The sequence below is a fragment of the Bacillus cereus group sp. BfR-BA-01523 genome, from assembly GCF_022662615.1.
Taxonomy (GTDB): domain Bacteria; phylum Bacillota; class Bacilli; order Bacillales; family Bacillaceae_G; genus Bacillus_A; species Bacillus_A mycoides.
Map to the genome: position 1 here is coordinate 57,672 of NZ_JAKUDX010000006.1, position 57,671 is coordinate 115,342.

Below are 57,671 nucleotides of genomic sequence, written 5' to 3' on the forward strand. Positions count from 1 at the left end.
TAATTTATTAAAGTTATTATAATATTCGTTCTACAGTTAGTAAAGTAACAATCTTTTAATCTCTCACATTATTTTTCAAAATATGAATTCAACTATTCCACAAGTACCCCATATAGTTTAAAATTCACATCGGATTCAAAATTGTTTACAATTTATCTATAAAAGCATAACGGAGGGATTTCTATGACCGACTTTCAAAAACAATTTTTTGCAAGATTAAATATAGAAGAAAAACACAAAGTTTCATTTGAAGATTTACCTAACATTATGTACGCAATGGCACAAACTGTCCCTTTTGAAAACTTAAATATTCTCGAAAACAACTTTAAAGAAATATCAAAAAAAAATCTAAAAGAAAAAATTTTAATAAACAACCGTGGCGGCCTTTGTTATGAATTGAATCCGGCTATGTATTACTTCCTTAAAGACTCTAAATTCGATGTCCATCTCGTTTCAGGAACAGTTTATAACGCTGCAAATTCTATATGGGCTGTAGATTCAGGGCATATCGCAACTGTTTTACAACATCATAATGAACTTTACTTAATTGAAGTAGGTTTCGGATCATATTTACCCCTTTCCCCTGTTCCTTTCTCAGGTGAGATCGTTTATTCTGTAACAGGCGACTATCGTATTCGTAAAGAAACGACTGAAAAAGGTAATTATATTTTAAAAATGCGTAAAAGCAATGAGTTTCTAGATCAATCTTCTACTGATGATTGGACAGTAGGTTATGCATTTTACTTGGAAGAAGTGGATGAAACGAAAGCAAATGCAGCACAAAAAATTATTGTTGAACATGAAGGTTCACCATTTAACAAAGTACCTCTTGTTGTAAAACTTACTCATGACGGGCACGCATCATTAACAAAAGATAGCCTTACAGTAACGAAAAATAGAAATAAAACAAAAGAAACAATTACAAAAGAGCAATATACAAACCTCCTTCATTCAACGTTCGGCATTACATTATAACTTTTAAAGCCTCGCCATTCTCGGCAAGGCTTTTCATTTTCCAGCAGGGATTTTTTGCAATTTGTTGTATTTCATAGTTATATAGGAATATAACTACATATTTAGAAAGGAAATGATTATGACTGAACTTAAAGATCGACTACAAGTAGCTGATAAAGAAAAATGGGATTTAACGGATATTTACCATACAATTGAAGATTGGGAAAGCGATTTTCATAAAATTGAAGTATTAACGAATGAATTACACAAGTTTAATGGAAATATTCACGATGGCAATAGTTTATTAGCTTATTTAACAAAGAGTGAAGAAATATCTAGTATAATATCTTTAATGTTCGCTTATGCACGATTACAATCTGATCTTGATACACGCGATACTGACGCTCAATCCCTTGTCGATAAAGTATCACAATTACACGTGAAAGTAAGTGCGGCTAAATCTTTCTTTTCCCCATTCTTACTTAGTGTAGATGAAAACACATTACATTCTTACATAGAAGAAACAGAAGGCTTACACTATTATAAAGAAGACTTATTTGAGCTATACCGTTATAAAAAACATGTTTTGAATAAAGACCAAGAAGAGATTTTATCACAAATGGGTGAAGCACTCTCCTCCCCGCAGCATACATTTGGCATGTTAAATAATGCAGATATAATTTTTGGTGAAGTGACTACTGATGATGGGGAAAAAGTAAACTTAACACGTGGAATGTATTCAAAGCTAATAGAAGATGAGAATCGTGAGAAACGTGAAGAAGCCTATAAAGCTTATTACAAACCATACGTTCAATTAAAGAATTCTATCGCTTCTACTTTGTCCGCAGCTATTAAAAACAATGTTACTGTCTCAAAGCTACGAAAATATCCATCAGCTTTAGAAAAATCATTATTTGGCGACATGGTTCCGAAAGAAGTATATGAAAATTTAATTGAGACAACGAAAAAAAACATTCAATCATTACATACGTATAATGAACTTAGAAAAGAAAAATTAAATGTAGATGAACTACGACAATACGACTTGAGTGTTGATTTAGTAAAAGGTGTAAAACAAGACACTCCATACGACGAAGCGTTTGAAATAATGATCGCGTCACTAGCTCCTTTAGGTAAAGAATATATCGAAACATTAAAAAACTTTAAAGATAAACGCTATATAGACGTGAGAGAAACACCAGGAAAACGTTCTGGCGCTTATAACTTTGGTGTATACGGTGTTCATCCTTTCATTCTTTTAAATCATCATGATGATTTAAATAGCCTTTTCACTCTTACTCATGAATGTGGACACGGCATGCATACACATTACTCACACGGATACCAACCAAGAATTTCTGCACACTATTCCATTTTTGTTGCAGAAGTCGCTTCTACAGTAAATGAAGTGTTATTAATTCATTATTTATTAAAAGAAGCAAAAGAAACGAACGTACGTAATCATTTAATTAACTACTTTATCGATAGCTTTAAAGGTACTTTCTTTACACAAATCATGTTTGCAGAATTTGAAAAAATCACACATGAAATGGCCGAACAAGGTAAACCATTAAATGCCAAAGTCTTTAGTGAAATTTACGAAAACTTATTTAGAGAATATAATGGCGACTCCCTCGTATTTGACGAAGAAGTAAAATATGGCTGGTCTAGAATCCCTCATTTCTACCGTCCATTTTACGTATACAAATACGCAACTGGATTCGCTTCTGCCATTCAAATCGCCGATAAATTATTAAGCGGTGATCCAAATGCTCAGAAAAACTATATTGAATTCCTTAAAGGCGGAAGTTCTGACTATCCATTAAACCTACTGAAAAAAGCTGGCGTTGATTTAACTACACCAGAACCGATTGAAAGTGCACTAAATCGTTTTAGCTCACTTGTTGAAGAGTTTTCAGCATTATAAAAAGCATGCAGAGTATATACTCTGCATGCTTTTTTCATTTCGGTTACTTTATGCTAAATGTTGCTGTGTCACACAGTGAATCATACCACCATACGCAAACAGTTCATTTACATAAACACCGACAATTCTTCTTCCTGGAAACTGCCCTTCAATGATTTGAAGTCCTAACTTATCATGTTCATCACCATATATAGGAACTAATACAACTTCATTTCCAATATAAAAGTTCAAATACGAGCCCTTACAGTCTGCTTCTTTTACCACTTTTCTTGTCACCGGTACTGGGATGAGCTGAAATGGATTTCCATCTATATTTCTCGCTTGTCTCAATTCTTGATAATGCTTTTCGTACGCCTCCAAAAGGTAGGATTCACTCTCCCGAAAAGGATCATATTCATAAAGAATTGTATTTTCATTTACAAAACGCGCTGCCCCATCAATATGGTAATCTGTATCTTCATCATAATTATCCTCTCCGCGAATACCAGTTATCCATATAAAATTCGTTACTCCCAAATACTTCGTTAACTCTATTTCAATCTCTTCCTGATTTAGTGTAGGATTTCGATTTTCATTTATAATAGAAGTTTTTGCCGCCATTAAGGTGCCATTTCCATTTATCTCTATTCCTCCACCTTCTATACAGACACTAGATTTAACTTTTGGAATGCTATACATTCCACTTATTTTTTCCGGAATAACAGCATCATTTTCATACGGATATTTATCCCCCCAACCATTAAATACCCAGTGTGTTAAACAGAGATTGCCTTCCTTATCTTTTACAAAGATCGGTCCATTATCTCTTATCCAAACATCATCCGTTTCTTCAATTAAAAAATCAATTTTATCCATATCTACATTCGCTTCAGTTAACTTCGATTGTACATGTACTTTTTCTTCCTCATCAAATACAACAATATGCACATTCTCTCCGTAATGAAGCTCCTTTGACATCGTTACCCAAATATCATCTAGCTTAGATCTGTAACCTTCGCCTCTATGAGCCTTATCATGAGGCCATTGGAGCCATGTCCCCTCATGATTTTCCCACTCAGCAGGCATATAAAACAAACTATTTTCTATATTTCTCATACGTGTTCACCCCTTCTTCGAATGTAAGTTCAGTCTAAACTTTGACATCGTGTTAAGGTCAACAGGAATATCTTCATTTACTTGTAACTATTTCATACGCGGATTCTTTATTTTCCCTTGTGATACACTACTTCTCCTTGTAAAACCGTCACTAAAACTTTCGCATTCGGAATCTTATCGACACTCATTTTAGTAATATCTTCATTTAGCAATACCATATCGGCTGATTTACCTACTTCAATTGAACCAGTAATATTATCAAGACCTAATGCTTTGGCGGGCTTAATTGTATATGCATCAATAGCTGCGTATACATCAGACAAGCCCTTTTCATCAATACTTAGTGCATTCGAAATCGTCACAAGTGGATTTAGTTCATTTACATCCCAATCACTACTAAGTGATACGTTTGCTCCTGTTTTCCAAATGCGTCCTAACGGCATAATTCGTTTCATCTGTTGATCTGTAAAATACGTACTTGCCCAGCTTTGTTTAGGATCTTCCGCAAAATCATGGCCTACTTGAAAATCAGCGCTAATACCTAACTTAGCAAAACGATTTATATCACTATCTTCTACCATCTCAACATGTGTGAGCGTATAAGGCTGATTTGCACCTTCTTTTTTCGCTGCTTCAATTGCATTTAAACTCTCTCTTACCCCGCCATCCCCAATCGTATGAATGAGTGCACCGTAACCAAGTTTATTAAGTTCCGTTAACCACCATTTCATTTTTTCTTCTGGAATATAGTTCAAGCCATACGGTGTTCCCTTAAACCACTCAAATTTATATTTTTCTAGTATTTTCGCTGTGCTATTAATGCTAATTCCATCACTATACATTTTCACTTGATTAATAAGCATTCGAGATGATACATCATCACGCTTAATTTTTTTGAAATACTCCATTTGCTCTGCTTCATTTAAGTTCGGATATACCCACGGACGAAGTACTACTCGCGACGTTAACTTCTTCTCATCATTAACTTTATTCCAAACATCTAACCAGCCTCGTTTCCAATAAAGACGTCCATCGCCGACTGTAGTAATACCATTCTTCGCAACCTCATCTAAACCGTCTAACAAACCTTCATAGTTTTTTTCAAAGAGATTGGGCTGAGAATTCCATGCTTTTTCCATCACGATATCCCCAGCTGTATCATACAGAAGCCCGAAAGGTTCTCCTGTCTCTGGATCCCGGATGATTCTTCCGCCTTGCGGATCTTTCGTCTCTTTATTTATTCCCGCTACTTCCAATGCTTTTGAGTTAACCCATACAGAATGAGAAGTTCTTTCCATAATTAATACAGGGTTATTAGGAAATAACTCATCAAGAACTTGTAATGGGGTTTGATGTTCTGATTTTTCATCCATATCTTTTAACAGCTCTTCCAAACTGAACCCTGTTCCACTTATCCATTCCCCTGTCTTTATATCTTTTTTACAAGCTTTTAAATACGAGCGTTGTTCTTGCAGCGCAGCATCTGGCGAGACACTACAATTCCCTGCTGCTGGTGATTTCGCCTCAAATATATGATTGTGATTGTCCACAAAACCAGGAAGAATAAAACGTCCTTGTAAATCCACCACTTTCGTATCTTCATTTATAAATCCTTCTACATCTTTGTTTGAACCAACAAATGTAATTTTCCCTTCTTTAACGGCTACAGCCCCTACAATGTCTTGCTTGTCATTTGAAGTATAGATTGTACCATTTTTAAACACTACATTTTTTGGCAACTGATTTGGTAGAACGAAGCTACCATTCTCACCTTCTCCTACTCCAGGAGTACACGCTGAAACCCATGTCATACTTAGAATCAGACAAATAATCATGATTGTTCTTTTCATATTCTTTCTCCTTTTTATTATGATGAATTACTTACATAAATAGAATAAGGATTGACATAATGTTAATGTCAATCCTTATTCTCAGTCTATTTTCATAACTAAAAAACAAATTTGTGTCACATACTCCTCTACTAAACAATCACATTCAGGTCCCTTTATGTAGACCTCATACGGTGAACCATCTATTACATAACCATTTCTTTCAATCCATTTTTCTAACGCAATATAAGCGTAGCCTATATAGTCATAACTTCCATAATGCATAGTAGTAACGATTTGATGTGGATTTAATTTTTTTATTTCATATTCTTGTACTACATCTTTATTGTTCCCATGCATGACCGGAATCCTTAATTCAACATCACTTTCATTTGGAATATACTCTTCATCATAAAAGACCGTAGAGGGCGAACCGACCATTTGTAAGTTATGCTTTTGTACTTTTTCATATAAGTCATAAAAATAATCATCCATATCATCTATATTTATTTGCAGTCTTTGAGCAATTACTGTTATTTCATTTCTCATTCCAATAAATATATCGTAATTTCTATGACAAGCAGTATTTAAAGCATGATTCATATTTACCATTTCATTCATTTCTGAAATAACCTGTAAATTTTGTTTTACCTCATGAGATAACTCTATAATTTGTGCTTGCATATGTTTAATAAATGAATCTTGATCTGATGATTGAAGAATTATTTTAATTTTCGGTAAAGGGAACTTGTACTCCCTTAGCTTTTTAATTTTCAACGCTATTTCAAGCTGCCCTTGCTCATAATATCTATATCCATTTACCGGATTCACATATGCTGGTTTCAATATTTCCTCTTTATCATAATGCCTTAACATTCGTGTACTCATTTTACAAATCCGTGAAAATTCAGTAATTGTATACATATAAATACCCCTTGAATACATTTTCTTATATATAAGCTTATTTATTAAAACCAATCAAATATTTTTCTGATTGAAGAACCTTCATTCTGATCGTTCAGCCTTTTCATTTTTGAAGGTAACAAATGACTAGGACAATACCACGTTAAACAATTCATCGCCCCTCCCATTGTCGATATTTCTCCTACATGACTTTGAATAACTTGTTTCTCAGTATGCTGTTGAATATATCGTAAAACTTCCTCATCTTTAGCTAATCCAAACTTAGGAACGTAAAGCGTATCACATGTTTCTAACATATTTATATATAAACCTTTTGCTGACGCTATCTCTTCATCGTATTGACCCTTCTCTGTATATGACGAAGGAACAACTATAAATTCAGCCTCTGGCATTTGCTCTTGAATAATCTCTTGAACCTTATATCTAAATTCATGATCCCCTAAAAAATCACTAATAAACATTGTATGTTCATCAATAAATTTAACCATCCCGTCTGCGTGTGCAAGTACATCTCCCTCTTCAGCAGGAATAATAATAACCCGACTCACATCTAAATCCCATTCCAGTTGCTCTATAATTTCTTCTTCCGTCCAATCATAATTATCATCAAATATGCGTTCCGTTAATATAACGGTATCTTTTTTATTCCAAATAAGATTTCCACCGTCTAATATCAATGGAGATGTCACATATTCAAAGTCGTTCTTTTTCAACCATTTATTAAATTGTTGATCTAAATATCGTCCTTGATCTTTCGGTAAATAATTCGGTTGATATTTGAATTTAACTAGATGATTTGTTACAACTGGTGCAACATCTCTTAGCCAAATATCATCATACTCAAAAAAGTTTGTATGAAAGTCTTGCTCTTCAACAGATAAAGATATAAGTTGATCGGTAAATGCTTTATTTTCATTTAAGTATTCATTAAAATAAATAATATCTTCATAAAATGGTCGATAATATTCATTCGATTCATCTGGTATTGCAGTAAAAATAATGCCACTATGTTTTTGTTCCATATTACTTACCTCGCTTTTTAATAATGATTGAATAACTGTTTTCAATAAGCCAACTATTCCCCAATTCATTTCTCTTTTCATTACAATTTTTGAAACGTGCACATTTCATGAATGGATTATAGCACGGAGAAATATTATATATTTATATAAAAAATATAAAGCCGTCGTTAAGCCATAAACTGACTCTTGACAAGATTTTTAAATTTTAATCGCCGTACACAATGACGGATTAGATGATTTTTTTATCAAGATTCAAATCCATTACTTCTAACAGGGCGTTTTGATTATATAAATTCACTAAATGTGTTTCTACCCCTATGCAAATCCCTTCTAGCGGAAGATCGTTTGGATCTTGACCAAATGGATCCTCAATTTCAACCCCTATTGCTTCAATCCCTATAAATGCAAAACTTATGAACGTAGTTGCAAGTACTGTAAACCATCCAAGACTATCAACAAGACCAATCGATAAAGTCCCGCAAAATATGAGCAGTAAAATTTTAATATGAGCAAAATATGCAAAAGGAATAGGCGTTGTTTTGATCCGATCACATCCACCCACAGCCGTAAGCAGAGTATTCAAATCAGCTTCCATATTAATTATTGCATTTGGGTGAATTTGACCCGTTTTCAAACCTTTTGATAGTATAGTTTTTAACATAAAAACTATACTAATCGGTAAATGAATAGACTCAGCCAACATTTCTTTTTCCTTCTCAGAACAAATATCAAACAATGCTTTTATTTCTGATAAATCTTTTTCGTCTCTCAAATGTCCTTTCGCTATCTTTGGAAAAGCAATTAACAAATGTAAAAATTTTAATTTTTCCTGATCCGTCTTTTTCCCTTCAGACTCCCAATAACATAAAAAACTAACTGCCAAATTTCTAGTACAAGCACCAACCGTGCCAAATAACTTTCTACCTTCCCAATACCTATCATAGGCAGTGTTAGTACGAAAAACTAACAGTAGACCTAAAGCTCCTCCAACAATTACCCAAGGAGTTTGATTAATTTTTATTTCTACATAATAATAATTAATCACAGTTACTATCGTTGAAATACATATATATAATAAAATTTGCGGGAAAATATCTCTTACCACTGTTCCCTTTAATGTAAATATTTGATGTAAACTATTTTGATTATTGTAATGAACCATATTTACAAAAACCTCTTTCCTTATTAACCTTTTATTCTTTTAAATTATGAAAGTATACAATTAAATAGTAGAATCATAAACCCTATTATTATAAAACTGGTTAAGATTATTTCTTTCAATACTGTTACTCCTTTTTACCAAAAGATAAAACATCTTTTTTGATTTAAACAACAAACGTTCACTCTTCTAAATCACGACGCATTATTTTAGAATTTGCAATGAATAAAGCACTAATTAATACAAGAATCGCGCAAGCATATATCAATGAATCCATTGGACTATCATGGTCTATAATAATTAGACGAACGATAGCCGTAATACCTATATATATAAAATAACGTAATGGAAAATGAAAGTTCATTTGAAAATACTTTATAATCATTACGATGAATTCAAAATACAAAAAAAATACGACAATGCTATCAATTAAATGATAACTAGATTCCTCACTATTTAATTTAAGTTCTTGTATAAATTGAATGACTTCTTTCATAAGAAACACACTTAAAACAATTCCCAAACAGATCAAAGCTACATTTATAATGTACTGTAGAACGATAGGGAAAAACGAAAATACTCTTTTTAAATTCTTTAACACAAACATTTTTCTCCTTTTCCATATAAAACAATAATGACAACATACTTTTATTTAATTATTGTTACATTAAAATTATACATTCCGTTCTTGTTACAGATGTTAAAACAAGACAAAATAAGTAAAGATAGCTTTTCACCTATTTTGTCTATAAAGCAACATAACGAAACTATAATCGATTACTTCAATTGAATCGGTTGTTGCTGTGTCACACAATGGATCATTCCGCCATTTTTATAAAGCTCTCTCACATCAATTCCCACTACTTTACGATCCGGGTATAATTTCTGAATCGTATCGTTTGCGATTTTGTCATTTGGATCATTATAGTTAGGCACCAATATAACTGTATTCCCAACATAATAATTGATATACGACCCCTTATAATCTAGAGTTTTTCCACCTTCTAAAGTAACTTTATCTTTACTAAGCGGTAAGTATTCGTACTTATATTTCTGTCCTGAAGCATTTTTTGCATCTAACAATTTATCCATATCTTTGTTTGACAAGCCCCATTCAGCCAAGTCATCTTCTGCCATCGTTACGATTGTAGATTTATCATGGAATTTAGCAAATCCATCAATATGAAAATCAGTAATATCTAAATTAGGCACTCCATCTAACCAAATAAAGTTTGTCACCCCAAGGTCACTTATATATTTTTCAATTTCCGCTTCTGATAAATCAGGATTTCTATTTTTATTCGTTACTGCGCTTCGAGTTAATAAAGCAGTCCCATTGCTGTCTAATTCAATTGCGCCACCTTCAAGGACAAATTTCCCCCAATCAATTCTTTCAATCCCTAATTGTTTACTAACATTCTCACGTATACGGGCATCATTTTTATATGGAGTTTTCTTTCCCCAACCATTAAATGCTGGATCTAATATTTTCAGATTTTTATTATTGTCATAAACAAAAATCGGTCCACTATCTCTTGCCCACACATCATCAGTAGGAGCGATAAAGAAATCAACTTTATCCATATTCAGCCCTTTATCTATTAAAAGCTTATTGATTCGCTCTTTCTCTTCCTCATCATATGCAACAATGTGGACTTTTTCACCCTCAGTTAAAGCACTTGCCATCTTAATCCAAATAGGTTCGACTTCTTGTTTATACTCTTGACCATATGTGTATTCATGAGGCCATTGTAGCCATGTACCTTCATGTTTATCTTTTTCATCCGGCATCGTATATTTTCCAGCATTTTTCTGTACCTCTACTTTTTTATCCTCTTTCTCTTTCCCTTTGGCATTTTCATTATTCCCTTCAAAAGAACATCCACTAATAATCGTTGTAGATAATGTAGCTATTAAACAAAACTCTACTATTTTTTTCATTTTTCAACCTCCTGTTCATGTCTACAATACTGTAAGGCTTAACATAGTGTGAAGCTCAAGCTTTTTCATCAATGTAAAAATTACCAATTATTCTTCCGCATGATAATCACATAATTTCAATGCAAATAGATGACATTCACAAAATACACTTCCTATATTTAACATCCATATCATTTAACTTCCTTCATAAATTTATTCTAATACTAATCCCCTCTCATACATGCTTGTTCACTAAATAAAAAAATCGGTATTGATAATTTTATATCAATACCGATTTTCAAATAATTATTTTCCTTCTATTAAATCATTCGCTAATTTCCTAAACTCTTGATTAAATGTATCATTCATACCATTTTGTACGTTAGAGAATAATATTACAAACGTTCTTTTATCCCAGTTAAAATTATTAAAAGTGTTCCAGCCAGCTAATACACCGTGGTTATGATAATAATCTGGGTAAATATAGAAGCTAAATCCATATTTTCTCGCAGGTGATACTGTAAACATATCTGATAAGCTTTGTTTAGAAATCAGCTTTCCATCCATAATAGCCTCATCTAATCTTTTCATATCTTCAACGGTCGTATACATTTCACCACAACCATACAGCCAGTTCATTTTTAAGCGGGGTGTAGCTATTAACTCATTATCTTTTTTCGTGTAACCTTCTGCTAAGAAAATATCTTCAGGGAGAGTTGTACCCATACCAGATTCATTCATTTCAACAGGAGTAAAAATGTTTTCTTTCACATATTCAGCAAGCGGTTTATTCGATATCTTTTCTACAATATACGCAAGTACCATATAATTATAATCTGTATATTTCCATCCTGTCCCTGCAGGAAATTGCAACTTTTGCGCTCCAATCCACGTTACTAACTTTAAACGTGATGCCGCATCAACACTACCTTGTCCCTGATCTGGTAACCCGGACGTATGTGTTAACAAATTTCGTAACGTAATGTTTTTATCTGCTGGAAACGATGGAATATACTTATTTACATTGTCTTCAATATTCAATTTCCCTTTTTCTCTTAGCTGTAATATAGATATTGCAACTACTGTTTTCGTTATGGAACCGATGCGATATTTTGTTCTTGGCGTTGTTAAAACTTTATCTTTTATATTCGCATACCCGTAGCCTTTTCGTAAAACCACATTATTTTTATCCGTTACGAGAACCGTTCCGTTAAATCCTTTATCTTTTAAATATTGATCGAGTTTCGTTGCTGCAATATCATAACGTTTTTGCTGATTCGCATCAACTTTCGGTTGAACATTTCCAACTTTATCCTCAAAATTCGAAAATGCCTTCAAACTGTATTTCTTTTCTTTATTTGCATGTATGAGTGCAGCGACACTCCCACAAAAAATAGCAAAAACAAAGAAAGCGATTAACCATTTCTTAAACATATGGGAACCCTCTTTTATCTAGTTTCACTTTATACTTTTCCATTCTATTCTATATCTTTTAGTTTTTAAATATCTTATAATCTATCTACTCTATTATTCCTCATAGTAAACTAGATTCCTTTTTCTAACGTTCAAATTTTAACTACTCTCTATTGTAGTTCTTTTTTACAAAATTTCCACCTTACAATCGGATACATCTAACTTTAATTTTAATTTTTTATGTAACATTCGTTACACATTAACAAGAATGGAGGCGTTAATTTGAAAAAGACCGATAAGCGCAATCGTTTAGATGATATGATGTTTCATTATCGAGTAACAAAAAACAATATAGTTTCAATTGAATATTACGGAAAACAGATTATAATTTTAAAAGGAAATGATGCTGAAAAATTTTTAAACAAAATAAATCGGGCAAGTAACGAAAAAGAAAAACAGCTTATTATGGCTAAAATTACAGGTAATTTCAAAAGAGGAAATGAGCGTTAATGAAAACGAATCTCATTTATAACTTGATTATACAACATATTAAAAAAGAAATGTCACTCCCACGACATTTCTTTAGATTTTCTTCATAAAAGATTTACATTTTTAATATTCGTTTACTTTTACATAAACTCACTGCTGAAACGCTTAGTAATGCAGCTATCCCCATCCATGCATATGTGTAGCCTTTTCCATCTACTATATAACCAAACAAAGCAGGTGCAAAGATAATAGCAATTTGATTAAGTGTAAGCGCAAAACTCACTGTTAGACCTACCAATTCCTCACTTGCAGACTCAGCAACTTCAACCATAAAAAGACTAAACCAACCGATCGCAAAGAACCCTAGCAGTCCGCTCATCACAAACAATGCCTCAAGTGTCATTGTGTTTATACTCATTACAACAACTAAAATTAAGCAAAAAGATATACATACAGTTATTAATAAAGGTGTACGACGATCACCTTTGTAATATGTATCACTTATTGTAGCTAATATAATTCGGCCTATCATTCCTGCAACTAGCATAACTGAAAATACTTTCCCTGCTACAATAGGTGTTATCGATTTTTCAATGACTAAAAATTTTATAAAATGTCCGACTAATATCATTTGTAAAGAAATCATGCAAATACCTGTAATAAAAATTGGATACAGCTCTTTTTTACATATTACCTTTTTTAACTGCATCCAAAAAGAAATACTTACATTTTCTTGGCTCGTGTGTTCTCGTACGTACGATTCCTTATGAAATATGAAAAACAATAACCCGCCTATTATACATATAGTTGCAATTACATTTATCGTATAAGCTAAACTAAATTTAATTGTAAGCAAAGGGATTATTACTCCTGCTAACGCCCCACCAATAGGTATACCAGCTTGCCGTATTCCCATAGCTAATCCGCGAATCTCTTTCGGAAACCATTTCAAGATTACTTTACTTCCCCCTGGGTGGGATACACTATAAAAGGTCCCTATTAAAAGAAGAACAAATAATAACCCAATAAATCCCCTTGCCATATGAGCAAGTAAAAGCGCCCCGCCAAGTAATACAGTGCTCGCTCCAATTAATATTCTTTCATTATATCGATCAAGTAACCTTCCGGCAAAAAGCATACAAAACAGCGGACCAATATTTACCGAACTTATTAACAACCCAACCTGCATATTCGAAAGTACATATTTCTGTTTCCAAAATAAAGCGAGTACCCCTACTCCATATGTTATAAGTGTTGCACTTGCCTGTGCTACCGTTGCCAAAGTTAACATGATCCATTTATTAGAACTACTGTACTTTTCAATTTTTTCTTCACTTATCAACGTTATCTCCCCCATATCCCTTTCATTGTATGAAGGTTCTGATATCATGTAAAATAAGTGTTAATAATAGAATCCATCAAAAAAATTGATACCTTTTTCGGGGTGATAATAAATGGACATAAAAGATTTAACGGTTTTTTACGAAGTTGCGACAGTAGGAAATATATCTCATGCTGCTAAAAACTTAAACTATGTACAATCAGGTGTAACGATGCGTATAAAACAACTAGAAATTGAGTTAAGTATGCCTTTATTTTATCGAAATGGAAAAGGCGTTACTTTAACTTCTAACGGAGAAATTTTATTAACATATGCAAAACAAATCATCCATCTAATCGATCAATCCATTCAAGCTGTCCAAAGTAACGGAACTGAGCCAAAAGGCACGTTAAAAATCGGGTGTACAGAATCGACAACAGCCGTTCGTCTCCCGCCTATATTAACGACCTATTATGAAAAGTATCCAGAAGTTGAATTGATTCTAGAAACAAATACGACAGACCAATTAACTCAGCTCGTTTTAGAGCGAAAACTAGACGGGGCTCTTATCGCTGGAAATATTCAGCATACTGAACTTCATACACTTTCATTTCGAGAAGAAGAACTCGTTCTCATTAGCAAGACTCCTCTATCTTCCTTTAAAACAATAGAAGAACTGAATTTACTCGCTTTTAGTCAAGGTTGTTATTACAGAAAACTATTAGAAAACTGGCTTCAAGAAGAAGGGATTTCACCTAAAAGAATACTAGAGTTCGGAACAATTGAAGCAATACTTGCATGTGTAAAATCAGGTATGGGTACGGCTATTATGCTGAAATCTATTATTCCAGATTACGAACATGGTTTATCTTTAAATACATTACCAAATCACTTTAGAAAGGTTCCTACTACTTTTATTATTCGAAAAGATATTTTCCACTCAGCTGCCTTGCAAAAATTTATGGAGATGATCAACAATGCGTGAAAAAAAAATACGCGGAATGAAACGAAAAACAAAAACTCTTATAAAAAGAATTGAAGACTCTACTAAAGTATTTCCGTCTACTTTCTATAACGATGAATACTGGCATATGCCTTTACCAGGCTCTCAAGCTTTTATCGATTCTAGTACAACACCTAGGAAAGTAAAGCGATTGTGCATTCAAACCCTGTTAAATCAAGCAAATCAATTAATGACAATGAAACCGAACGATACAAATACATATCGAGTCGTTGTTATGATCAAAATATCAAGCTTATGGAACTCACAAATCATCATATTTAAAAACGATGACTACTTTCAAAATTTTTTCAATAGAGATAACGAATTTCAAAAATGGATTCCCCTCTCCAATGCTTCCGACTTCGGGCATGAATGGAAAATATCAATTTCTAACAGTGTCCAAACATTGCATTTCCAAGAGATAATCAAGGATGAAGATAAATTTTATGATGAAGGAGAACTTTTGTTTATAGGAGAGTTATCATAAAAGGGGAACTGTCAAATGAAAAACTTCCCTTTTTCCACTAAACAACATCGCTATATAATGAATTTAACATTTCACTATATAGGAGGTTTTCATATGGTAATCCCTAAATATCCTGAAGTCCCACATCTTACGAAAAAACAAATTGAAGAAATAACCGAAATCGCTTTCCTAAAAGAATCAACACCACAACAGTGTGATGCAATTTTCGTTTTCGGTGGTTCCCATCCTGGTAATTGGCAAACTCCTTTACATGCTTATCAACAAGGTTTAGGTGCACAAATTATCGTCACAGGTGGTACTAGTTTACATGGAATGAAACATCCAAACTGGAATTAAGGAATAATGTAAAAAAAACTGCTTATTTAAACAGTTTTTTTTACATTATTCCTTATTATATTTTAGACAATACATTTTCTTGGAAAGTACGTTCTTCTTGATCTTCATATCCTGTTGAAACAACTTCTTGAATATCATCATGGTTAAATAAATATGTGAAATCTGGATTCATATAGCCTTCTGGATAAGGACACCCCATATAATCGAACTTCCTTACCTCATCCGTTTCTACTTGTTGTTTCCTCCCAAAAATCATGAGTTTCTTTGTACCTTCTTTTAAAATTACAATAGAACCTATAGGAAAAAGTTGCGAATTCATTGTCTTTTCTCCTTTCTTGTAAGTTTAGGTTTCTTTTGAGAATAGGGTATATTTACATGTCCCGAAGCAGCCGTGGATTGTCTCCTTTCCTTCCTTGACAATCTAGGCTTCTTTTGAGAATGTAATTTTTTTAAATGTCCTGAAGCAATACATTGTTTTTTGAAATCAAAGTAAAAATACAAATGTGTACTTAGCGCTAGGAAAACAACTGAAATAAATGAAAAAATAACGATTAGCACAATCGCCATAGCTTTTTGGCTCAAAATCCCAATAATAACTTGACCAATCATATAACCTAAACCCGAAAAATATACAATTTTAGGAATTTTCATATCTTGATCAGTTGTCCCCCTTAAGCGGGCTGTAAAATATTTAATCCAGAATAATTCAGATTTATAAACAATTAAACTATATGCAATAAGCGATAGAGTAAAAAATAAAGGTGACTCTATTTCTACGAATTCGTAAGCTAACTTTTGCACAGCTATGAAGCTACAAAATGAAATACTTAAAGCAACAAATCCAGAATATAGTAAATGTTGCAATTGAGGCTGCCGAGGCTTATGAATAGAAACCCAAATTCCCCATAGATTACATATCACATAAAATGGAAAAGCTGCGTAAGAGTATATATTGTACGGCGGAAATATGAATAGAATGATAAGTAGCATAAAATTCATAAATAACCATACAAAGCCTACAATATTCCTTATATTAAATGGTATTAATATTCGTATACAATCCTCTATGTTGTTGCCATTATATTTGTCCATTACGCACCTCATCAAAAATTAAAAGATTTTATCTAATACAGTTCCGATTCCAGATTTAACTCTATCTTTTACCGAATCCTGTTTGCCATCATGATTCCAATCACCTTTGTTAAATTTGATTCCATCTGTTAACACACTCATCCCTATAGAAATACCAAAGCCAATTCCGGCCCCAACTACAGTTCCAATTGGTCCCCCAATTACTGTACCTATTGCAGCACCAGCCCATGCACTAGTAGCAGTAGAGCCAATCCCGATTGCTGCATCACCAATAATATCACCAGCTATCTTAGTTTTTGACGCTTTATTTTCAATATTTTCCTTTGTATCATTAATTACATCCCATCCTACAGCTGCATAGCCTAAAACATTTGTTTTTAATTTCAATGAATCTTTAAGAATTTCTTTTGGTGATAAAACATGTCTTTTTACATCGTCTATTTGCTTTACTTCGGCTAAAGGTAATTTTGTACGTCTTATCACATTAAGTCCATTTTTATCCTTTAGTACGTTGCGATTTTGAAACCTTACCATTTCTTTTCCTTTTTTATTTGTGTAGGGTGCTACACGCAAACCTTTATTATGTAAAGCTGCCAACTTGTAGGCAGCTGCACCTTCAGTTACAGTACCAAGTAAAGTAAATAATGATCCCGTAGGGTTATCTTTCCAATCACCAATATCGCCACCCAACGGTGCAAACCAATTAACATCAATTGCTTCTTCTCCAAATGAAACTTCTTGTTGATCAGCCTTCTCAAAACGATCAGCAGCTTTTCTTAATGCATCACTATGTTCTTTTAAAACTGTCGTTATAGTAGCTAACACTGAGCCTGCGTATTGGGATTGATTTAACACAGCATCTCTTCCAGATACTTGGAAAGGAATATCAAATAACTGCTGATTGATACGTTGATGTGTTTCAGATAGCTCATGAGCTGTTTGTTCTATATTAGAAGCCAGTTTCCTTAAATGATCAGGAGTAACCTTAATTTCACCGCTCACCTTGTTTTACCGCCTAATGATTTAAGATAAAGTACCATTTTCTTTATCTCTTCAGTAATTGTAAAGGTATCAAGGCAAATAAAATTCGTTTGTGTTTGCTTATTATCTAAAACTTTTTGGATTAGCCAATATTGGTTTTGACTATATAAAAACTGAATACAGTCTGTAGACCATGAGTCTTTTATATAATAATGAACTTGAACAGTATTTAATTCTTCACGATTATGTATAATGTTTGCTAACTCTAAGGAAGCTTGATCATCTAAGTAAAGTTTCAAGTAATCTACTAATTGCTTGTTTGATTGATTTAAAATAGTTTCCTTATATGCAGAAGAAGGGATTTTAAATGTATAATTTGGACGAGAGAAAGTATTTTTAGGCTGTAATGCTTGATATATAAATTGCCAAGCTACCTCTGGTGTCCCGCATTCTTTAAATGTACATTGTTTTTCACCGTTATCATCTGTTATTACATTTTGTATAACCTTTTTCTCACTAAAATAGAAAATGTTTTTTTCTAAAGCGCTGTTTTTACTTATCTGTACTTCAATAACAAATCCTGTAGTTAAACAAATACGAAAATATTCTAAAAGTTGTTTGTCACATAATGTTTCATCTTCTTTTATTATGAGTAGCTCTTCGTTTGTCCAATTCTCGTACATTACATCTAATTCTTTGTCTATTTCCTCATCTGACCAATTTTCAAAGGGGTTCTCAATTCCAATCATCGTTTCATGGTCAAATATACCAGTTAATACATATACTTCTTTATTTGATAAAATAAGAGGTTCAATAGTCAAATAGTCCCACTCCCTAGCTTAATATATAATCTCTAGGAAATATAATACAATAAAAAAATGATTCAATCTAGTAATTGCCAACACTTATAACTAAAAACTAAAAAAATTCTAACAATAACAAAAAGAAAGGGAATTAATTTACATATATTTTTATAATAATAATGGCTCTTCACTAAACAATTTTATTTTGTAAGCTAAAAAAATAGAAGTATCGTCCTATATAAGACAATACTTCCTTAGTTACTTAAAAATCACATAATAAATTACCCATTACTTCTTCAAGCACTACATCTGGATTTACTACCTCTTTTTCCAAACGCCATCCTATAAAGCCATCTGGTCTAATCAATGCAGCACCTCCATGCCCTATCCCATATAGTTCACTCAAAACATCTTTTTGAGCAACAAAGTCTCCACTTAAACCAACACGATACACTTTTATATTTACTCCTAATTTAGATGAAACGTCACGTGCAGCTTCAGTCCAAGTACTAGGCTCTGCTCCAGTAAGTAACACAAAGTTGCTACCAAATAGATCAAGTATAGAAACTTCTTTTCCTTCATAAGTTCCCCAAAAATGTGGCGCACGCGTTCCAGGGCGTCCGTTCAAATAAACTATATCCATTCTATGCGGTGTGTTACATTCGTCTATAATTGCTTCTGAGCAATACTGATAACCAGCAGTGACAGCTAAACTATCCATATTACTCAAATTACCTTCCTCTCTATTCGCAGCACGAAATAATATACTACTCGCATGGTCCGTCGTTAATTTTGCAACAGGATATCTCTCGTCATGATACGTTTCTAACAATTTTGGATTTGCTTTCCCTTTTATAACAGCCGCTAATTTCCAAGCTAAATTATGTGCATCTTGTATTCCTGTATTTGAACCGAATCCTCCTGTTGGCGGCATAATATGCGCCGAGTCACCAACTAAAAAGATGCGATTGCCCTGAAATTTTACCGCTGTACTTTCACTCGCTTCCCACGGCAAAACACTTACTATTTCTGGCTTAATATCCGTACTTCCAATTGCAGTTTGAATAATTTGTTTACAGCGTTCTATAGAGAAATCCTCTGGTCGCTCCCCTTTTACTGGATCATAAGCTACATGATAAATCCATTTACTTTCGTTATCGACTGGAATAAGCGCACCAATTACTTCTGGATGAAGTATCATAGTAAAACCGAATGCGTCTCCTTTAATACATTCACTCAAATCCGCTTCAAAATATATGTTCATATAATAACCACCGATTGTACCACGGCCCTCGGTTAAAATACCTAACTGTTCACGTATTTTACTTTTCGCTCCATCTGCTGCAATTACATAATCACAATGAATCATGCTCTCTTCTTTCGTTTTACGATTTCGAATCGTTGCTATTACTCCGTTTCCATTTTGCTCATAAGAAACTAGTTCATGATAAAAAGATAGCTTCCCGCCTAATCTCTGTGCTTCTTGTAACATCATCTCCTCTAAAGTAATTTGATAACAAGCAGTTTGTTTTGATGGGCTAATCTCTTCCACTTTACGAAATAAATTTTCGCTATTTTCATACTGCGCCGCCCTTATTTGTTCCAACTCTTCATGCTTTACCTCAGCTATTGTTTGAACTGCAATTCTCCCGTGACAATTCTCTAATGCTTTACCAGCTAATCTAATTCCTTTTTCTAGACCCAGTTCTCGGAATAATTCCATTGTGCGAAATGTAATTCCACCCGCTTTCGGATGAATCGCAGTAGACGGATGCCTTTCAATAAGTACATAATCAATGTTATGTTTCGCAAGAAATAATGCAGACGATAATCCTGATAATCCCCCTCCAACAATTAAAACTGGTACATGTTTCGATTCCATACATTTTCCCTCCACATATATTCTTCTGAGCTCAGTGACATAAATATAATCAAAAAACCAACAAAAATATAGACTTATATTTCATTTTGAATTATTATATAGATAGATTACGCCCCAAATTACTTTTATCCTTTCATACATCTACAAGTCACTTAATTTGTGTGTGTATGAAAGGATAAAAAAGAAGGCTTTACTTTGAACTATTCTCTGATATAGACATCAAAAATAATAAAAACATTATAAGCGGTCGTAACCTTGTAAATTATACAAGGTTACGACCGCTTATTTTATTGTTAAATGGCTACCCTTTATCCTCGGCAGACATCGTATTGTTAAATCATTTTCTACCTTTCAACTCCATTATTTTCTATTCCCTATAATAACTACTCCATTATTTTCAATACGTAAAAATGGATTCGTCTCGATTTTCTTTCTCAATATTGCAGCTCATACAACATTCATGTAGCATTACCGTATCGATGTAATGGTTCATCATCTTAAACCTTTCGACTAATTATTGGAGGTATAGTGATTGAAATGAATAAACAAGAACAATTAAATGTTATTAAAGAAGATTTTATTAATTGTCAAAAAGTATTAGTGGCAATTGGTGACGAAACACGTCAAGCTATTTTGTTAGTTCTAATGAAAACAGAATGTCAAACTGGATTACGTATTGGCGAAATCACTAAACAAACACACCTTTCTCGACCAGCAGTATCACATCACCTTAAGATTTTACGAGAAGCTGGTATTATTTTAATGCGTAAAGAAGGTACAAAGAACTTTTATTATATTGACATACGTACAAAATTAGGATTATTAAAAAACCTTGTATTAGATATTGAGAAGCTACTGCAAAACTTTTATTGAACTTTGGAGGTATAAGAAATGAGAGCAATGGTGATTGATAAGTACGGGAAAATTCCAATGCGTATGACTGAGATGCCCACCCCTGAAATAAATGAGTATGAGGTGCTCGCAGAAATTCATGCAGCTAGCATTAACCCAATTGATTTTAAAATACGCGATGGAAAGGTGAAGTTGTTACTTAAATATAAAATGCCCCTTATTCTTGGTAATGACTTTTCTGGTGTCATTGTAAAAGTCGGAACAAAGGTGACTCAATTTAAAGTTGGTGATGAAATATATGCACGTCCAAGAAAAGATAAGATCGGTACTTTTGCGGAATATATAGCCATTCATGAAGATGATATAGCCTTAAAACCGAAAAATTTAACTTTTGAGGAAGCGGCGTCGATTCCTCTCGTTGGCTTAACATCATATCAAGCATTACATGACATCATGCAATTACAAAAAGGACAAAAGATTTTGATTCACGCTGGATCCGGCGGTGTTGGTACTTTCGCAATTCAGTTAGCAAAAATAATGGGTGCCACTGTTGCAACAACTGCTAGTGAAGCTGGTGAAAATTTAGTAAAGTCTCTTGGCGCAGATGAAATTATTAATTACAAAAAAGAAAAGTTTGAAGATATACTGAAAAATTATGATGCGGTATTTGATACACTTGGCGGTACAACACTTGAAAAATCATTCGATATTATAAAAAGCGAAGGGAACATTGTTTCCATTTCAGGAATGCCGAATGCTCGCTTCGGTAAAGAATTTGGTTCAGGATTTTTCAAAACACTCTTATTTTCATTAGCAAGCAAAAAACTTACTGCACTTGAAAAAAAGCATAATGCTCAATATTCGTTTTTGTTTATGAAACCAAGCGGAGATCAATTACGTCTAATTGCAAAGTATATTGAATCTGGACAAATCAAACCTATAATCGATTGCATTTTCCCTTTTGAAGATACTCAAAAAGCAATGGAATATTCAGAGTCTGGAAGAGCAAAAGGAAAGATAATTGTAAAAATCAAATAATAAAACTCCATTTTTCAAAAATGGAGTTTTATTATTTGCTGTTAAATAGACATAGTGCAATGAAGTCCTTACAATAGATTTCAAGGAGAAATATCATATTATACTTTTAGCTAATTTTACAAAGAATACATACGTACAAATACATAATAAAAAAATAAACAAGGAGGAGATAAAATGACTAAAAATAATGAAGCAGGTTGGAATTTAGATAATAGTTATACGACTTTACCACAATCATTTTATACAGAAATCCCCCCAACTCCTGTACACTCACCGGAGTTAATTAAACTAAATAATTCTTTAGCAATATCTCTTGGCTTTAATCCTGAGGAACTAAAAAAGGACGCTGAAATCGCCATTTTAGCTGGTAATACTATTCCAGAAGGAGCTCATCCACTAGCTCAAGCGTATGCTGGGCACCAATTTGGTCATTTCAACATGTTAGGAGATGGTCGTGCCCTTTTAATTGGAGAACAAATTACTCCTTCAGGCGAACGGTTTGATATTCAATTGAAAGGTTCCGGTCCAACTCCATATTCACGCCGCGGTGATGGTCGTGCGGCGCTCGGTCCAATGCTACGTGAGTATATTATTAGTGAAGCGATGTACGCGCTTGATATTCCAACTACTCGCAGTTTAGCAGTAGTCTCCACTGGCGAACCAATCTATCGCGAAACGAAGTTACCTGGAGCTATTTTAACTAGAGTTGCAAGCAGTCATATACGCGTTGGAACATTCCAATACGCCGCAGCTCGAGGCTCAATCGAAGATCTCAAAGCTTTAGCTGATTATACGATAAAAAGACATTATCCAGAGGTTGAATCTACTGAAAATCCATATGTCGCACTACTACAAGAAGTCATTAAGAGACAAGCAAGCCTTATCGCAAAATGGCAACTCGTTGGCTTCATTCACGGCGTAATGAACACTGACAATATAACGATTAGCGGTGAAACGATTGATTACGGTCCATGTGCCTTTATGGATAGTTATAATCAAGGAACAGTATTTAGCTCTATTGACACACAAGGCCGTTATGCATACGGAAATCAACCATATATGGCTGCATGGGATCTCGCACGTTTAGCTGAATCTTTAATACCGATACTACATGAAGATGAAGAAGAAGCACTAAAAATTGCACAAGATGAAATTTCAAAGTTTAGCGTGCAGTACGAAAACAATTGGTTCCTCGGAATAAAGAAGAAATTAGGACTATTTAGCAATGAAGAGCAAGATCAATCCCTTATTGAGAAACTTTTAAAAGCAATGGAAAAATATAAAGCAGATTATACAAATACATTCCGTGCATTAACTGACAATATATTAGAAAATGCACCTTTATTTGAAAGTCCTGAATTTAAAGAATGGTACGAGCTATGGCAATCTCGGTTAGAAAGACAAAAAGAATCGAAAGATGATGCATACAAATTAATGAAAAATAACAACCCAGTAATCATCCCTCGCAACCACAGAGTAGAAGAAGCACTAGAAGCAGCTGTTAAAGATGGAGACTATAGCGTAATGGAGAAACTTCTTCAAGCTTTAGCAAATCCTTATGAATATTCTCAAGAACAAGCGGATTACTGCATGCCTCCAGCGCCGTCGAATCGCCCTTATAGGACTTTTTGCGGGACGTGATTTAGAGCACTAAGACTGTTTTTCTGCTCCTAATTGTATTATTTATTAGTGTAATTCCCACTAAATTCAAGTACACGATTCGTTATTTTCCATAAAGGAACATTATAAGTAGAAAAGGTGTTTTCGTATAAAAACACCTTTTCTACTTTTTTCTCCATCTTGTGAAAAAAAAACGTAATTTAATACTCTAGTTTGCGTTTCTTTTATGTATTACATATCGTTAGCATATTCTATTTGATTACAGTTGTATATTATCACCTCTATCAATTTCCTCCCATGCGAAAAAGATACATACACCAAACAAGCTGTCACGAACAAAGGAGAGCTCCTTACTTCCTACCTATTTCTTTCCTAATGCGTTAACTTGGTAACTGTTCTATTAAAATTCTTCTATTCAATCTTCATTTTTTCTTATTATATTCAGGTACATCGATAAGGAACAACTATTCTCGAATATAAAAATCCAGCTATTGTACAAATGTTGATAAAAAATAAAGGAGAAGAGAATGAATCCATTTTAATATAACTAATGAGAATTTGTATGTTCCAATATCTTCACTATATTCCTCAACAATCTTTTATTAAAATTCATTACAATAGTTTAAAATTATGACGGATTACTTTCAACATAATGTGAAGGTGAAGGTAGCTCTAACAACAAAAAACTGGCTTGTAAACCTTTAATGTTTACAAGCCAGTAAATAATATCAACTAAATCTAGCACTCTTAAAATAATACTTTAGAGTTGTCTTCCCTCTAAGTATACTAACTCAGGTCTCGTTGGAGACCACCCTTCTCCGTGAGTCGATTGTAACTTATTGACGACAGTATTTGCGGTTGCTGTTTGTTGAATCTTTGGAGTAGTATTTATCGTAAAAACTGTAATACCTGTAACAGCTAAACTCATTACCATTAAACTCAGTTTCTTCATTATTTTAACGCCCCTTTAGCTACATTTGTTTTTCTTGCTTCAAGACTTAAACAAAAATATTCACTAGACGTTTTATAATCACATACCTCATATAACCTAGCTGCCATCACCTCAGCATATTCTTCTACATAATAAGAAAGATTCTCTTCTTTGAAATAAGAAATCCCTGTAACAATTACCCTTTTTAATTCCTCGATAGTCACATTATTATTTAATGCTTTTAAAATATTGAAATGATGTGTATATTCTTCATTCTCTACTTCTAAACAAAGTTCCAATCCTTTTTCAATAAGGTTAGAAGATACATTTGTTTCACCTAACTTAGAATATTCCCTAGCTTGTAAAAAAACAGCTTTGAAATGATTAGGTATTTTCTCTGTTACTTCTGATAAGTGACGGATAGCTAATTCAGAAAGGTTTTGATTTGCATATAGCCACCCTAAGTTGTGCCGCACGAATGAAATTAATCTTTCTTCATTATTTTTTTGTAATAAATTTAATGCAGAATTTAAATGTTCCTCGGCCTGTTCAAACTGTTTTAGAGATACACAACTCATTCCAATAGTATTTTCGCAAGAAGCAGTATTACTTTCATAACCTTGGTGTTTAGAGAAGATATCTTTTGAAATAGTTGCATAGTGAACAGCTAAAAGTGGTTCATTATTATTATGATAGAATAAGGCTAACTTAGATTGAAATTCAGCTTGTTCAATTTCTTCTGGAACGTCTTTCAAAAGAAACTCTGCTTTTTCATAATATTTTTTCGCTTCTTTATAATCTTTAATTATAGTAGCATATACCGCTTTACAAAAATTGTAATAATAAGATAAGAAACCATCCGTCGGAATTTTAAAAGAATCTATTTCGTCAAAGCTTCTCTTTGTGATACTAAATCTATCAACAAGCGTTTTATAACGAAAATCTAGTAAGAAATAATATAATAAATTTTGTTCTTGCAACATTTTATTTGATTCTTGTTTCAAAACATCAATATTTTTATCAATTTCTTGTTTTAAATTAGTTGCTTTTGACAATTGTTGTTGTAACATTGCTTGATACCATTCATTAAGTTGCTTTGTAACCTGTTCGCTTCCCTTCACTGGAATGTTCATAAGATCCCCCTTTTTTGAATATTCTCATATAAATAATAACAAATAGATATTAAGATATAAATATCTCATTAATATTTCTCAACATTTATTTAACATTAAATCCATTAAATTAATCACATGCTGTAAATTTTTTAAAACACTAAAGAAAATTGCCCCCATAAATACAGCGTCTAAATCACTATAAAAATCTATAAATACAATATATTAACACTTTATAAATGTGTATTCACACTCCACCATTATTTTAAACACCCTTCTTCATCAACCCTGCAATCCCCCTGCTCCCTTCACTCCCAACTTTCTCAAGTTCTTCTATAACTAATTCTCTTCTCTCCACAGAATGATTTTGACTTAACTTCGCTTTCCCTTCTATTTTATTTATCTTTATTCTGAACCCAACTATTCCCCTCCTTAATCCTTCCATATAATTCGGATCTACATTATTCAGTGAGTACGTGCTCTTTGGATTTTCATATTTATGTACTAAATCTTGAAGAGAATCTATTAATTCCTGTTCATCTTCAACAATTTCTAACTCCCCATATACATGCACCGCAACATAGTTCCATGTTGGTACTGCTTTATTTGTTTCATACCATGACGGAGAGATGTAACTATGTGGCCCTTGAAAAATAGCTAACACTTGTTGATTTCCACTATCTTTCCACTGCTCATTTGGACGTGCAAAATGCCCAGATAAAGTAAGTGTTTCCCTATTTAACAATAACGGTAAATGCGTTGCGTACGGTGCTCCGTTATGTTGAGAAAATAAAATTGCAAAGCTATTTTGTTCAATCATTTCGTACTTCGTCTCTTCATCTTGTATAGTGAAATGTTTTGGTATGTACATAAGCTCCCTCTTTTCTTATCTTCTTATTTCCCATTATATTTACGAGATTTATTATTGGGCAGGGACAGATGATAATTCTTTTATAAGGTCAGTGCATATAGTAAAACCTTTGTTTCAAAAATAATAGGTGGCATTATATGATTTCTGCCACCTTAGTCAATTTTTTTATTTATACAAACTCCCTTATTCAACGATCCTTCATAGCTTTTTCTAATACATATTCAATAAATTCCGTTTTACCTAAGCTATAATTTAAGCGATTTTCCGCCGTTTCTGCTAATTCTTTCTTTAGCTTTCCATATTCAATAACAACGTTTGGATTTCCACGAAGATACTCACGAAACGCTACATGTCTTCTTAACTCTTCACTATTCTTATCGCATACATATAAATGATGTTCCATCCAAATTGTATTCTTCCCGTCCCTCGGAACATATTGACCCTTTCTCCCAAAAGCCTCTCTCCCCTTAAAACTCCACTCTTCTTGATGAAAATAACCTACCTGTTCAAGTCTCTTTATTACTTTTGGAAAAACATCATAATCTTCTATTACAACATCGACATCTAATATCGGTTTAGAAGCAAGGCCTTTAACAGATGTACTCCCAACGTGCTCTATAGAAAAAATGAGTTCTCCCATTACGTTATTAATCAACGTCTGTAATTTACAAAATTCACATTCCCATTGTGTATTATATTTCTCAACAGTAATATATTGTTTCAATTGACCACCCTTCTCAAATCACTTTTATAACCTCTGAATATGCGTATCCTTAAAATCAGTTTCATACTTCAATCCATACCCAAGCATTCGATCCATTCCAATATGTGCTGTCCATATTAAACCAATCATTAAAATCGTATCCATCTTTAAATAGACCCCTATTAAAACAAGTAATATTGATATGATATATGTGTGAAATAGATTATAAATTTGTGCACCAACACGTTTGTTAATAGCGTACGCCACCATTGCTAAATCAGGTGCAAAAAGTAATACGATAAATAATAACCAACTAAACCCACATAATGCATATATATAAATCGCAGCTAATAAGACGACCAATCCTTCAAAGTGTATAATTCGTTTCTCCAAAATTCATCATTCCTTATCTGTTAGCTTGAAAATTTTATTCGGATTTAAAATATTTTGCGGATCAAGAGCTTTCTTTATTTTCTCCATTACCAATAATGCCGCCCCATGTTCTTCTTCTTGATACTTCTGCTTTCCTATTCCAACGCCATGCTCTCCTGTACAAGTTCCGCTACGCTTAAGAGCATACAGTACAATACTTTCATTTATTTCGTCCGCTTTTTTCACTTCATCTTTATCATTTGGATCAATCATTAAGAGCACGTGAAAATTCCCGTCTCCTACATGGCCAAGAATACCACCAACAAGACCAACTTTATCTAATGTCTCTTTCGCATGTTGTATTGCGCCAGCTAATTCTGAAATTGGTACACAAACATCCGTACTCATCAGCTTTTTACCAGGGTAACTATGAACGTAAGAGTATGCTAAGTTATGTCTTGCATCCCATAATTTATTTCTCGCCGCAGTTTCAGTTTCAAAAGCAACTTCTTTACATTTATGATCAAAAACAATTTCCTTCGTAAACTCGATATCTTGCGTTAGCCCTGCTTCATTTCCGTGAAACTCTAAAAACAGTGTTGGTTCTTCTCTGTAATTTGTTTCATTGTAATGATTTACTTGTTTCATAGATAATTCATCAACAAGTTCTATTCTCGCAATTGGAATGCCAGCTTGCAGTATATTAATAACAGCCTCTACTGCATCATTTATAGTTGGAAACGATGCTCTCGCAGCCATAACATGTTCTGGTATGCCGTATACTTTTAATGTTAGCTCTGTAAAGCATCCAAGCGTACCTTCTGATCCTACGAAAATACCATTTAAATGATAACCTGATGATGACTTCGCCGCTAAATTGCCAGTATGTATCACTTGCCCATCAGCAAGCACCACTTCTAAATCACGAACTTGATCACGCATTACGCCATACTTAACCGCTGTCGTTCCGCTCGCATTCGTAGCAGCCATGCCCCCTAACGTTGCATCTGCACCTGGATCTACACTAAAAAACAAACCGTACTTTTTCAATTCTTTATTGAGCTGAGAACGAGTCACTCCTGGTTGTACTTTTACAAGAAAATCTTTCTCTCTTATTTCAAGTATTTTGTTCATTAATGAAAAATCAACTGTAATCCCCTTTTCATAAGGAATTATATGACCTTCTAAACTAGAACCTACTCCAAATGGAATGACAGGTTTTTTATGCTCACTCGCTACTTTCATTATTGCTCTAACCTCTTCCATCGTTTTTGGAAAAACAACTACATCAGGTAAACTACTATTATGGTAAGATTCATCTTTACTATGTAACTCTCTTACTGTCTTATTAACCACTACTTGCTCTTCAGGAAGTACATCCTTTAATTCATTTACTAAACGTTCAATTGTTATTTCCATTACGTACTCTCCTTTTATATTATTTACGCCACATTAATTATACCATTTTTATACAAAATAATCAGAATAGTAAGATTCCTATAATTTTATATATAAAAAAGAACTTGCAGTATTCCCTACAAGTTCTTTTTTATAAAACTATATTTTAGACGATTTCTTCAACAGAATCATAAACCAAACTAAAGTAAATGCCATCATAGAATGAGAGAACCCTACAATATAAGTTAACCCTTTAAAGTCCGCTCCATTTAGTTGAAGAAATCCTCTCGCTGCTAGCGAACCTAACATTAAAGTTAATGCGATATTATGTAAAATAAACCAGTTATTAAATCCTTTCACTTCATGAAACGCGAATACTTTCGCTAATCCTAAAGCAATTAAAAAGAAGAAACAGCCAAGTACTAACGTATGCGTATGCAAAAGATTTAATAAAGTAGATCCTAAAATCCCTTTATATTTTCCATACTCCCTAGCAAATATTCCTGACAATAAACCGATAATCAAATAAGTAAACGATGCATTATATAATTTCTTCATTATGTACCTCCTTAAGTAGAATGTGTAGTGCGTCATATTTAGTAATAATGATAGTTATATAGTAAAAACTCCTAGTTACCTAGGAGTCATTGTATAAGTATCTCACTCTTTACAATCAATTCTAATTATAAAATATCCTTTTATACAAAACAAACGAACTTTATGTGAACAAGCAGGGCTCTATTAAAATATGTTGCACTTTTGTATTTCGCAATCCATACTAATTGTTATAACTATTAAAGGTGGTGCAATAGATTGATAGTTCTTGAAACTGAAAGACTCACTCTTCGCTGGCTCGATGTAAAAGATGCTCCGTTTATTCTTGAATTAGTAAATGATCCTGCATGGATTCAATTTATTGGTGATAAAGGTATTAAAAACTTAGAAGATGCAAAAAAATACATCTTAAATGGACCCGTCGATATGTATAATAAAATGGGCTTTGGTCTTTACTTAGTTGAACAAAAAGAAAATCTCACACCAATTGGTATGTGCGGCCTTATTAAAAGAGATTCATTAGAAGATGTTGATATCGGCTTTGCCTTTTTAGAAAAATTCCGTTCGAAAGGATACGGCTATGAATCAGCTTCTGCTGTAATAGAATACGGTGTACAGAAGCTAAGAATGAAACGAATTGTAGCGATTACTTCTATAGATAATGCTGCTTCAGGTACGCTGTTAGAAAAAGTAGGATTGCGATTCGAAAAAATAATTTCAGACTCAGGAGAAGATCTAAAATTATTCGGGTATAACGCATAACAAAAAAGGATCGCCATGAATGGCGACCCTTTTTTTCACTTCACTTCTACCGTATAATTCCCTGTTCCACCACCATACTGGTATACATGTAAATAGTACTTCCCTGGATACGTATAGTAACTACCTACTAATTTATTTCCTTGTTGCTGTGCATACGTAACATAATTATTTAAATCTGCTTCTGAATAAAGAACCCAGTTTACTCCGATATTATTTTCCTTCGTTACATTAATTTGAAGGTTTTTCGCAGTTTCTATATTTATTTCAAAGTAATCACTCGTATCACCGTTTCCTAAACTAGCACGTAAAACTTGATTTAACTGCAGTTTATTTGCCGTTTGGAATGAATTATTTGGCTCTTTTTCTACACTGTTATCTTCTTTCTTTTGAACCGTTACACTTGTTGTAGCTGTATTAGTTAATCCTTTATCGTCTGTTACTGTTAATTTCGCCGTATACGTTCCTTCTTTTGTATATACGTGCGTTGGATTTTGCTCATTACTTACCGCACCATCACCGAACTCCCAGTTATAAGAAGCAATTTTCCCATCTTCATCTTTTGATCCATCGCTTTTAAACGAGATTGCTTCATTCGTATGTCCGCTATACGGACCATTTATAACCGCGACCGGCGCTTTATTCACAGCACCTTCTTCTGTATTAATACCGTGGAACACAACATCATATTCAAATTGCCCTGATGCATTTACACGGTAATTCACGAAGTAAGCTGTTACTGTTTTATAACCTGTCCATTCTTTTGCACTTAAACGTTTTAACGTATCATTAACGTTTTGCGTAATTGTTTTCCAGTCTTCATATTCTCCTTTTGCAGAAGTTCCTGTATATGTTCCTTGCAGTGTAAATGTATTAAAGAATTGTGATTTATTTTTCTTTACTGATACATTACTTAATTTTGCTTCCGCTGTAATTTCTGCGGCAATATCTGAAACTGGTTTCGGTGCATGAGTTGCTAAATAATCATCTGACACTAACGGAACATTATATTTCTCACGGTTGTCTACTAACATTTGCATATAGTCTTGATACTCTTTATTTAAATTCGCATCTTTACTTAAAGCAGAGCGATATGCATCATATGCTGTTACATCATTTTTCCTAATAAGATCATGAACTTTATCAAACATATCGTATCTCTTATTGTACATATACGATTGTAAAGCAAAGGAATAATTATAGAAATCCCACGTTCCATACTTTGCATTTAACGTTCGCTCTGCCGTATAACGTTCTGCTGGATTCGAAGATAGTCCTCCTATAATACTCTTTCTTGGAACGACGTTGTCCGTTCTCGTTGCACCTGCAAAAAACTCAGCATTCCCTTCTTCAAACCAAGATAATCTCTCATTCTCATACATCTTACCTTGCCCCCAAAGTCCTGGCACTTCATATCTACCTTGTAAATAATGCGTGAACTCATGTCGGAACAATTCTTCTAAACTATAAATACTTTCTTGTGGCGTACGTTCATAAGTAAAGAACGTACCTGTTCCTTCTATATAAAGACCGCCGTTATTCGTTTCATATCCGTACAATTGACGGTTAAATTGGTATTCAGCTGGGCTATTATAAATAACCATCGTTAATACATCATCTGGATTTCCTTTTTCTAACGGTTGGTCACTTTCAACCGTACGATGGAATTGTGCCTTCACTTCTTTTGCTGCCCAATATAAACGTTTAACTTTCTCCTCAGTCACTTTATCTCCGGCTTTTAAAACAATTGCACCATCATCAAACGTATACGTTTTCGGCAAATACTTTTTCTTCCCATCTTCTCGTATTTGATCTAAATTAACAACGTTACCGTTTGCATCTTTCCCCCCATAATTCGTCGTAATTTGCTCAGCTGCTACGAAATATTGCTCACCTAAATAAGGATAGATTTTCATCGCATCTGTTACAACTTGTAATCCTTTCGTCCCTGTACTATGGAATGTGCCGAGTCTCCCTGTATAATAAATGCCATTATTAATAAGCCATCCGTTTTTCTCTGTAATCGTTCCCATTAACGCAAATCTACTTAACTCATTAATATAACTATCTATTTTTTGGTACCATACTGTATCTTTCGGTACTTTTCTCGTATCGTACAAATACGATTGAATATCATAATCGACACCTTGCATAATATCGTAAATCGCATTTCCAGCTGAAGGATTATCTACCAATGTAGAAAAATTATCATTATATTGCTTAAAAATCTTTGCAGCCGATGTTATCGTTTCCACATCACTCGAAGCATTTCCTATTAATTTCCCATATGATGATACAACTTTATTTTGTTCTAACGTACCGAGTTTGAAATTTGGATTGTTCGCAATCGTTTTTAATGCAGGTAAGCACTTGTCATGATAGCTACGTTCATTTAGTTTACTTAATTCTGTATTATAAAACCCTAAATAAAACCCTGATCGCAAAACTTCCACTAATGTCTCAATCCCTTTTGAATCGTCTTGCGTATAAGCCTGTCCTTGCTGCTTCAATTTATCAATAATTGCCTGCATCCTACTATCATTTTGATAGAATGCAAGACTGTCCTTATTAAACTGAAATAGCCCCGTAATTTGCTCCCAATCGATTGTTACAAGTAAATCTACTAATTGTTGATTGCTTAATTGATTCAATTCAGCAATTGTATAAGTTTTTACTACAGCTAATTGCTTACTTTCCTTTTTTACTTCAGGCGGTCTTTGCGATAAATCAGCAAATTGTAGCCTTTTCTCAAAAGACTTGCTTTCTAATACTTTCGATGAATGAGCTAATTCTTCCACGGGCAGTTGTACACCAACCGGCTCCATTTTTAGCACATTTCGATATGAAACTTGCTCTCCCTTAGTATCTTCCGCCAATATGCTTCCTTGAAAACTCCCTAACATTAAACTAGCAAAACTTACCCCTACTAAAACTTTTTTTGAATAGCCTTTCATGCTCTCCCCTACCTTACATTTTTTAGTGTCCCGCTCCGTTATTTTACTATTCTGACTATTTATTCTGTATTGAGAAAAAAGAAGGGAACGTTCACACATGTATCCATTCAAAGCGAAATTAACACTTGACTTCACATGTGATTTATGTCAAAAAAGGATAGATAATAGCGAAATGCCTGCTACATCTATCCTCTATTTCAACACTATGATTTTAACTTTATAAACGTAATTTCCGGCAATGTTTGCATATGCTGAATAAATGCATTCTTTTCTTCTGGCGATATATTTTTCAATTGCATTCCTACCTTATAAACTATTTCTGTATCTTGCTGTAAGGCTTCAACTTCATATGAAAGTATTGGAATACCTTTCACTCGTAGCGTCTCTACTATTTGTTGTACCGCCTCGTGTTTATTTATACACATTTGCACCGTTATATTTTGCGGAAATAAAAATTGCACCTTAAAAATACGACTTACAATCTCTAAACCAATCAAAACGAGAATCATCGCTCCAATCCCTACAACATACATACCTGCTCCAATTGCTAGCCCTATTCCTGCTGTAGCCCATAAACCAGCCGCTGTCGTTAATCCTTTCACTGCCTGCTTTTGAATAATGATTGTACCTGCACCTAAAAATCCAACTCCACTAACAACTTGCGCTGCAATCCGGCTCGGATCAAGAGCCATATGTTCTTCAAACACAATATCCGAAAAAGCATATTTCGAAACGACCATTATTAAAGCACTCCCTACGGCTACTAGGAAATGTGTTTTTAATCCCGCTTCTTTTGAGCGAATTTCCCTTTCAATTCCAATTATTGCTCCTAATAAACCGGCAACACCGATTCGTATAATAAAATCAATATGTAAGCTCACGGGCATTTCCCCCTTTCATTCATTATAGATAGATAAAACAAAAATTATCACAAACATCCGTTTATCGATATAAAAGCATTTCATTAAAATATACTTAATATCTCAACTTTTTTATGTTAATATTTTAAATATTAACATAAATAAAACAACCTACTTCTCATACAAAAAAACTTTAAAGTTCAACGTCTAACTTATTTTCAGTTAAAAATGGTATATGAGTTGCATGAAATGAGGTTGAGAAAATCAGGAAACGCTTTCATTTTATATCATAATTTTTGTGAAATAGAACATAAATAAAAGGAGCTTACTAACAATGAACGTCTCTTTACTTACACCTACTACTGATTTACAAGAAGAATACTTAGATTTTTATAACGAATGGAAAGATAGCGGTGAAACGATGATTCCATGGGTTATTTCAAAAAATCCTTCTAATTTCACGGCAATGATTCAAGAATTACACGACGCACATAACGGAATAAATATTCCTGAAACTTGGGTACCAGATTCTACTTATTGGCTTGTTACAAATGAAAATAAAATTGTAGGAGCTGTTAATATTCGTCATAGTTTGACGGAGCATTTATTTAATGCTGGAGGCCATATCGGTTATGGTATTCGCCCTTCTGAAAGAAGAAAAGGTTATGCTACAAAGTTACTAGAGTTATCATTAGAAAAAACGAAAGAATTAAACATCACGAAAGCACTTGTCGTTTGCGACGAAGTGAATACTGCTTCAGAGAAAACGATTTTACATAACGGCGGTCTCCGTGATGATGATTTCACTGAAGAAGATGGGAATGTTGTGAGAAGGTATTGGATTGAGCTCTAAATAATCAAAAACAAGCCAGAAAGTGATTAAACACTTTCTGGCTTGTTTTATCCCGCGTTAACGGGCAGTACAACTCCCACCTCAGAATTCAGCTGGAACAAAGAAGTTAGGTGGGAGATTAACTGCCCATAAACGCCCGATTGGTGAAGGCTAATAATCAGTGGGGGATGAACAAACCCCCCACTAATTAAAGTTTCACTTTATACTGCTTCTATTTCAAACTGCACTGTAATACCACTTGGATCTACTACAGTAAATCCATTTGTAGTTTCATTTATTTCATGTTGTTTTTCTATTAATCTTTCTTTCACTTCATTTAACGCTTCTTTATGCGGTAGTACTATCGTATACACTTTTAGTCCCGTTGCATGTGCTGGTGGATGTGGATTATTTACCCCGTTCCACGTATTTGCACCAATATGGTGATGATAGCCTCCTGCCGAAATGAATAAGCAATCATCTTCACGCTGTTGTACTTCAAAACCTACTGTATCTACATAAAACTCATGTGACTTCTCCACATCAGCTATTCGTAAATGTACGTGTCCAACCACCGTTTCGGCTGGTAAGCCATCAAACTCATACTCAACGAGCACTGCTAGTTCTTTTAAATCAAGTGGCGTACTTCCTCCTGGCCCTTCTCCCCACTGATCACGCGGACGGTCTGCATATATTTCGATACCATTACCCTCTAAGTCTTGTAAATAAAATGCCTCACTATACGTATGATCACTTGCGCTATTAAACCTTGAAATTGGTAAAATTTCATTTGAATATGTATAACGCCCTTCTTGCTCAGCCGGACTATCAATTACCTTTTTATTGCGAATAACACCAAATAGTGCCGAAGCAAAAGCTTCACGAGTCGGAACTAAAAAGGCAACGTGATATATACCCGTCGTACGCGGTTCTTGTAGCGCTGCATCTTCCAACTGCTCAAGAACAAGTAACGTATTCTTACCACCCTTTCCAGCTAAGTGTGCTTTGTTCTCCTCTTGTTTAATTACTTCTAATCCTACTACATTTTCATAGAAGGCAATTTGACGCTCTAAATCTTTTACTTTAAATGCAACATGACCAATACGTGTTTTCGGATGAATTTGTACCATGAATAACTTCCTCTCCAGTTCCCTTTAGTTTTTTATGTAAGTTGATAGGCAATAGGCCCATTCAACGAATACACCTTAATTTTGTTTTTTTGTAGCATCAACTTTTAGCCATTTTTTCGATATGTCACTTAATGTTCCATCTTGCTCTAATTCTTTTAACGCCTTATTTATATCTTCTAACTTTTCACTCTTTTTTGCAAATGGAAATGCAATCTCTCCCCATTCAAGTGGGCCAAATCCAACTTTGACATTATCTAGTTTCGCCTTTGTTATTGTTGTTTCCACTTGAACTTTATCATTATAATAAGCATCGACGCGTCCAAAGCCTACTTCGTTCAATTCCGCCGTTGGGTCCTCTGAGTACGTTTTAATCGTAAAAGCATTATTTTTATTTAAAGCTTTTAACTCTTGCTCTCCTGCTGTACCAAGTCCAACACCTACAGTCTTTCCTTTTAGATCCTCTAGCGATTTAATTGTATTATTATTTTTCTTCACCGCAAAAACAGAACCTGAATACACATACGGGATCGAAAAGTCATATTTCTTTTTTCTTTCCGGAGAAACGGATAATTCATTTGCAATCGTATCAATACGGCCTGAATCTAATAAACCGAATAATCCTTCAAAATCAGAAACATTCCATTCTACTTTATATCCAGCTTTCTTAGCAGCCGCTTCAATAATTTCAGCATCAAAACCTTTTACTTTTTCACCTTCTTTAAATATAAATGGGCTACGACCTGCAGAAGTCCCAACTTTCACTACTTTTTCATCTGTCTTTTTACTTGCTGCATTAGAACCACATGCAGACAAAGCTCCAACTGATAGTGTTAATGCTAATGTTAGTAATAATGACGATTTTCTCATAACTCTTCCTCCTAAATAACGAAATGATTTCCTTCTTCAGATGCATTTAATTGCCGTAAAAACTTTTTCGTACGTTCATTTTGTGGGTTTCGAAAAATCTCTTCTGGCGTTCCCTGCTCTACGATAATTCCATCAGCCATAAAAATAACGCGATCAGCCACCTCTTTTGCAAAATTCATTTCATGTGTAACAATAACCATCGTTATATGTTGTCTTGCCAAATCTTTAATAACTTGTAATACCTCATTAACTAATTCTGGATCAAGTGCTGAAGTCGGTTCATCAAACAATAATACAGCTGGATTTAAAGCCATTGCCCTAGCAATCCCTACCCTTTGCTGTTGTCCACCTGATAACATTGCCGGATAAAAATCTTCTTTATCAGCTAAGCCTACTTGTTTTAATATTTCTCTCGCTATTCCATTTGCCTCTTCTTCACTTTTTTTCTGTACAACCGTTAATGCTGTTGTAATATTTTGCAATGCTGTTTTATTTTTAAATAAATTATAGTTTTGAAAAACCATAGCTGTTTTTTGACGTAATTTTATGATTTCTTTTTGATAAAGTTTCTTCGTATGAATCTCTAAATCTTCAATTCTAATACTGCCATCATCCGGTTGTTCTAATAAATTTAAACATCGTAGTAATGTCGATTTCCCTGAACCAGAAGGTCCAATAATTACTACCACTTCCCCTTTTTTGACAGTAAGTGAGATTCCTTTCAGCACTTCATTATGTTTGTAAGATTTATACAAATTTTTTAACTCAATCACATATATCACCTCATTTCTCTTATAAATACGGTGCATCAAGTTTCTTCTCCAACCTTTTCTGTCCCCAGCTGATTACGATTGTAATAATCCAATACACAATCGCTACCGCTAAATAGCTTTCCATATAACGATACGATTGTGCCGCCAGCATTTTCGCTTGTGCCAATATTTCAGCCACTCCAAGTGCAAAAGATAACGAAGATTCTTTTAACAATCCAACAAAATTATTTCCAAGTGACGGCACTGCTACACGAATAGCCTGCGGAAAGATAATTTGTCGCATCGCTTGTGCTTTTGTCATTCCAACTGATAAACAAGCATCCATTTGCCCTGATTCCACAGCATTTAATGAACCTCGAATGATTTCTGACAAATAAGCAGCATTATTTAAACTGAGGCCAATTAAAGTTGCTTGCATAGCTGTAAGCACTGTAAAAGCCGGAGATATTTGTGGCAATCCGAAATATAACACAAACAATTGAACTAATAACGGTGTCCCTCTAAAGAAAGAGATATACACCCTTGCAATTGGATATAAAAATTTCGTTTTGTTTTTTGTAATGATCGCCAAGCCAATCCCTATAAAGAAAGAAATAATCATTGAAACTACAGTAATCCCTAAAGTTATGTATACATACTTAAATAATTGCGGAAAACTTTCTAAAAAATACGCTACATCAAATTTCATTTTCTCCCCCTCTCTAAACAAAAAAACTCTTCTTACACATATAAGAAGAGTTGAATGTTAATCCATTTCCCCCCATCTTCCAAACGCCTCATACGTTTGCTGGAATTAGCACAGTGCTTTTTTAGCCTGTTGCTGAGATTTCACCGGGCCAGTCCCTCCATCTCTCTTGATAAGAAAACCAATAAATTTTTCCATTTATTTAGTTGTTATTATGAAGAATACAGTTAAAATTAAACAATGTCAATAGGAAAACTAAGAATTAAACTCAACCCTTGTTCGAACATACTAGTAATACATCAATTTACTATTCTTAATAAACTGTACACAAAAGCCATCTCCTCTGAAATTCAGAAGAGATGGCTTCAATTATAGAAACTATAAATATTTTACTTTCTTATCCTTTAACTACATATTTATTTCATCTTATGTACTTCAGCAACTAACTTTCCGCCTTGAATGCCCATATAAAGCTTAACAGGAGCATCATTCGTATTTTCAAATACTAAGTCTAAATATGGATAAGCAATTGTAGCATCTCTTCCCTGAGGGACATAACCTACTGTTTTAGAATGTGTAGTTCTCTCTACCATTTTCAAACCAGCTTGATCTGCTGCATTGTATAGCGTTGATGATGTTTGACAAACGCCACCACCATAACCATCTACTAATTTACCATCTACAATTTCTTTACCTAATTGATATCCTTTATCTGGCGTTGTATCACCGATTAATGCATTGAAAGAGAAACTGTCTCCTTTTGCTAATACAACTCCATTTATGCTCGCTGCCGACAAACGAATATTCTCAATACGGCCACCTGCTGATCCACCTAAATTCGTTTCATATCTACCAATTACCGTGCCACTTCCTTGCGCATCACTTAATGTTGCGGTAGGCTTTTTCTCAACGATAGGTAACTGATATGAAGAATCCCACATACCAACGTTTAATAATTTATCTACTAATTCTTTTTCCATTAATTCAAAAGAAGGCTTTCCTTCTTGCCATGATCCATCAGATGCTATACGTGAAGGGACCATCTTTTTGTCAACACTTTTCCCGACTTCACCTGCAACCTTCGTTACGGATTTTTTGAATTTCGCCTCATCTTCAAAATAACCTAAACTCGATAAGTCTATTTTTTTCACTTCAGTACCAGTACGCCCATCCACTAAGCTAATTGAATCCTGTACATCAGCCTTAGCCTCTACAACATTCCCACCAAAATCACTTACTAATGCCACATCACTTACTTTTGTACCACAACCACTTACTACAGCTACGCATAGCACCCCTACTAATATACCCTTTATTTTTCGGAACAATATACTCTCTCCTTTTCCCCAACATTATTTCTTATGTATTATTTCATTTTTATGTATCTTTTGTTACAATCATTTTACAATATATTTAGAAAATGTTACAAGTTGTTTTTTACTCTATTAAAACTACTCTTTTCTTTTGTAAATGTCTATACATATTTATATAAATTTTCGAGTTTGATAACATTGTAACTTTTATGCAACCTATCTCCATCCAGTATATACCATTCAACAGATGAAATACAAATGTAACACCCTTTCATTTCACCTCTCTATTCACCTGCATGCTTCAGAAACCGCAATACCGCTTTCTCATATGTGATCATTATTAACAACTTAAACCGAGCTTTTATCGGTAAAAACAATCATTCACTTCAGGTATATAGGTATTTGCCGTGCCACTACTCCGCTTTTGCACATACATTATGATGAATTTAACCTATTATAAAGAAATGGAGGATGTTTTTATGTATCCCTACAATCCTTATGATCCATATAACCAATATGGTTACCAACCTCAGTATGATTTACAGGCACAATACCAACAATATATAGATCAAACAGAACAAGTTAATCCATATGATCAAAATCGACAATTTCAACTTCCAATCTCTTTCCCTGGTACTGGAAACCGTCAATTAGAAAGACGAGTAAATGAGCTTGAGCAAAGAGTACGTCAACTAGAAAACACAGTTGAGCGTCATACGCGTAGATTAAACCGCTTAAATCAGCGTTTACGTACAGTGGAAAATAGGCTGAATATTCCATTTTCAGCATTAGAAGACGGATTTTAATTTCGAAAATAACAAATATATAAGGAAGGGGCTCCCCCTTCCTTATATAAATTGACGAAAGTTTTTTCCATCTCTATACTGATAAGAGTTAATGAAATGAAACAAGGTGATAAATATGGATTTTGAAATAAATTTTCTTTCCTTTTATGTAGTACAAGTAGAAGGAAAAGGTGAAGCAGTTGATAAGCGCTATAAACATTTTCAAACATTAGACGCTGAAGAGTATGAAGATAGCTCTTTAAAAGAATTTTTGAATGGTGAATTATTAAAAATTTCAAAGCGAAAAGTAGAACGTCACGCAAAAACAGAACAAGCCCCAACGAAGATCGGTCGCTTTATTGTAGAAGAAGGGCATGAACTCGATTCAAACCCTCATTACAACTTATTTAATCGTATTCGCTTTGCAGAAACAAAAGAAAACTTCAAAGATATGAGCGAACCTCTCGTTTATACATACCTTGACACAAGCGCTGTACGTGGTGGTGTGTTTTTAATCGCTCAAGCAAAACTACGCAAATACTTTGATGATCCATTCGTATTCGTAATGAAATGTGACTTCGAACCAAAGGTTGCTTCCATTTCTGATGAATCAACACTTATTCGTAACGTTGAAATGGCCATCACAACAAAGAATATGAAATCTATCCAGTACCCATACATGCCTGAAGAAGGTATGGTGGAGCCTGGCGAACTAAAAATACACCAAGCATCACACGCCCGCTACTTTGAAGACTTCTTAAAATTCGTCGAATACGAACGCTCTATGCCTGAAATTATGAAAACACAAGTAATGGACATGGTATACGACCAAATTGAAGATGTATTTGAAGAAGGTACTGAAGAACGTGAACAGTTCGACCAAGCGATGGAAGTATGGGCTGCCAGTCCGAAACGCGAAATTATGGAACAATTTTCAACAGAAGAAGTAATGGAAGCTACCGCTCAAATCGTCGAGCACGCCCCTGAAGTGGAATTAAAGCTAAAAGCAGATCATATCTCTGTGAAGGCTTTGCTTGCTGATTTCGGAGACCTAATACATATTGCAAAGGTAAACGACCGATATGTATTAATGATTGAGGCTGATACACTTACGTTTGAGAAAGGCTTCTCTCCAATTGAGTTTTTGAAGCCGGATGAATTACAAGACGTAATTGAGCGGATTGAGAATAAGCAGCAGTATAACTATGGATCAGGAGAAATTGAATAGAATAATGTAAAGAAGACAATGACGGGTTAAATTCCATCATTGTCTTTTTATTATCGAAAACATTTCGTATCAAGAACATGCACTGTAACGTGTCCGTCTTGTATATCTGTTAATGTTATATTGTATGATCCGGCATTTTTTTCAAATGAAGCACATCTCTCAATGGATACGAGTCTTTTAAACCACTGTCATGCATAATAAACACTTCATCTCAAAAACTGCTAATTTTTAATGATTGTACGGCATTCCGCAAGAACAACGATGCGAACCGAATAATAAGTTATAGGAAGCAGGAAATTCTTGATTTACACGTTGTACTTCTCGCGCAAATTCTTTTTCGTCTTTTGGTACTCGAATGAGCGCATCTGCTTTTTCTTGTGTATCTATGTTGGCTCCAGGCGGCACAAACCTGTTCGTCGAAACACGTACTCCGTTTGTTACTACTGCATTGTATGAAATAAATGTTCCTTCTCCAATAATCGCATTATACACAATTGATTTAAAACCGACGAACACCTTATTCCCTATATAACAAGGACCGTGAATGAGGGCGCCATGCGCAACACTTACTTTTTTTCCAATATAGATTGAATACTCTTTATCATCAACAGAAACGAATTTATTCAATAAACCATGTAAGATAACTCCGTCTTGCAGATTTGTGTTTGAACTAATATAAAATGGAGTTCCTTCATCCGCACGAATGCTTACATTAGGAGCTACATATACATTATCTTTAATTCTCACATCGCCTATTACACTAGAAAACGGACTTATGAAAGCTGTTTTATCAATTTTTGGATAACGTTTAATCGGATTAAATGAGGTAATAGGATTGGGGCTGATGAAGGGAGCAAACGAATGATTGTGGCTCCTACAATTTCTTTTCGTCAAGAAAACATCTCCTTTAAAATCATATATACAGTATTTTATGTACGCCCTGCTATTTTGGAGACAAGTAGTTAAAAGTATTGAGAAAGGATTCTCTTATATTGAGCTTCTGAGGCAAGATGAATTACAAGATGTGATTGAGCGGATTGAGAATAAACAGCAGTATTCTTATGATCCGAATGGGATTGAATAAATGCTTCCATATACCTATTTTTACTGAGCTCTATTAACAAGCGCTCTTTTATTTGGGACATAGTTGACATTTATATTAAAAACCGATTCTACTAAGAATCGGTTTTTCTTCTTTATAACAAATATGCTTATTTTTAAAAAATATTTTTGCTCCAAGATGACATTTCTTGTAGAATCAAGTATATTTCCATGAGAGACATCTACTTCAATATTTCTAGTTGACCAAGTCCTTCTATAAGTTTTTGGTGTTTTTCCTTTTAGTCATTATGTATGTTGTTAAAATGAAAATTTCACTTTACTACCTCAAATTTATTGTATTCGTAAAAAGATAATTGAAAACGATATTCCGGATGCTCTCTCACCCAATCGTAGGCTTCTTCTAAAATATCCATTTTATTTTGCACGTCATTAAGTTCACTACATTCGTTCCTTTTCTGTTTACATAGAGGACAGAACCCACTCACTATCTCGGCATTCATCGCACGAATCGTTTTACTTTCTAAGTCAACTACTAGACGAAGAATAAGAGAATGCTCCGCTTTTGTAGTCACCATCATTTCAGCAATTCCATCCTCATTCCAAAAGACACCATTTAATTCCATCTGTACGGTGACATCTTTGATTTCCAAGTCTATCACTATCACACCTCCCTTGTATAAGACTCTTACCTTACTCTTCGATTTTAATCTTTAATACACCACGAGTTAAAGATATATTAAGCTTTTTCCAATTCTTCTTCTTTGCTATGAAAGGAAGTGTAATTAGTGCAAATAGTGTGGTAAATACTATCAAAAAAACTAAAATGGTTAAAATGTTAAAGATTGCTTCCATTAAACTACACTCTTTTCTATGTATATCCGTACTAAAAATAACAAAATATCCCATTAACAATACAGAACAAGCCGTGAATTTTCCAACTAAACTTCAGCAACTTAATCCTAAAGTCTAGTTGTACATATGAATAAAATAAATTTTATTACTAACTTTCTTCTACTACTTTCTCCATCTCAGCCAAATACCTAAGCTGCCGCTCCGCTTTTCTCACCGCAGTAGGAAAGTGTTTTTTCAGAAGTTCTACTGCTGATTCACTTATATAATATCTTTCCGTTATACTTTCCCACGTGTCACTGCTTTCAAATGCACTCCATACAAAAGGACGCTCTGTATTTTTTCTCAGTTCTTTAAACACCCATTTCCGCATCCTTTTTTTCGCTTTTTCTGTTAGTTTTCCGTTCTTTACAAGTTCAAGCTCACCATGTCTCTTGTATCGCTTGTTAATATCTCTCTCGCCATATACTTTCAGAAAGATATTTGCTGTATTCTCAGCATCTGCTAAAGCCCGGTGCTGCTTCCCTTCCCATGTTAAGCCGAGCTGATCCACTGCAAATTGTAAACTTGGTGTATGCTCAAATAATTCTTCATACGCCTGAAAAACAAATTTTTGCACATCAAATCTGCTCTCTTTTTCCATACATGGGCATTCTACACCGTATAATGTACAATCTTGAGATAGAAAACGGTAATCTTCTTTTCCCCATGAAATAAATATAGAATCTTCTCCGATGAACTGAATAAATTTCTCTATAATTTGAGGGAAATTCCCTACACCTATTAAATCTTTCTTTGTAATTCCAGTTAATTTTGTTGTATGACGAGTTAATGGGGCACTTGGTTTTACTAACTCTGAAAATTCTCCAATAACCTTCATTGTACTCACATCTATTTTTACAGCTCCAATATCAACTATTTCTGACGGATCTTCTGATTTATACGGCCTAAAATTCCTTTCAATATCAAACACAATGAAGTGTGTAGCGTTTTTCAATTTATTTACCTCTTTCTAAATTCCTTTTCACACACATACTTTATTTTCAGTATTTATTTATTAATGCACTTTATGCATGAAAAACTTCACATAAAAATCAAAAATTCAGTCTTATTATTACATGTACATAGGAGGATATTCAATAAAAACGCAAAAAAAAAGAAGGGCAAGCCCTTCTTTTTTCATAATTACTTCTTGTTTACGTTTGTAGCTTGAGGTCCACGGTTACCTTGTTCTACTTCGAAAGTAACTTCTTGACCTTCTTCTAAAGATTTGAAGCCGTCGCCTTGGATAGCTGAGAAATGAACGAATACGTCTTCTCCGCCTTCAACCTCGATGAAACCGAAACCTTTTTCTGCGTTAAACCATTTTACTTTACCGTTTTGCATTTAAAAAATCCTCCTACAATGTACCTATATGTACATATTCATTTTCAACCACTTTACAATAATACATCATATATTAAAAAACTGCAACCCCAGAGGAGATTTAACATTGCTATCCTCCTCGGAAGTTACAGCTCATTTAAATCTCTATATTATTAAAAGTAAAATGGTTTAAAGTAACTATATCATACCAATATAATAAAAGTAAAGTTTTTTTAAAGTTATACAGCTTTTTTTTTCCACTGCATCGCTTTTAATTCACCTGATCCAGCTACAACATAGCCTTCTTTTTCATTAACAATGCGCCAACCATGCCCTTTAACCGAATCACATACTGTAACAATTCCTTCTTCAAGAAGCACACGGCAAACAGTGCTAATTCCCGCCTTATTTTGCGTTGACGTTGTATATAACACATGTTGATCCACACTTAAATCTAAATAACTACTCGCTTTTTGTTCACTTTGACATGTATGCCAACCTATTTTATCACTTTCGATACTCTCATCTATTCTGCAAAAAGAAATATTTCCGCTAATTCCCTTGCACGATCCACTTGCCGCTACTAAATAGGAATTATGTATAGTCAACGCAGAAATCATCTGATTCATCGCTATTTTAATCCTTTTTAATTTACGTGTCTCTAAATCAAAAAGCCAAACACCACCATATTTAGTATGTATTTTCGTACCGATAAATAAGTAATGTTTATATAAAAATAATGATCGAATAGATGGTGCCTCACTACCGTAATTAAGAAATGGCTGAATAGTCTCCCATGTGGAACCAAAATTATTAGAATGATACAGTGTTTTATCTCCATGAGCAATTACTGTTCCATTCTCACTACTACATACATTCCAGCTCGTTGCTTTCGTTGGAAAGCGCTGGATCGTCCACGTTTCTCCACCATTCATACTACGAATAAAAACTCCTTCGTCCCCTACTCCGTAAACTACGTTACCTTCACTATGTAAATCTCGAATTCGTTTTTGGAAACCAGTTAAAGCCTGTTTCCATTCTCCATCTTTTTCAATGAATAAACCATTATATGTAGTAGCTAACAAAAGCTTTCCATCTCTTAACTTTGTAATAGCAGTTGCACTTAACATTGTTTCCACGTTGACACTCCCGTTCCTAGAACTTCTCGGCAAAAGCAATTGCAAAATCACTGCATTTTTCAACGTCTTCTTTATCTTCTGGAGCTAATTCAATTTTCAATCCTTCTTGTACAAGTTCTGCCCCGCATTTTACAAGACGTTCTTCAAATATCGTTACCGCTTCACAAAACAGCTCATACGCCGTATCACCTGATCCAAAAACAGCCACTTTTTTACCCGTTAAATCTATATTTTCTAACTCATCATGGAAATCTTCCGCTTCAAATGGTAATTCACCATCACCCCACGTATAAGATCCTAAAATGATTCCATCATAAGCTAATAATTCTTCAGCATCCATACCTTCCATCTCTTGCAATACTACTTCGTGATCAAAGGCATCTAAACTTACTTTAATTAAGTCAGCAATACTCTCTGTATTCCCTGACATACTTGCATACGCTATTAAAATTTTCGCCACTTTGGCATCCCCCTCTTACAATAATTGATTCTCATTCTCATTATATTAATAATGAGAATCAATTTCAATTATTATTTTCATTCAATTTATATCCTTTTCATTTATGTTAAAAGAAATGGTACATCTGACTATTCCCTTTTCATTTTGAGTATTAACATTCATATTCATCTATTGCCAAATCTAGTTTCTCAACTTATTGTATATACATCCTTTCACATTTAATATGTTGCATATATAATGCGAAAGGCCATTTACACATTTCATTATTTTTAGGTAACAAACAATTTCGATCTTACAAAAAGAGGAGTCTTTCTAATGAAAAAATTTTTTATTAGACTTTTAAAAATATCATCCCTTTTGACAGCACTATTATTAACAGTGGGTGCCATTATTCTATTTGGCACTTCATACGGCCATAATTTACGTGTCATCGCAGCGGAAAGTATTTTAACGTCTCAACATCCGCAATACGCAAAAATTACATTTCTATCTGATAACGAGTTAAATGATATTTCTCAATCCATTACAAATCCAAAATGGAAAAATAGCGATTTTGCCAATACTAAACTTTCAAAACAAGAATTAGAGCGAAAGAAAAATGCACCATTAAACGTTTCGATTGAAACGATAAAGAAAAAATACAATGATCATTTTTTTGAAGGTAAATTAATGACTATTAGTAATCCATTAAATGTAAAGCTCGTTACACAACAAGGTTCAGAAGGGAAAGACGTTGGAGAAAAAATATATGTCATGGCAAAACGAAACCATGCACTTGCTGCTGTAAATGCTAGTGGGTTCTGGGATGAAACGGGGCATGGTGGTGGTAAAACAGGCATCGGTATTGTTATTGAAAACGGGAAAGTTATAAACACACCACAAGACATTAATACCCCTACTCTCGTCAGTGGACTTACAAAATACGGACAAATGGTTTCAGGAGAGTTTTCTGCTAATCAACTGTTAAATAAGAATGTCGTTTCCGCTGCTGGCTTTATGCCTCAACTAATTGTAAATGGCGAAAAAATGATTACAAATGATGGCGGATGGGGCTATGGTCCCCGAAGTATTATGGCTCAGAAAAAAGATGGGTCAATTATGTTTTTCATCATTGATGGAAGACAACCTCATAGTATCGGAGCTTCTTTAAGAGACTGCCAAGATATTCTTTATGAAAAAGGGGCCATAAATGCAATGGCAATGGACGGGGGCTCGTCAGCAACATTGTACGCAATGGGAGACATTTTAAACATCCCTTCAACCTTATCTCATAAATCACGCTATTTACCAAACGCCTGGGTTGTTACCTCGAACCCTAAGCAACAAGTTCATGTAACGATAGATGGCAGCCCAGCAAGCTCTCAAAAGATTTCCGAAATGACAGGATCTACTGCTGTAGCAATAAATAAATAAAAAAGAACAGATGACTATACAATCATCTGTTCTTTTTTATTACTTTTTAAAAATACCAAATGGTTTTCCAACTGGTAATACAACTTTTCCGAAGTGTGTATTTAACACGGCTGCTGCTGAACCATAGAAAGATAATAATGAAATACATAGTTCAGAATACGCTGCTAAATTATGCATTGCGTGCGGCATAACACCTAAAGTACTTAATGAAAGACCGATAAATAAGAAATCAATAAGGACGAAAATCATAAATAATACTTTATGTGTTTCCATTGCACCAATTGTCATAAAGATCGTGAAAATCAAGTATCCGATAAAGGCTACACCAAGCTGTTTTGAATCTGCAGTTTGGGCTAATTTTTCGCCAAATACTCCGAGTTGAATTAACCAAGTCATTCCAACACCTAACCAAAATAGGCCGTACGCACCAAATGCTGTTGTACCGAACGTATTGTTATGCTTTGCATCGTGAATGCATGCAAAGATTTGTGCAAATCCTCCTAAAAAGATTGCCCATGGTAATACAAGTGAAACGCCATCTGTTAAGCCTAACTTTTGAGATGATGCTACAAGTGTTACCATCGCTAATCCAAATAGACCAATTCCAGATGGATCTGCTGTTGTCATTTTCACATGATGTGTAGTAGTTTGATTGCTCATATAAACCTCCTGATTATAAACATACTCGAATACAATACTTAAATCAGAAGGCTATGTCAATGGTTTTTTTTGTATGTTGTCAGACCTTATATTCCATAATAATCAAATACACATTTGGCCACATCATAAGGTTTTACATTTAAATTTGGCAACTCATTTACCGGCATCCATAAAGGAATATAACTCCCTCTATCTTTCAGCTCGAACTCCTCGCCTTTACCACTTCCGAAAACTCCACCTATAATATGGGCATTATAATAATACTCCGTACCTTTATACTCCACCTTTGCAATCAGATGCTCCACTTGTATATGTACCCCTAATTCTTCATAAACCTCTCGCTTCGTTGCTTCTTCAGGCGTTTCTCCTTCTTCAATTCCCCCGCCTGGAAAAACAAAATACATCTCACCTTCTCGAACACGTTTTATAAGAGCGATTTTACCACCTTGTATAATTATAGCTGCACCGCGATTTCTTCTCACTTTATTACCTCAACACCAATCGCAACTGTTCCCCATTCTTTTTCTTGTTCTTTCGTATATATTCCGTATGTACTTTCTAACATTTCTTTTATACTAAGTTCTTCACAATCAAATAATTTTTTATCAATTTGTTCGTATATTCCTTTAAAGCTTTCGTATCGTTTTATCTCCGTTACTTTTACAGCCATCGTTTCTGCTGTCGTAAGGTTCGTAAATACAATTTCATCGTCTTGTTTTATAAGTTGACGTTTTTTATCGTATAAGCGTACTTCATATACTTTTTTTCCTAATTGAATCGACTGAAAAGGTTTATTATATAATCCCATTTCGTATCTCATACATTTCACTCCCTTTTATTCATCTTGCCTACTAACATTTTTGCACATTACTATTTCATACAACATAGTTCGCCTTACTTCACCTTGCATATGATGTTCCATATCCATTACTTTCTTTAGAGAGGATGCTAAAATTGGTATGTTATATTTAAATCAAAAACCTGAATATAATAAATATGATATCGGTGATTATACTTACAGTAAAGTAGGCCCTATTATTTTTTCTTGGAATGATGAAACAAAATTAAAAATAGGTAAGTTTTGTTCATTAGGAGAAGAAGTCGTTTTCGTACTTGGCGGTGAACATCGTGCTGATTGGATAACAACTTATCCATTTAATGTCCTCTTCGAAGAAGGAGCACACATTACTGGTCATCCTTCTTCAAAAGGTGATATCGTAGTCGGCAATGATGTATGGATTGGTTATCAATCCTGCATTTTATCTGGTGTTACAATTGGTAACGGGGTCATTATCGGGGCCAAGAGTGTTGTTACAAAAGACGTACCTCCATATGCAATCGTCGCTGGTAATCCTGCCAAACTAGTTCGATATCGTTTCCCACAAGAAATCATTGAAAAACTAGAAAACCTTGCATGGTGGGACTGGGACATTTCCGTTATAAAAGGAGCTATTCCATTTCTACTCTCCAACAAAGTCAACGAATTTTTCACTTCTCCCGAAGAAGAAGCTACTTGATCTAAACAAAAAGAGCATCCTATTCTTTCAGGATGCTCTTTTTGTGTTTATTTTTTATTTATTCGCAACTGATTACACGGAGAACAGTGAAATGGAATTTTGTCTAAACAATTAAAGTTTGTTTCACAAATTTGTTCTATCGTTGGAACAAATGGAATGACAACTATGTTACTATCTATTATTTGTGTAACAGGTGGCAATACTGTGCCTACTTGATGTTCGAAGCGAATACTCGCTTGATTAATATAATTTCCTGAACCACTTGGTGCACTCTGAACTGTTACTTGGAACGAAACTGTCCGTGCTTCACCTGGATTTAAACTTCCTATAAGAAACCCAGATACTGGGCTTACATTTGGCACTGGCGTATTATCAACAGTTACACTTCCAGGAACAAATCGAAAACTACTATCTAACATATCTTGAAAACGAATATTTTGTATCGCTGTATCCCCCGTATTCGTAATAACTGTCGTAAACGTAATAACATCGCCTATCGTTGCTGATTGAAGATCTGCCCTTTTTACGACTGTTGTTGAAACATTTTGAGGAATAAACGGGATAACAACTGTATTACTATCGCCTTCAACTACTACTGGCGGCTCATTAGGATTTACAGTTGCAAGCCCATTCGATGTAGCTGTATTTGTAACTAAATTATTTATTTGCCCTCCTGTTATTACAACTTGGAAATTAATAATCGCTGCATCATTTGGCTGAAAATTACCTAAAGGGATACCAGTATTCGGATTGGCAAATGGAAAAGGTACATCATTTACTGTTACCGTGCCATTTATAAATAACGTATTTGGGTCAATGATGTCTGTTAAAATAATATTCGTCACAGGAACTGTACTATCATTTATAACAGCAATTCCGTAAGTGACAACATCTCCTACCATTGCTACTTCAAAATCCGCTCCTTTTGCAACAAATAAAATTGCAGTATTTACCGTTACAATAACTGTATTACTTGTGTCCATCACTGTAACTGGTGGCTCTCCTGGTACTAAAATATATTCTGCCGATGCCCCAGCAACGTTCACTACTGTACCACCATCTGGAAAACTTGTAATTGTAGCTTCATATGTTACAATCGCCGTTTCACCGACTGGGATATCTGGTATCGTAAATCCAATCTGTGGATTTAACCCCGGCTGTGGCATTCCATTTATCGTTACACTATTTGGGACAAAATCAGCTTCCTGAGATAACACGTCTATAAATTGAACATTCATCGCATCAGCCGTACCAGTATTTAATATACGAACAGTATACGTTACCGTTTCTCCTACTCCAACAATTGGATGATCTACTTCTTTTAGCATATCTAAACTGCCTCTATTTACTGGAGTTACTGTCGTATTACTCGAACTCGTAATTGTAAACGGTGGTTCTCCTGGAATAAGTTCAAAACTACCCGTTACACTCGCCGAATTCATAATGCTATTAGAAGGCGGGATTGAGATTACAGTTACTTCAAACGTTATGAGTACACTATCTCCTACTGGGAGATCCGGTAATGAAAAGCCTACAAAAGGATCTAAACCTACTTGCGGAATCCCATTTATCTGTACACTCCCTGGAACGAATTCTAAACTAGGTGATGGAACGTCAATAAATTGCACATTTGTCGCTGTTACCGTTCCTGTATTTGTAACTTGCACACTATACGTTAACGTATCTCCTAATCGTGTCGCCTGTTTGTTGACAGTTTTTATAACATTGAATCGCCCTCTATTTACCCTTGTTATTGTCGTATTACTCGGCTCTGTTACTACAACTGGTGGTTCTCCTGGTACTAAAGTAAAACTTCCTGTTATATTTGCAACATTCGTTATCGTTCCTGAAGATGGAATATTTGTCACTGTCGCTTGGAACGTCACTATAGTCGTATTGCCAACAAGTATATCGCCAATTCCAAACCCAGTAATCGGATTTAAACCAGGTTGCGGAGTTCCATTTACCGTTACACTATTTGGGACAAATGACGCTCCTGCTGAAATCGTATCAATAAACTGAACATTGTTAGCTGTTACTGTTCCCGTATTCGTTATTTGCACTGTATACGTTAATACATCGCCAACGAGAGTCGCAGCCCTGTTCACCTGTTTTATAACATTAAATCGTCCTCTATTTACAGTTGTGAGTGTTGTATTGCTTGGTTGGTTTACTATAACTGGTGGTTCTCCTGGTACTAATATAAAGCTTCCAGTCACATTTGCCGTATTGGCAATCGTTCCGTTTGATGGCACACTGACGACGGTTACTTGGAAGGTTATTTCTACACTTTCACCTGGATTTATATCTGGAAGCGGGAATCCATTATTAGGATTGAATCCAGGTTGTAACACACCGTCTATCGTTACACTGTTCGGTATGAATGTTATAGAGGAAGGTAATACATCACTATATTGAACATTCGTCGCTGTCACTGTTCCCGTATTTTGAACTACTGTTGTATATGTGATTGTATCTCCTACTGCAACAACCGGCTGACTTACTGATTTTAAAACATTCAAACCAGATTCATTTATTTTCGTTAATGTCGTGTTACTTGTCGTTGTTTCAGTAATAGGCGGCTCTGTTCCACTTACAGCAAATGTAGCCGTAACATCCACAAAGTTAACTACTGTTCCACCTTGAGGTATGCTCGTTACCATCTCTTGGTATGTGACAAGTACAAAATCACCTACAGGTATATCTGGAACTGTAAAGCCTATGAACGGATCTAATCCAGGCTCTGGTATTCCGTTTATACTCACACTTCCTGGAACAAATGCTACACCACTCGTACTAGAATCAAGAAATTGAACATTTGTTGCCGGCACTGTTCCAAAGTTAAAAATTAATACATCGTAAGTTAATATTTCTCCAACCGTTGCTGCCTCTTTATCTACTAGTTTTAATGGAAAAATAGACGCTATATTAATCGTCGTAACGACTAAATTTGTTAATATCGTTTGCGTAATCGGTGGTTCCTGCGGATTTGGTTGTGAAGTAAATGTAACGTCAGCATCGTTTAATATGACTTCATTATCTGGAATCTCTGTAATCGTCACTTGGAATGTTACCGTAATACTTCCACCAGCATTTAATGACGGAGTAACTGTAAATCCTATTTCAGGATTTACACCAAGTTGCTGTATTCCACCTATCGTTACACTATTTGCGACAAATGTTGATCCTTCTGGAATGACATCTTGGAAGAGTACATCTGTAACAGGTATAATTCCTACATTCGTTATTAGAACGGTATACGTTAATACATCTCCAACAGCTCCAGCAGCAACATTTACAGTTTTTGTTGCTGTTACTTCACCAGGAGGAGGTAACGGTATTGTAACTACTGTCGTATTACTTGAATTTGTCGTTGTTACAGGCGGTTGTAAAGGATTTAATAAAAAAGTGGCTGTAGCAGATGCTGTGTTTAGTACTGCTCCACGTGTAGACGGTGCAACTACCGTAACTTGGAACGTTACTGTCAATGATGTTCCAGCTGCGATATTAGGGAGCGGGAAACCAGCATTTGGGTCAAAGCCAGGTTGAGGCGTTCCATTTATCGTTACACTATTTGCGACAAATGTTGTTTCTGTTGCAATCGGATCAATGAAAGAAACATTCGTCGCTAGTACTGTGCCATTATTTCGAATGACAACAGAATACGTGTAAGTCTCTCCAAGTGCTGCTTGTTGTACAGATGAAGATTTTTGTATATTTAACTGTGCCGTATTTACCTGTGTCACTACAAAATTACTATTCGTAACAGTCGTTATAGGAGGTCCTGCCGGATTTATAAGGAAGCTTGCAGTAACGTTCGATTGATTTCTTATATTCCCTCCACTTGGAACACTCGTCACTGTAACTTGAAACGTAATTGTAGCGGTTTGCCCGACTGGAATATTTGGTACTGGAAAACCTGTCATAGGATTCGCGCCTTGCTGAACAACTCCATTTATCGTTACACTATTCGCTACAAATGTAGCTCCAGTTGGGATTGGATCTTGAAAAATGATATTTGTTGCAGGAACAGTTCCTGTATTTTGAATAAGAATCGTATACCTTAACGTATCTCCTATACCTGCTTGTGGTGTATTTACACTCTTCATTACATTAAGTGATCCTACATTCACTCGCGTCACAACAATATTACTAATCGTTACAATTGTAATTGGTGGCTGGAGAGGACTTACTTGGAAATCAGCAGTGACATTCGCATTATTCGGAAGAACTCTATTTGATGGTACACTTGTAATTAACACTTGGAAAGTAACTGTTACCATCGTACCTACCGGAATATTAGCAAGCGGAAATCCAGTTGTCGGATCTAAACCAGGTTGAGATATCCCGTTTATTGTTACACTATTCGCAACAAACGTTGTTCCAGATGGAATCGGATCAAGGAATGATACATTTGTCGCTGCTACTGTTCCACTATTTTGTATACGAACTGTATACGTTAACGTATCTCCTACACCGGCTTCACTAGCACTTACGCTCTTCATTACATTTAGCCCTGAAGAATTCACAACTGTCATAACAGTATTACTTGGTACTGTTACAGTAATGGGTGGCTCTGTTGGATTTACAAGGAAATCTCCAGTTACATTCGCATTATTTACGACATTATTTCCTTGGGGAATTTCATCAATTAATACTTCAAACGAAACAATTACACTTGCGCCAGTAGGCAAATTATTTAGTGGGAATCCAAGTTCTGGATCTGCTCCTTCTTGTAAAACACCATTAACTAATACACTGTTTTCAATAAATAATGTCCCTTGCGGAATTGAATCTTGGAAAAATACATTTGTCGCTGGTACACTACCTGCATTTATGATTTCGATTGTATATACTAAAACATCCCCTACCGTTGCAACATCCGTATTGACTGCTTTCACAACTTCAAAATTCCCCGATTGTACAGTTGTGTTAACAATGTTACTAGGAACATTAATTGTTACTGGTGGTTCACTCGGATTCACTTGAAAACTTGCTGTTACATTTGCTTGATTTAAAATATCTTCATTTTCTGGATCCTGTACAATTAATACGTCAAATGTGACTACAACTGTCTGAGCCGCAGGAATATTTGGAAGAGAAAATCCTGGATTCGGATCCAATCCACTTTGCGGTACTCCATTAATTGTTACAGAATTTGCAACAAATGAAACAGCAGAAGGAATAGGGTCTTGGAAAAATACATTTGTTAGCGGAACGTTTCCTGTATTTTGAACGGAAATCGTATACGTTAAAGTATCCCCTACTGCTGCTTGCGTTGTATTCACTTCTTTTATTACATTTAAACCACCTGTATTAACTTGTGTTACAACGGTATTCGTTTGCCTATTAATCGTTACTGGCGGTTGATTCGGAATAACGACGAAATTAGCAGATACATTACCGCGATTCGCAATCGTGCCTCCTGATGGGGTAGATGTAACTCGTACTTGAAAAGTCACCGTTCTACTTCCACCTGGAGATATATTCGCTACCGTAAAACCAGTCGCTGGATTTGCCCCAGGTTGCGAAACTCCATCAACAGTTACACTATTTGGTATAAAAGTCGTTCCAATTGGGATTGGATCTTGAAAAATAACGTTCGTCGCCAATACATTTCCTGTATTTTCAATTGTAACGGTATACGTAAGAACGTCGTTAACCGTCGCAAAAGCTTTATCCACTGTTTTTCTCGTTCTTATATCAGCTATATTTATTGTAGTAAATACTGTATTACTTGTCGCTTGGCCTGAAACTGGTTGTTGACCAGGAACCGGAATAAAGTTAAACGTTGCACTTGCACGGTTCGGGATTGGATTTACAAGAGGATTAGATGTCACTCGAACTTGAAAGCGTACTACAGTCGTTTGCGAAGCATTAATACTTCCAAGATTAATACTACTTGCGGGATTCGCTCCTGGTCGAGCTACTCCATTTACCGTAACACTATTTGTTACAAACATTGTTCCAGCAGGTATACTATCGACAAAAATAACATTATTTGCAGCGACATTCCCATTGTTCGTGACATTCACTGTGTACGTTAATATGTCATTAAGTGTTGCCGTCTGTAGATCTACAGATTTTTGCAAACTTAGATTTGCACGGTTTACCGTCGTCTGTACTGTATTTGAAGAAGCTGTACTTGTGATAGGAGGACTTCCGACGAAAGGACGGAATTGGTACGACACCATTGCATGGTTTGAAATAGGATTTGGGTTCGGAAACGATGTTATTCGAACTTGAAATGTAACAATTCTTTGCGTGTTATTTGGGATTGTACCTAAATTTATCCCACTCGCGGGATTCGCACTCGGTTGTGTTACTCCACCTACTGTTACACTACCAGCTATAAATGTTGTTCCGTTCGGAATACTATCTTGTAATACAACGTTTTCTGCACTTCCTGTTCCTGTATTCAGAACGGTAATCGTATAGGTGAGAATATCTCCTATTCCTGCAACTGTTTTATCAACTGATTTAACAGGATTTATAATCGGCCCCGTCGCATCAATTTGAACACCAAAACCAGCTGCCGCATAACCATCACCATTTGTAACGAAACGAACAGTTGCTGAAGTTTGATTATTAACTAATGACGATGAAGCATCTACGTTTGTAATATCCCACCCTTGTCTTCGAACGGCCAAAGCTATCCCTAACGGCTGATTCAAATCTCCAAACGTCCCGGTTGTATCTAATTCCCCAATATCATTACAAATTTGAGACTGAAAGAAATTATTTGCGGGATTTCTCGGTCCGAATAATGCAACTGTAGCGTTTGCATTCGGACCAAAGCGAAGTTGATCTCCAGAAATGTTAGAATCTCCTTCTTGAACAGTTACGAGCACTCTTCCTGTAACAGCTCCTGTAGCCGGAGTAGCAAACCCTGAAATAGTAGCATCAACTGGCGGGGATGAAGCATCGATAA

The 57,671-nt window shown here is 34.7% G+C and carries 52 protein-coding genes, 2 pseudogenes and 1 riboswitch (1 of these 55 only partly in view); of the genes and pseudogenes, 16 read left to right on the plus strand and 38 right to left on the minus strand.

All coding sequences use genetic code 11. From position 1 onward, the window contains the following. Positions 1-183 precede the first annotated feature (183 nt). Together MR066_RS17075 and pepF are read left to right on the plus strand one after the other, a co-directional pair. Positions 184-975 (plus strand): arylamine N-acetyltransferase family protein, encoded by a 792-nt coding sequence (locus MR066_RS17075; protein ID WP_242247861.1) that lies wholly within the window; start codon positions 184-186, stop codon positions 973-975. 118 nt (positions 976-1,093) lie between these two features. Then, a complete protein-coding gene (pepF, locus tag MR066_RS17080) occupies positions 1,094-2,881 on the plus strand; it encodes an oligoendopeptidase F (RefSeq protein ID WP_242247866.1) in 1,788 nt (595 codons plus the stop codon). A gap of 48 nt (positions 2,882-2,929) precedes the next feature. Here pepF and MR066_RS17085 read toward each other — a convergent pair whose 3' ends face one another. The 8 genes from MR066_RS17085 to MR066_RS17120 all read right to left on the minus strand — a co-directional run bounded on the left by MR066_RS17085 (position 2,930) and on the right by MR066_RS17120 (position 12,264). Continuing rightward, a complete protein-coding gene (locus tag MR066_RS17085) occupies positions 2,930-3,976 on the minus strand; it encodes an agmatine deiminase family protein (RefSeq protein WP_242247868.1) in 1,047 nt (348 codons plus the stop codon). Positions 3,977-4,083: 107 nt separating this feature from the next. After that, positions 4,084-5,826 carry an amidohydrolase gene (locus tag MR066_RS17090; protein ID WP_242247870.1) on the minus strand — a complete coding sequence of 581 codons (1,743 nt, stop codon included), beginning with the start codon at positions 5,824-5,826 and terminating at the stop codon, positions 4,084-4,086. 81 nt (positions 5,827-5,907) lie between these two features. Next, positions 5,908-6,729 (minus strand): MerR family transcriptional regulator, encoded by an 822-nt coding sequence (locus MR066_RS17095; RefSeq protein WP_242247872.1) that lies wholly within the window; start codon positions 6,727-6,729, stop codon positions 5,908-5,910. A gap of 44 nt (positions 6,730-6,773) precedes the next feature. Next, positions 6,774-7,751 carry an agmatine deiminase family protein gene (locus MR066_RS17100; protein ID WP_002128426.1) on the minus strand — a complete coding sequence of 326 codons (978 nt, stop codon included), beginning with the start codon at positions 7,749-7,751 and terminating at the stop codon, positions 6,774-6,776. A 229-nt stretch (positions 7,752-7,980) separates the two neighbouring features. Beyond that, positions 7,981-8,913 carry a bestrophin family protein gene (locus MR066_RS17105; protein ID WP_113769620.1) on the minus strand — a complete coding sequence of 311 codons (933 nt, stop codon included), beginning with the start codon at positions 8,911-8,913 and terminating at the stop codon, positions 7,981-7,983. Between the two features lie 178 nt (positions 8,914-9,091). Then, positions 9,092-9,511, minus strand: coding sequence for a phosphate-starvation-inducible protein PsiE (gene psiE / locus MR066_RS17110; protein WP_002165314.1), 420 nt, complete (start codon positions 9,509-9,511; stop codon positions 9,092-9,094). A 176-nt stretch (positions 9,512-9,687) separates the two neighbouring features. Continuing rightward, a complete protein-coding gene (locus MR066_RS17115) occupies positions 9,688-10,851 on the minus strand; it encodes an agmatine deiminase family protein (RefSeq protein ID WP_242247874.1) in 1,164 nt (387 codons plus the stop codon). A 285-nt stretch (positions 10,852-11,136) separates the two neighbouring features. Continuing rightward, positions 11,137-12,264 (minus strand): serine hydrolase domain-containing protein, encoded by a 1,128-nt coding sequence (locus tag MR066_RS17120; protein ID WP_061676051.1) that lies wholly within the window; start codon positions 12,262-12,264, stop codon positions 11,137-11,139. A gap of 261 nt (positions 12,265-12,525) precedes the next feature. On the opposite strand from MR066_RS17120, the gene MR066_RS17125 reads away from it, so the two are divergent. Further along, positions 12,526-12,753 carry a hypothetical protein gene (locus MR066_RS17125; protein WP_000750526.1) on the plus strand — a complete coding sequence of 76 codons (228 nt, stop codon included), beginning with the start codon at positions 12,526-12,528 and terminating at the stop codon, positions 12,751-12,753. Between the two features lie 94 nt (positions 12,754-12,847). Here MR066_RS17125 and MR066_RS17130 read toward each other — a convergent pair whose 3' ends face one another. Continuing rightward, complete coding sequence (locus MR066_RS17130; RefSeq protein ID WP_242247884.1) at positions 12,848-14,074, minus strand: MFS transporter; 1,227 nt, start codon at positions 14,072-14,074, stop codon at positions 12,848-12,850. A gap of 112 nt (positions 14,075-14,186) precedes the next feature. On the opposite strand from MR066_RS17130, the gene MR066_RS17135 reads away from it, so the two are divergent. From MR066_RS17135 to MR066_RS17145, 3 genes and pseudogenes are all read left to right on the plus strand, one after another. Then, a complete protein-coding gene (locus MR066_RS17135) occupies positions 14,187-15,038 on the plus strand; it encodes a LysR family transcriptional regulator (RefSeq protein ID WP_242247885.1) in 852 nt (283 codons plus the stop codon). Next, positions 15,031-15,543, plus strand: a complete 513-nt coding sequence (locus MR066_RS17140; protein ID WP_215559928.1) for a DUF3916 domain-containing protein — start codon at positions 15,031-15,033, stop codon at positions 15,541-15,543. Before MR066_RS17135 ends, MR066_RS17140 begins: the two co-directional genes overlap by 8 nt. 93 nt (positions 15,544-15,636) lie before the next feature. Next, positions 15,637-15,876 (plus strand): annotated as a pseudogene (locus tag MR066_RS17145) (hypothetical protein); the annotation flags it as partial. A 58-nt stretch (positions 15,877-15,934) separates the two neighbouring features. On the opposite strand, the gene MR066_RS17150 reads toward MR066_RS17145, so the two are convergent. From MR066_RS17150 to MR066_RS17170, 5 genes are all read right to left on the minus strand, one after another. Then, positions 15,935-16,198: a DUF4176 domain-containing protein gene (locus MR066_RS17150; protein ID WP_001088077.1), complete on the minus strand. Its 264-nt coding sequence runs from the start codon at positions 16,196-16,198 to the stop codon at positions 15,935-15,937. Continuing rightward, positions 16,195-16,971 carry a hypothetical protein gene (locus MR066_RS17155; protein WP_242247887.1) on the minus strand — a complete coding sequence of 259 codons (777 nt, stop codon included), beginning with the start codon at positions 16,969-16,971 and terminating at the stop codon, positions 16,195-16,197. Before MR066_RS17155 ends, MR066_RS17150 begins: the two co-directional genes overlap by 4 nt. A gap of 18 nt (positions 16,972-16,989) precedes the next feature. Next, entirely contained in the window at positions 16,990-17,973 is a 984-nt protein-coding gene (locus tag MR066_RS17160) for a WXG100 family type VII secretion target (RefSeq protein ID WP_061689230.1), read from the minus strand. After that, entirely contained in the window at positions 17,970-18,773 is an 804-nt protein-coding gene (locus MR066_RS17165) for a hypothetical protein (protein ID WP_002033419.1), read from the minus strand. Before MR066_RS17165 ends, MR066_RS17160 begins: the two co-directional genes overlap by 4 nt. A gap of 244 nt (positions 18,774-19,017) precedes the next feature. Beyond that, positions 19,018-20,637 (minus strand): FAD-dependent oxidoreductase, encoded by a 1,620-nt coding sequence (locus MR066_RS17170; protein WP_242247890.1) that lies wholly within the window; start codon positions 20,635-20,637, stop codon positions 19,018-19,020. A gap of 528 nt (positions 20,638-21,165) precedes the next feature. Here MR066_RS17170 and MR066_RS17175 point away from each other — a divergent pair. The 3 genes from MR066_RS17175 to MR066_RS17185 all read left to right on the plus strand — a co-directional run bounded on the left by MR066_RS17175 (position 21,166) and on the right by MR066_RS17185 (position 24,168). Continuing rightward, complete coding sequence (locus MR066_RS17175; protein ID WP_242247907.1) at positions 21,166-21,510, plus strand: ArsR/SmtB family transcription factor; 345 nt, start codon at positions 21,166-21,168, stop codon at positions 21,508-21,510. An 18-nt stretch (positions 21,511-21,528) separates the two neighbouring features. Further along, the gene (locus MR066_RS17180) at positions 21,529-22,527 is read left to right on the plus strand and encodes an NADP-dependent oxidoreductase (RefSeq protein ID WP_242247910.1); all 999 of its coding nucleotides are present in this window, start codon (positions 21,529-21,531) and stop codon (positions 22,525-22,527) included. A gap of 174 nt (positions 22,528-22,701) precedes the next feature. Then, positions 22,702-24,168 (plus strand): protein adenylyltransferase SelO, encoded by a 1,467-nt coding sequence (locus tag MR066_RS17185; RefSeq protein ID WP_242247911.1) that lies wholly within the window; start codon positions 22,702-22,704, stop codon positions 24,166-24,168. Positions 24,169-24,907: 739 nt separating this feature from the next. On the opposite strand, the gene MR066_RS17190 is transcribed toward MR066_RS17185, so the two are convergent. The 7 genes from MR066_RS17190 to MR066_RS17220 form a co-directional block, all read right to left on the minus strand. Further along, positions 24,908-25,099, minus strand: a complete 192-nt coding sequence (locus MR066_RS17190) for a Phr family secreted Rap phosphatase inhibitor (protein WP_002165311.1) — start codon at positions 25,097-25,099, stop codon at positions 24,908-24,910. After that, entirely contained in the window at positions 25,099-26,211 is a 1,113-nt protein-coding gene (locus tag MR066_RS17195; RefSeq protein ID WP_242247912.1) for a response regulator aspartate phosphatase, read from the minus strand. The genes MR066_RS17190 and MR066_RS17195 overlap by 1 nt, the downstream gene beginning before the upstream one ends. Before the next feature lie 244 nt (positions 26,212-26,455). Next, complete coding sequence (locus tag MR066_RS17200; RefSeq protein WP_242247913.1) at positions 26,456-27,061, minus strand: FMN-binding negative transcriptional regulator; 606 nt, start codon at positions 27,059-27,061, stop codon at positions 26,456-26,458. A gap of 187 nt (positions 27,062-27,248) precedes the next feature. After that, a complete protein-coding gene (locus MR066_RS17205; protein WP_242247914.1) occupies positions 27,249-27,785 on the minus strand; it encodes a GrpB family protein in 537 nt (178 codons plus the stop codon). Positions 27,786-27,809: 24 nt separating this feature from the next. Further along, positions 27,810-28,157 (minus strand): DUF4260 domain-containing protein, encoded by a 348-nt coding sequence (locus MR066_RS17210; protein ID WP_002111060.1) that lies wholly within the window; start codon positions 28,155-28,157, stop codon positions 27,810-27,812. A 6-nt stretch (positions 28,158-28,163) separates the two neighbouring features. Further along, positions 28,164-29,555 carry an FAD-binding oxidoreductase gene (locus MR066_RS17215; protein WP_242247924.1) on the minus strand — a complete coding sequence of 464 codons (1,392 nt, stop codon included), beginning with the start codon at positions 29,553-29,555 and terminating at the stop codon, positions 28,164-28,166. Between the two features lie 138 nt (positions 29,556-29,693). Beyond that, the gene (locus tag MR066_RS17220) at positions 29,694-30,092 is read right to left on the minus strand and encodes a DUF2871 family protein (protein WP_242247926.1); all 399 of its coding nucleotides are present in this window, start codon (positions 30,090-30,092) and stop codon (positions 29,694-29,696) included. A gap of 255 nt (positions 30,093-30,347) precedes the next feature. On the opposite strand from MR066_RS17220, the gene MR066_RS17225 reads away from it, so the two are divergent. Beyond that, complete coding sequence (locus tag MR066_RS17225; RefSeq protein ID WP_002142650.1) at positions 30,348-30,851, plus strand: GNAT family N-acetyltransferase; 504 nt, start codon at positions 30,348-30,350, stop codon at positions 30,849-30,851. A gap of 35 nt (positions 30,852-30,886) precedes the next feature. On the opposite strand, the gene colA is transcribed toward MR066_RS17225, so the two are convergent. Both colA and MR066_RS17235 read right to left on the minus strand, forming a co-directional pair. Beyond that, positions 30,887-33,802: a collagenase ColA gene (gene colA / locus MR066_RS17230; RefSeq protein ID WP_242247933.1), complete on the minus strand. Its 2,916-nt coding sequence runs from the start codon at positions 33,800-33,802 to the stop codon at positions 30,887-30,889. Positions 33,803-34,005: 203 nt separating this feature from the next. Then, on the minus strand, positions 34,006-34,683 hold the full coding sequence (locus MR066_RS17235; RefSeq protein ID WP_242247935.1) for an MgtC/SapB family protein: 678 nt from the start codon (positions 34,681-34,683) through the stop codon (positions 34,006-34,008). A gap of 313 nt (positions 34,684-34,996) precedes the next feature. On the opposite strand from MR066_RS17235, the gene MR066_RS17240 reads away from it, so the two are divergent. After that, positions 34,997-35,515 (plus strand): GNAT family N-acetyltransferase, encoded by a 519-nt coding sequence (locus tag MR066_RS17240; protein ID WP_002033611.1) that lies wholly within the window; start codon positions 34,997-34,999, stop codon positions 35,513-35,515. Between the two features lie 200 nt (positions 35,516-35,715). On the opposite strand, the gene MR066_RS17245 is transcribed toward MR066_RS17240, so the two are convergent. The 5 genes from MR066_RS17245 to MR066_RS17265 form a co-directional block, all read right to left on the minus strand. Then, positions 35,716-36,624 carry a VOC family protein gene (locus MR066_RS17245; protein ID WP_242247936.1) on the minus strand — a complete coding sequence of 303 codons (909 nt, stop codon included), beginning with the start codon at positions 36,622-36,624 and terminating at the stop codon, positions 35,716-35,718. 75 nt (positions 36,625-36,699) lie between these two features. Further along, positions 36,700-37,491 (minus strand): amino acid ABC transporter substrate-binding protein, encoded by a 792-nt coding sequence (locus MR066_RS17250; RefSeq protein WP_002066495.1) that lies wholly within the window; start codon positions 37,489-37,491, stop codon positions 36,700-36,702. Positions 37,492-37,502: 11 nt separating this feature from the next. Beyond that, positions 37,503-38,264, minus strand: a complete 762-nt coding sequence (locus MR066_RS17255; RefSeq protein ID WP_033708422.1) for an amino acid ABC transporter ATP-binding protein — start codon at positions 38,262-38,264, stop codon at positions 37,503-37,505. A gap of 19 nt (positions 38,265-38,283) precedes the next feature. Continuing rightward, positions 38,284-38,952: an amino acid ABC transporter permease gene (locus MR066_RS17260; RefSeq protein ID WP_002066492.1), complete on the minus strand. Its 669-nt coding sequence runs from the start codon at positions 38,950-38,952 to the stop codon at positions 38,284-38,286. Between the two features lie 69 nt (positions 38,953-39,021). Then, positions 39,022-39,128: riboswitch (SAM riboswitch) on the minus strand. 237 nt (positions 39,129-39,365) lie between these two features. Then, entirely contained in the window at positions 39,366-40,277 is a 912-nt protein-coding gene (locus MR066_RS17265) for a VanW family protein (RefSeq protein ID WP_002128453.1), read from the minus strand. Positions 40,278-40,741: 464 nt separating this feature from the next. On the opposite strand from MR066_RS17265, the gene MR066_RS17270 reads away from it, so the two are divergent. Both MR066_RS17270 and MR066_RS17275 read left to right on the plus strand, forming a co-directional pair. After that, complete coding sequence (locus MR066_RS17270) at positions 40,742-41,068, plus strand: hypothetical protein (protein WP_002087720.1); 327 nt, start codon at positions 40,742-40,744, stop codon at positions 41,066-41,068. 115 nt (positions 41,069-41,183) lie between these two features. Then, complete coding sequence (locus MR066_RS17275) at positions 41,184-42,275, plus strand: DUF3900 domain-containing protein (RefSeq protein WP_242247939.1); 1,092 nt, start codon at positions 41,184-41,186, stop codon at positions 42,273-42,275. Positions 42,276-42,503: 228 nt separating this feature from the next. On the opposite strand, the gene MR066_RS17280 is transcribed toward MR066_RS17275, so the two are convergent. Beyond that, a complete protein-coding gene (locus MR066_RS17280) occupies positions 42,504-43,169 on the minus strand; it encodes an LbetaH domain-containing protein (RefSeq protein WP_242247946.1) in 666 nt (221 codons plus the stop codon). Positions 43,170-43,242: 73 nt separating this feature from the next. On the opposite strand from MR066_RS17280, the pseudogene MR066_RS27490 reads away from it, so the two are divergent. After that, a pseudogene (locus MR066_RS27490) lies at positions 43,243-43,359 on the plus strand (DUF3900 domain-containing protein); the annotation flags it as partial. 289 nt (positions 43,360-43,648) lie between these two features. On the opposite strand, the gene MR066_RS17285 reads toward MR066_RS27490, so the two are convergent. From MR066_RS17285 to MR066_RS17305, 5 genes are all read right to left on the minus strand, one after another. Then, entirely contained in the window at positions 43,649-43,996 is a 348-nt protein-coding gene (locus tag MR066_RS17285) for a hypothetical protein (RefSeq protein ID WP_242247949.1), read from the minus strand. 341 nt (positions 43,997-44,337) lie between these two features. After that, a complete protein-coding gene (locus MR066_RS17290) occupies positions 44,338-45,183 on the minus strand; it encodes an exonuclease (RefSeq protein WP_113936057.1) in 846 nt (281 codons plus the stop codon). Between the two features lie 188 nt (positions 45,184-45,371). Beyond that, complete coding sequence (gene cspB, locus MR066_RS17295) at positions 45,372-45,572, minus strand: cold shock-like protein CspB (RefSeq protein WP_001179147.1); 201 nt, start codon at positions 45,570-45,572, stop codon at positions 45,372-45,374. Between the two features lie 218 nt (positions 45,573-45,790). Then, positions 45,791-46,690, minus strand: coding sequence for a WD40/YVTN/BNR-like repeat-containing protein (locus tag MR066_RS17300; RefSeq protein ID WP_242247951.1), 900 nt, complete (start codon positions 46,688-46,690; stop codon positions 45,791-45,793). Between the two features lie 16 nt (positions 46,691-46,706). Continuing rightward, positions 46,707-47,150: a flavodoxin gene (locus MR066_RS17305; protein ID WP_001062757.1), complete on the minus strand. Its 444-nt coding sequence runs from the start codon at positions 47,148-47,150 to the stop codon at positions 46,707-46,709. A gap of 315 nt (positions 47,151-47,465) precedes the next feature. Here MR066_RS17305 and MR066_RS17310 point away from each other — a divergent pair, with 315 nt between their 5' ends. Beyond that, entirely contained in the window at positions 47,466-48,563 is a 1,098-nt protein-coding gene (locus tag MR066_RS17310; protein WP_242247952.1) for a phosphodiester glycosidase family protein, read from the plus strand. Positions 48,564-48,602: 39 nt separating this feature from the next. Here MR066_RS17310 and MR066_RS17315 read toward each other — a convergent pair whose 3' ends face one another. From MR066_RS17315 to MR066_RS17325, 3 genes are all read right to left on the minus strand, one after another. Beyond that, a complete protein-coding gene (locus tag MR066_RS17315) occupies positions 48,603-49,223 on the minus strand; it encodes an acetate uptake transporter (RefSeq protein ID WP_000070943.1) in 621 nt (206 codons plus the stop codon). 86 nt (positions 49,224-49,309) lie between these two features. After that, entirely contained in the window at positions 49,310-49,705 is a 396-nt protein-coding gene (locus MR066_RS17320; RefSeq protein WP_002128457.1) for an NUDIX hydrolase, read from the minus strand. Then, positions 49,702-50,043, minus strand: coding sequence for an ASCH domain-containing protein (locus MR066_RS17325; protein ID WP_242247954.1), 342 nt, complete (start codon positions 50,041-50,043; stop codon positions 49,702-49,704). Before MR066_RS17325 ends, MR066_RS17320 begins: the two co-directional genes overlap by 4 nt. Positions 50,044-50,182: 139 nt before the next feature. Here MR066_RS17325 and MR066_RS17330 point away from each other — a divergent pair, with 139 nt between their 5' ends. After that, a complete protein-coding gene (locus MR066_RS17330; RefSeq protein WP_242247956.1) occupies positions 50,183-50,740 on the plus strand; it encodes a CatB-related O-acetyltransferase in 558 nt (185 codons plus the stop codon). A gap of 47 nt (positions 50,741-50,787) precedes the next feature. Here MR066_RS17330 and MR066_RS17335 read toward each other — a convergent pair whose 3' ends face one another. Beyond that, a protein-coding gene (locus MR066_RS17335) for a DUF7507 domain-containing protein (protein ID WP_242247957.1) crosses the window boundary here: on the minus strand, positions 50,788-57,671 show its 3' portion. It continues 589 nt past the right edge of the window; only the last 6,884 of its 7,473 coding nucleotides appear in the window; its start codon lies beyond the right edge, outside the window; the stop codon is at positions 50,788-50,790.

Bases quoted from the DNA above. Each gene is read 5' to 3' on its own strand.
- colA (WP_242247933.1), bottom strand. From the start codon at position 33,802: ATGAAAGGCTATTCAAAAAAAGTTTTAGTAGGGGTAAGTTTTGCTAGT.
- MR066_RS17245 (WP_242247936.1), bottom strand. From the start codon at position 36,624: ATGGTACAAATTCATCCGAAAACACGTATTGGTCATGTTGCATTTAAA.
- MR066_RS17100 (WP_002128426.1), bottom strand. From the start codon at position 7,751: ATGGAACAAAAACATAGTGGCATTATTTTTACTGCAATACCAGATGAA.
- MR066_RS17150 (WP_001088077.1), bottom strand. From the start codon at position 16,198: ATGAATTCGCAACTTTTTCCTATAGGTTCTATTGTAATTTTAAAAGAA.
- MR066_RS17155 (WP_242247887.1), bottom strand. From the start codon at position 16,971: ATGGACAAATATAATGGCAACAACATAGAGGATTGTATACGAATATTA.
- MR066_RS17115 (WP_242247874.1), bottom strand. From the start codon at position 10,851: ATGAAAAAAATAGTAGAGTTTTGTTTAATAGCTACATTATCTACAACG.
- cspB (WP_001179147.1), bottom strand. From the start codon at position 45,572: ATGCAAAACGGTAAAGTAAAATGGTTTAACGCAGAAAAAGGTTTCGGT.
- MR066_RS17310 (WP_242247952.1), top strand. From the start codon at position 47,466: ATGAAAAAATTTTTTATTAGACTTTTAAAAATATCATCCCTTTTGACA.
- MR066_RS17140 (WP_215559928.1), top strand. From the start codon at position 15,031: ATGCGTGAAAAAAAAATACGCGGAATGAAACGAAAAACAAAAACTCTT.
- MR066_RS17120 (WP_061676051.1), bottom strand. From the start codon at position 12,264: ATGTTTAAGAAATGGTTAATCGCTTTCTTTGTTTTTGCTATTTTTTGT.
- MR066_RS17240 (WP_002033611.1), top strand. From the start codon at position 34,997: ATGAACGTCTCTTTACTTACACCTACTACTGATTTACAAGAAGAATAC.
- MR066_RS17180 (WP_242247910.1), top strand. From the start codon at position 21,529: ATGAGAGCAATGGTGATTGATAAGTACGGGAAAATTCCAATGCGTATG.
- MR066_RS17095 (WP_242247872.1), bottom strand. From the start codon at position 6,729: ATGTATACAATTACTGAATTTTCACGGATTTGTAAAATGAGTACACGA.
- MR066_RS17325 (WP_242247954.1), bottom strand. From the start codon at position 50,043: ATGAGATACGAAATGGGATTATATAATAAACCTTTTCAGTCGATTCAA.
- MR066_RS17275 (WP_242247939.1), top strand. From the start codon at position 41,184: ATGGATTTTGAAATAAATTTTCTTTCCTTTTATGTAGTACAAGTAGAA.
- MR066_RS17220 (WP_242247926.1), bottom strand. From the start codon at position 30,092: ATGAAGAAATTATATAATGCATCGTTTACTTATTTGATTATCGGTTTA.
- MR066_RS17215 (WP_242247924.1), bottom strand. From the start codon at position 29,555: ATGGAAATAACAATTGAACGTTTAGTAAATGAATTAAAGGATGTACTT.
- MR066_RS17270 (WP_002087720.1), top strand. From the start codon at position 40,742: ATGTATCCCTACAATCCTTATGATCCATATAACCAATATGGTTACCAA.
- MR066_RS17330 (WP_242247956.1), top strand. From the start codon at position 50,183: ATGTTATATTTAAATCAAAAACCTGAATATAATAAATATGATATCGGT.
- MR066_RS17105 (WP_113769620.1), bottom strand. From the start codon at position 8,913: ATGGTTCATTACAATAATCAAAATAGTTTACATCAAATATTTACATTA.
- MR066_RS17085 (WP_242247868.1), bottom strand. From the start codon at position 3,976: ATGAGAAATATAGAAAATAGTTTGTTTTATATGCCTGCTGAGTGGGAA.
- MR066_RS17195 (WP_242247912.1), bottom strand. From the start codon at position 26,211: ATGAACATTCCAGTGAAGGGAAGCGAACAGGTTACAAAGCAACTTAAT.
- MR066_RS17185 (WP_242247911.1), top strand. From the start codon at position 22,702: ATGACTAAAAATAATGAAGCAGGTTGGAATTTAGATAATAGTTATACG.
- MR066_RS17315 (WP_000070943.1), bottom strand. From the start codon at position 49,223: ATGAGCAATCAAACTACTACACATCATGTGAAAATGACAACAGCAGAT.
- MR066_RS17250 (WP_002066495.1), bottom strand. From the start codon at position 37,491: ATGAGAAAATCGTCATTATTACTAACATTAGCATTAACACTATCAGTT.
- MR066_RS17135 (WP_242247885.1), top strand. From the start codon at position 14,187: ATGGACATAAAAGATTTAACGGTTTTTTACGAAGTTGCGACAGTAGGA.
- MR066_RS17075 (WP_242247861.1), top strand. From the start codon at position 184: ATGACCGACTTTCAAAAACAATTTTTTGCAAGATTAAATATAGAAGAA.
- pepF (WP_242247866.1), top strand. From the start codon at position 1,094: ATGACTGAACTTAAAGATCGACTACAAGTAGCTGATAAAGAAAAATGG.
- MR066_RS17170 (WP_242247890.1), bottom strand. From the start codon at position 20,637: ATGGAATCGAAACATGTACCAGTTTTAATTGTTGGAGGGGGATTATCA.
- MR066_RS17190 (WP_002165311.1), bottom strand. From the start codon at position 25,099: ATGAAGAAACTGAGTTTAATGGTAATGAGTTTAGCTGTTACAGGTATT.
- MR066_RS17090 (WP_242247870.1), bottom strand. From the start codon at position 5,826: ATGAAAAGAACAATCATGATTATTTGTCTGATTCTAAGTATGACATGG.
- MR066_RS17260 (WP_002066492.1), bottom strand. From the start codon at position 38,952: ATGAAATTTGATGTAGCGTATTTTTTAGAAAGTTTTCCGCAATTATTT.
- MR066_RS17200 (WP_242247913.1), bottom strand. From the start codon at position 27,061: ATGTACATACCAAAACATTTCACTATACAAGATGAAGAGACGAAGTAC.